Here is a 57,435-nt window from a genome sequence, read left to right on the forward strand (position 1 = left end):
CTCCTCGGCCATCTTCCTCGACGCCACCGTGGTGCGGATGCTGGTCGTCCCCGCGACGATGGCGCTGTTCGACCGCAAGGCGTGGTGGCTGCCCCGATGGCTCGACCGCCTGCTGCCCAACGTCGACGTCGAAGGCGCGCACCTGATGGAACACCTGGAACACGAGCCGACGGCGCCCGCCCCAGGCCAGCCCCGATCGTCAAGCAGCGCGAACCCGTCGGCTGACCAACGCCGGCAACCCGCAACGTTCCTGCCCCCGAAGGTCGCCCCATGCGTCGCCCTTCGGGGGCAGGTTCGCGTCGTCTGCTGGCCCACATTCAGGTCGCCGACCGTGCGACACGCGTGCGGTGACCCTGCCGGCCGCCTCTTTCGCCAGCGAGTTGAGCTTCACGGCCGCCACCCGGTTGGCGGACCGGCCAGGGACCGGCGCCGGGTTAGATGGGCGCGATCTGTGGAGTCTCGTTTCGCGCGTGCTCGGATCGCGACCCTCCGCGCCGCCAGCGGGGTGCCGGTTCGGGGCTGGGGATGCGCGGCGAACGTGCGGTGCCTCGGCGGCCCCGCTCATCGACGGCCGGGTGGGGCTGCCAGCAACGATCGCCGCCGAGTCGCGTCGCGCAGACGGTCGGCTGCGTCGCTGCGGCGAGTTCAGGCTCAGCTGAGTTCTTGGGCGAGCCCGATGAGAATGCCTTCAGGCCCGCGGACGTAGCAGAGCCGGTACGCGTTCTCGTACTGGACCACGTCATTGCTGACGAGCTGCGCGCCGTGCTTGACCAGCCGGTCGAGGGTGTCGTCGATGTCGTCCACTGCGAACATCACTCGGAGGTAGCCCAGGGCGTTCACCGGGGCGTTCCGGTGATCGGCGACCACCTGCGGCGCGAGGAAGCGCGAGAGTTCGAGCCGGCCGTGGCCGTCCGGGGTGCGCATCATGGCGATCTCGACGCGTTGGTCGCCCAGGCCGGTGACGCGCCCTGCCCACTCGCCCTCGACCATGGCTCGCCCTTCGAGCTCTAGGCCAAGTTCGCGGAAGAACTCGATCGCCCCGGCGAGGTCTTCGACGACGACGCCGACGTTGTCCAGTCTGAGAGCCATTTGGCGAGCCTAGGGAACCAGCAAAGGGGTGCCGAGTGCCGCGTCGTCGAGTCTCATCTCGTCTGGGGACGCCGATATCAGCGGACCGACTGACCCATTGCGGACACCAGGAATGGCGAGGTCAGGAGCCTTCACGACGGTCGACGTGTCGTAGCGACCGATCGCTGCCCGGCCTGAAGGATCACCGCCATGGGAGTTCGGTCACTGCCGGCCCGGTGCGTTGACCTGACGTCGTCGACCAGGGCAACACCGATACGTTGTCGTCATGACGGTCGAGCCGGACGATCTCGAAGAGCAGCGCCGGCACGGCCTCGAACTGCACGGGGCCGTACCCAAGCCCCGTTGGCCCCACCCGGCGTCGTCCCGATCCAAGCAGCCCGAACGCGAGGACTTGGCCGGCAAGGGCTGCGTCACCCTCGACTCCGCCGGATTTTGGGGTTTCCTGATCGCCACCGTGCTGGCGACCACGGCGGCGATCCGCCGGATCGTCCGACGAAGTATCGGCCGTGATCGCTAGAGCGCCGCGTGGTTCAGGGATTCACGATGTCTTGCGACATCACGGTGGCGGAGCCAGGACGAAGAGAACCAGCGTGGAGTTCTATGCCCTCGCCCAGGTCGACGCCGACCAGTGCCCTGACCTGACCGGAGGGCCAAGGAATCTCCCTCGCTAGGGGAGGGCAGGACACTCCGGGCCACCGCCAGGGCGAGCTACTGATCGGCTCTCAGGCAAGACGCCGGCCGTAGCGCCCTTGGCCCGAGCGCCTGTGGGCCCGGGGCCCTTCCTCAGGGGGCTGCCGGCGGGAACACCGAGGACGGCGGCGAGGGTTGCCCCGCTCCCACTGCCGGCCAGCCCACCAGCCCGAGCTCACCGACGGTCGTCCCCGAGTCTGGACACCCTGGCTGCCACCTCGGCGGACCGAGTCGAACCCCCACGCTGACGGTCGTCACCACCCTGCGGTGTGCCCCGTCGAGGGTTCGGAGGCGCATATAAGCGCGACCGTCAGCTGGCGCGACTTTCCGTACAGATCCGGCAGAGTGATGCGGCCGGAGAGACGGGCGCCATGCCTTGCAGGCACGCCTTCGAAGACGGATGTCTTGAGGTGGAGGGCGTACGCCAAACGTCCTTGGTCGGGCCTGCTGCCAGGCTCCCCGGTGAATAACCCCATGGTTGGCCGGGGAGCGCGGCGCGAGGCTGTCTGTCGTGGTGGACGAGCGCGGGTCACCTGACGCGGCGCAGGGGGCTGAGGGATCAGCCGTATCGGACCAACCCCGTTGGTGCGTCGTGGGGAACGTCGTTGTTGAACGGCTCCACGGGTCCGAAGGGCAGGTCCGCCGCGGCACCAAGCACTTCTCGCCGGGAACGAAGGTCTACCTCGTCGACGCCTATTGGGGGAAGGGAGGGGAGATGGTCACCGTTCTCGGACTGGCACGCCGGCCGAAGCGGTGGATCACCGTAGATGTCAGCGCCCGGGTCCTGGAGAACTGGCGAGCGAAGCTGATCTACGACCCCGCGGTCCTCCGTCGGCTGCTCCACACCCAGCCGCCGACCGAGGCGGAGGCATCCCGACTTGCCTCGGTGCTGGGAAGGATCTCCTCGACCGAACGGGTTCGCCTGGTCGAGAGAGAGCGGCACGAGGCCGAGGCCGCTGCTGAAGAGCTGGAGAGTCGCGGGCTCACGATCTTGCGCGCTTCGGTACCCGTGCTGAGCGCAACTCAGGAGTCGTCGGCCTTGGTGCTCTACGACGGTGCCGATCCAGTAGCCAGCGCAGGGCTTTGCGAGCACCGCAGCGGTGTCCGCACCTGGCGAGACCTCTGGATACTGAGCGATCGCCCCGAGACGCTGGCAGAGCTCATCATCCTCGTGGAGCGACGGGCCGACCATACGAACCCTACGAACCTCTGGAGTCTGACGTGGCTCGTTGCCCAGATCCGGCAGGCCCGGGAGGAGCGTACGAGTTAGCGGCGTCGACAGATGAGCCACCACCACAGGAGATCGACGCGTGGCCGACCGCACCACGATCCACCTGGATTCCGGCGTTGGCCAAGGTGAAGACGGGCACCATCAGGAAGCCCGACCAGGGATGGATGGCTAAACCGGCCTGAACCGGTATTGACCCGCTCGACGCGCCCAGAACAACCAGGCTTCCTGCCGCGCAATAGCCGCACCGAACCGGCCGATCCGTGCGCGTGCGAGTCGACCCCAGGTTCGCCACCCCAGAGACCCCACGGATGTGAAACCCGTCGCTCGGTGATGAGCGAGACGGCGCTGCGCTGTCGGTCCAGCGCTGGCCGAGACCCAAGGCCTTGGATCAGCGCTCGGAGCACCGGCGGTGGGCGAGGATGGAGGCGTGAACAGTGCGGCCGCGACCCCGAGTCTGGCGGAGCTGGTCTCGACGCTGTCGATCGCGTCGGACCTGGGCATGGGTCGTCCGGTCGAGCGGGTGCTGCGCCAGACGGTGATCGCGATGCGCCTGGCCGAGACGGCGGGCGTGGGCCCTGAGGTCCGGGCCGCCACGTACTACGCGTCGCTGCTGACCTGGGTCGGCTGCGCGGCCGATACGAGCGACCTCGCGGTCCTGTTCGGCGAGGAGGCCGACCTGTACGCCGACACCCACGACGGCGACCTCACGCCCATGGCCATGGGCATGTTCGTCGCCCGGCACCTCGGCCGGGGCGGCCCAGGCCTGCGCCGGGTCGGCATGGTCGGCCGGTTCCTGGCCACGGCCGGGCGTTCGGTGCGGAAGGTGATGGAGTCGCACTGCCAGGCGGCCGGCGACTTCGCCGAGCGGCTCGGACTGGGTGACGACGTGCGCACGCCGCTGCTCCAGGCCTTCGAGCGCTGGGACGGCAAGGGTGTGCCGGGCAAGGTCGGCAGCCAGCAGGTGGCACCAGCCATCCGGCTCGTCCACCTGGCCGACAACGTGGAGGCGTTCCACCACGTCGGCGGGGTCGAGGTCGCGGTCGCCGTGGCTCGCGAGCGGCGGGGCACGCAGTTCGATCCGGAGCTGGTCGACTGCTTCTGCGACCACGCCGCGGGGATCCTCGCCGACCTCGCCGACCTGTCGGCCTGGGACGAGGTCATCGCGCTCGACCCGTCGCTCGGCAGGCCCATGGGCGACGGCCTCTTCGACGAGGCGCTCGCGACCTTCGGCGACTTCGCCGATCTCAAGGACCCGCACCGCACGGGGCACAGCCGGGGGGTGGCGACGCTGGCCGGCGGCGCCGCCTCGTTCCTCGGTCTGCCGCCGTCCGAGGTGGCCGTCGTCCGCCGGGCGGGGTGGGTCCACGATGTGGGCGTCATCGGCGTGTCGAGCACGGTGTGGACGGAGACGGGCCAGTGGACGATGGGCCAGCGCGAACGGGCCCGCACGCACCCGTACCTGACCGAGCGGATGTTGGCGCGCACGCCCACGCTGCGGCGCATCGGCCAGTGTGCGGCTCTCCACCACGAGCGCCTCGACGGGTCGGGCTACCCGAAGGGCGTCACCGCCGACGCGATCCCGATCAGCGCTCGGGTCCTGGCTGCCGCCGATGTCTACGAGGCCCTGCGCGGGCCCCGACCGCACCGGCCGGCGGTGACGGCGCCGGAGGCCGAGCGGGTCCTGCGCGATGAGGTCGTCGCCGGTCGTCTCGACGGCGACGCCGTCAACGCCGTGTTGTCCGCCGGCGGGCACCGGGTGCGTCGACGGGCGGGCCTGCCCGGCGGGCTGACGCCCCGCGAGGTCGACGTCGTCGTGCAGCTGGCACGAGGCCGGTCGAATCCCGAGATCGCCGCCGCGCTGGGTGTGGCCCGCCGCACGGTCACCTCCCACCTGGAGCACGTGTACACGAAGCTCGGCGTCTCCGGTCGCACCGAGGCCGCGCTGTTCGCGATGCGCCACGGCCTGGTGGACGAGCCCACCGACGACTGACCGGGCTGCCCGGGCTGACCGGGCTGACCGCTGAAGTTTGAGCAGGAACATAAGTCACCTGACCGATGCGCCGATCGGGCAGCGTCCGTAGAACGGACGCATGACTCCAACGGCCACCCCGACCGATCCCACGACCGTCCCGGCCGACGACGCGCTCAGCTTCGAGGTCGCCGGCCGCTTCGTCGACGGGCTCGCCGCCCGCGACTTCGACCTGCTCGCCGGCACCCTCGCCGACGCGGTGCGCTTCCGCGCCCTCCTCCCGCGCCGTGTCCTCGACCTGGAGGGGGCCGACGCCGTGCGCTCGACGTTCGCCCGGTGGTTCGGCGGTGCCGAGCGGTGGGAGATGGTCGAGGCGGTCGTCGGTGAGGTCGGCGGTCGCGTCCACCTGCACTGGCGGGTCCGCCTGTCCGACCCCGACATCGGCGAGGGGCCGTTGCTGGTCGAACAGCAGGTGTACGCCGACGCGGGGGCCGACGGTCGGCTGCGCGACGTGGCGCTCCTCTGCACGGGCTACCGGCCGGAGCGTTCGTGAGCGCCGTCGAGTGGGGCGGGTGGGGCGACGCCGTCCGCGACGACCCCTTCCCGACCTTCGCCGAGGCCCGCTCGCGCTGCCCGGTGCAGCACGTCCGGCTGCCCTTCGGCCACGACGCCTGGGTCGTGCTCGGCCACGCGGCCGCCCGCCAGGCGCTCGGCGACGACCGGCTGTCCAAGGACATGGTGGCCGCCCTCGACCAGGACCCCGACGTCGTGGCCGAAGGGCTCCCGGGCCCCGACTTCGCCCACCACATGCTGGCCATGGACGCACCCGACCACGGCCGGCTCCGGGGCCTGGTCGCCTCGGCGTTTCGCCCGTCGCAGGTCGCGGCCCTGCGCCCCGCCGTCGAGCGCCTCGCCGACCAGTTGCTCGACGAGCTCGCCGAGCGGGGACCCGACACCGTCGTCGACCTCCGCGGCGGCTTCGCCCACCCCTTGCCGTTCGCCGTCGTCTGCGAGCTCCTCGGCGTGGACGGCGCCCACCGCCGGGTCCTCCACGACGCCTTCGCCACGCTGCTCCGGCCCTGGCCGTGGCCCCCGCCCCCCGAGGCGGTGGCCGCCTCGGACCTCGTCACGGGGACGCTCCGCGCCCTGGTGGACGGCGCCACGCCGGACCCGGACGGCGACGTCGTAGCCGTGCTCGTCGCGGCCGTGGCCCGGGGCGACGCCACCCGCGCCGAGGCGCTCTCGTCGCTGTTCCAGCTGGTGGTGGCCGGTCACGACACCACGAGCAGCCTCATCGGCAACGGCGTGGTGGCCCTGCTCGACCATCCCGACCAGCTAGCACTGGTGCGTGACGACGCCGGGCTCGTGCCCGGGGCCGTCGAGGAGCTGATGCGCTTCACGGCGCCCGTGCCCCACGCCACCTTCCGGGTCACGACCGCGCCGGTCGAGCTCGACGGCGTGACGGTCCCGAGCGGCCGTCAGGTGCTGGTGAGCCTCGGTGCCGCCAACCGCGACCCCGCCTTCGTCGACGAGCCCGACCGCCTCGACGTCACCCGTCCACCCCGCCGGCACCTCGCGTTCGGTCACGGCGCCCACCACTGCCTCGGCGCCCCACTCGCCCGCATGGAGGCTGACGTCGCCTTCCGCCGGCTGCTCGGCCGCTTCCCCGACCTCCGCCTCGCCGTCCCCAGGGACGAGTTGGCCTGGTCGCACGGCGACGGCCTTGTGCTGCGCGGCCTCGGCGCCCTTCCCGTGGTGCTCGGCCCCGAGCAGCCGGCCCCGACCCCGACCTCGATCGCCTGAGCGCACCGACAACCGTCCGACGGAGGACAACTGCGATGACCACCACCACCCAGCCCGTCGACAACGGCGTGGACGTGGACGCCCTGCTCGGCGCCCGCGCTGCGCTCAACGATGCGCCCGCCGAGGCGGCGGAGTTGACTTGGAAGGCCACCTGCACCTGGTAGCGCGGCACCCACAGCCGCTCCACCGTCGACGGCTTCACCGGCCTCGGCACCGAGCACCGCCACCGGTCGACCTACACCTTCGACGTCGACCACCCGGAGTGCTTCGCCTCGGAGGACCACGGCGCCAGGCCTGTCGAGTACGTGCTCGTCGGCCTCGCCGGCTGTCGCACCGCCGGTGTGGCATCGGTCGCCCGGCACCGCGGGATCCAGGTCCGGTGTCTGGCCATGAGCACCGGCTCACCGAGCGGTCGGTCGACCACCGAACCGGCGATCTCGCGCCTTGGGTCAGGGCGTTGTTGGGCCCAGCCGCCACCGCCGGGGGTGAGCATCCGGACGACATCGCCAGCCTTCAGGTGCATGGTGCACTTGTCAGGGAGGCGTTCGGCTCGGGACTCGTCGCCGCCGGGGAGCAGCCAGTTCTCTCCTATCGCACCCGGCCCGCCGCCCCAAAGGCCCCACGGTTGGGAGACACGGTGCTCGGTGATCAGCGACAGCGTGCAGTCCTCCAAGACCTGGAGGTCGCGCTCGATGCCCTCGCCCCCCGGGGAGAAGCCGGCGCCGCCGCTGCCAAGGCGCAGGCGGTAGCGCAGGACCCGCATCGGGAACGCACGCTCCAAAGCCTCGATCGGCGTGTTCTGGGTGTTGGTCACCGCACGCGACACGCCGACCCGACGTCAGTCCGGCTACCTGAGTAAGCCCAACAGAAGGCGCAGATTCCACAGTCTTCTTGCAGACACGACAGCAGGCGCCTCGCCCAACCCTCTCGAGGTGAGGTGCACCCCTCCATTTCTAGGCGCTGAACGAGGACTGGACGACCCCCTCTCCGTGGGACACTCGAGGTGAGGAGCCGGCACGCTGGCGTCCGGAGGCGCGATGGCGGTCACTGGTCGAGACGGTCGCGAGACCTTCTACGAGGCGCAGGCGCGCCACCGCCGGTCGTCGTGGCGCTTCACCGCCCTGTCGGCGGGTGCGGTGCTGGTGCTGGGCCTGCCGTTGAGCGTGCTGGTGTCGCCGTTCGCGTCGGCGCTGGTGCTCGTCACCGCCGACGTGGTGAACCTGGTGGTGCCCACGCCCGACATCGGCGACGGCTACGGCGGGCTCGACAACGTCCCGGTCGCCGGGGGCCTGCTCGTGCCGGGCATGGTGGTCATGGGCCTCGCCTGGCTGGCCGTGCGCCGCATCTTCATGCGCTCGGCCGCCGGCGCGGTGGTGCTGGCCTCGGGCGCCCGTCTCCCCGACCTCACCGACCCGGAGGAGCGCCGGCTCGTCAACCTCGTGGAGGAGATGGCCCTCGCCGCTGGCATCGTGCCGCCGCGGGTGATGGTGGTCGACAGCGACGCCGTGAACGCGGCCGTGGTGGGCCGGTCGGTCGACGACGTGACGATCATCGTCCACAAGGCCCTGCTCGAGGAGTTGGGCCGCGACCCCACCAGCGCGGTCATCGCCGACCTCCTGGCCACCGTGGTCAACGGCGACCTGCACGCGGCGCTGGTGGTCGCCTCGGTCTTCCAGACCTTCGACCTCGTGGGCGCCGCGCTGGCGGCCCCGTTCAGCCGCAAGACCCGGCGGGTGCTGCGGCGCCTGGTCCGCCTGGCGATGCGCCCCGACGGGCCGCTGAGGGACGGCCGTGAGGAGCACTACATCGCCGAGGAGATGGCCGACCTGGCCATGCTCGGCGGTGAGGAGGGGCCGGGCGACCGCCGCTCGGGTTGCCTGACCTTCCCGTTCCTGGCCTCGTCGGTGGCCTACAGCCTGACCCACGGCCTGGTCGGCCTCTTCCTCGTCACCCCGATCATGGGCGCGCTGTGGCGACGGCGGCGGCTGCTGGCCGACGCCACCGCCGTCGAGCTCACCCGCAACCCGGACGCCCTGGTGCGGGCCTTCAAGCACCTGGGCCGGCGGTCGACCCCGGTGCCCGCGGGCCCGTGGTCGCACCTGTTCGTGGTGGGCCCCGAGATCGAGCAGGGGCTGGCCAAGCGCCGCTTCGACGAGCGCATGCACGCCCTGCGGGCCGAGGCGCGTCGGCCCGGCGAGTCGACCAGGGACCACGTGCGGCGCCGCCTGAGCGAGAGCACCGCCGTCCAGGCCGAGTACCAGAAGGCCCTCAACGAGGCGGCCGGCGACGCCGGCGGGCAGAGCCTGATGCGCAGCGGGCTCGACCGCTTCATCCCGCCCATGGACGTGCGGCTGCGGCGGCTGGAGGCGATGGGCGCCCAGCTGTTGGCCGGCCCGGCCGGCGCTCCGGTGCTGCGCCGCCCCCGGCCCACCACGCCCTGGGGCTGGGTGAAGCGCGTGGTCGGCGACGCCGTCGGCTGGGTGCTGGGCGCACTGCTGGTCGTGACGATCGCCGTGTGCGTGCTGCTGCTGATCGCCCTGCTGGCCGGGCTCATCTACGGGGCCCTGCTGCTCCAGGTGCTGGTCGTGGCCCTGCCGGTGTACATCGTGCACGCCGTGCTGCGCTGACCCGGCTGGCCGCTCGCCAGTTACGAGTTGATAGGGCCGCATGTAGCACCTGTCAGCTGTCGTGAGTTCGCTGACAGGGGTGTGGCGGGTGATCGCTGACACCTGAGTTGGGGTCTGGGGTAGTCCTGGCTGCCATGGCCCGGAAGGTGGTTGCGATGGAAGCCAAGTTGTTGGCGGATGGCTGGTCGAAGCTGGACTCGATGGGCGCCGGTCACCCGAACAGACCGCCGGGTGGCTGCATAGCTCGTGGCACCCGCCCGCGCTCCCTTGACATCGAGGTCGCCTGGTTAGGAAGGCCGTCGGTGACGGCGGCCGCCCACACGCACCCAGCAACCACACCGAGCCTCGACCCTCCACACTCCCGGCGCGGCCACTGACGAGCTACGCCTCGGAGCATGGGCCCACCGAGGCCCCCTGCGACGACATTCGGCGGCGAGGCCGCGAAGCGACGAGGAGTTCCCACCGCGGCTGGCGCAAGGCCGCAGCAGCAGTTGCCACCGCCGGCGACGTCTCGCGACATTGAGCTTGACCTTGACGCGAGGTCAACCCTGCAGGCTGGTTTCATGAGTAGGACACCAGCCATCAGGATCGCCGGGCTCATGAAGTCGTACGGCGACCTCGAGGTGCTTCGCGGCGTCGACCTCGACGTGGCGCCGGGCAGCATCTTCGCCCTTCTCGGCTCCAATGGGGCCGGCAAGACCACGGTCGTGAAGATCCTCTCCACGCTCCTCAGGGCCGACGGCGGCACGGCCGTGGTGAACGGGTTCGACGTCGTCACACAGGCCGCGGACGTCCGCGAGTCGATCAGTCTCACCGGGCAGTTCGCCGCCGTTGACGAGATCCTCACCGGACGCGAGAACCTGGTGCTGATCGCCAAGCTGCGGCACCTCGACCAACCGGGCCGGATCGCCGACGACCTGCTCGCCCGCTTCTCGCTCACTGACGCTGGGGGACGTCGGGTGGCGACCTACTCGGGCGGTATGCGCCGCCGTCTCGACATCGCGATGAGCCTGATCGGGAGCCCGCCGGTGGTGTTCCTCGACGAGCCGACCACCGGACTCGACCCGCACGCTCGCCTGGAGGTGTGGCAATCCGTCCGCGAACTCGCCCAGGGCGGCACCACGGTTCTGCTCACCACGCAGTACCTCGATGAAGCTGAGCAGCTCGCCGAACGGATCGCGATCCTCCACGAGGGCCGGATCCTCGTGAACGGCACGCTCGCCGAGCTCAAGGCGCTGATGCCTCCGGCCCAGGTGGAGTACGTCGAGAAGCAGCCGAGCCTCGAAGACATCTTCCTCGCTCTCGTCGGTCGTCGCACCGGTGGGGAAGCCCCCCTGAGCGACACAGCGGCCCCCCGGTCGCCACGGACAAGTGAGGTCGGACGATGAACAACCACTTCCTCAGCGACACGAGCGCGCTGCTGGGCCGCTCCCTGCGCCACATCCTGCGCAGCCCGGACACGATCATCACCACCGCGATCACACCGATCGTCATGTTGTTGATGTTCGTCTACGTCTTCGGCGGAGCGATCGACACGGGCGGCAGCAAGTACGTCAACTACCTCCTGCCGGGCATCCTGCTGATCACGGTCGCGTCAGGCGTCGCCTACACGTCCTTGCGCCTCTTCACCGATGTCTCCGGCGGGATCTTCGAGCGGTTCCAGTCGATGCCGATCGCCCGCTCGGCAGTCCTGTGGGGGCACGTGCTGACTTCGCTGATCGCCAACCTGATCTCGCTCGTGCTGGTCGTCCTCGTCGCCCTGGCGATCGGGTTCCGCTCGGGAGCCGGCGTCGTCGCGTGGCTCGGGGTGCTTGGCATCATCGTGCTGTTCACCCTGGCGCTGACCTGGCTGGCAGTCAGCGCCGGGCTCGCCGCGAAGTCACCCGACGGCGCAGGCGCGTTCGCCTATCCGCTGCTGTTCCTGCCGTTCGTCAGCTCGGCCTTCGTGCCCACCACCGGGATGCCCGGCCCCGTGGAGTGGTTCGCCGAGCACCAGCCCGTCACCTCGATCGTCAACACGCTCCGGAACCTGTACGCCGACCAGCCGCTCGGTAACGATCTGTGGACCGCACTCGCCTGGTGCGTCGGCCTCCTGGTCGTGGCCTACGCGCTCGCCGTGCGCACGTACCACCGCAAGCTCGCCTGAACCGCCCGGCACACTGACCTCGATGAACAGCGGTCCGACATGCTGACGATCAGCCAGCTCGCGGCGTACGCCGGGGTGACTGTGCGGGCGGTGCGCCACTACCACGCCAAGGGGTTGCTGCCCGAGCCTGAGCGCGACCACTCGGGGTACCGGCGCTACGACGCGGCAGCCGTCGTCGAGCTGATCCGGATCAAGACGCTGGCCGAGGCCGGCGTGCCGCTGTCGCGGGTGCAGGAGCTGTTGACCGCCGACGAGGAGGACTTCGCCGCGGCGATCGAGGAGATCGATCGCCGCCTGCGCTCCGAGATCTGCGAGCGCCAGCGCCACCGTGAACGCGTCACCGAGCTCGCGGCCGGCGACCGGCTAGCGCTGCCGCCCGAGGCGGTCGACTACCTCGACCGGCTGCGCGAGCTCGACGTCCCGGAGCGGGCGATCGAGATGGAGCGCGACGCCTGGATCCTCGTGGCCGCGCAGATCCCCGACCAGATGCCGGCACTGATGGCGCTCAAGCGCAGCCAGATCGAAGACCCGGCCGTCACCGCGATGTACGTCGACCTCGTCGAGGCGGCCGACTGGGACACCGATGATCCACGCCTGCCCGCGGTCGCCGACCGGCTCGTGGCGATGTTCGAGGAGGACGCCGAACACTGGAGCGAGGACCAGATCGCCGACTTCGCGCTCGACGACGAGTTGGTCGCCTTGCTCGACGAGGTGTTCGTCAACGCGGTGCCGTTCGCCCGGAGGTTGCTGCGCCTACTCGAGGAGCGCGGCTGGAGCGGGTGGACCCAGCTCCAACGCATCAGCCCCCCGTCGTAGCCGGCAACGGTCAGACGGCCAGCGCCACGACGACGAACTGCTGACACCGGGATCACGGGCACGAGGCGCACAGAACCGCGGCGCCGCTCGCCCTGACACGAAGCGCGTAGCCGGCGATCTCGTGCCTTGGTTCAGGCCGGTGTTGGGCCCCAGCCGCCGCCACCCGGCGTAAGCATTCGGACCACGTCACCGGACTTGAGTTGGATGGTGCACTTGTCAGGGAGGCGTTCGGCTCGGGACTCGTCACCGCCAGGGAGCAGCCAGTTCTCGCCGACCGCACCGGGCCCACCGCCCCACAGGCCCCACGGTTGGGAGACACGGCGCTCGGTGATCAGCGACAGCGTGCAGTCCTCCAGGACCTGGAGGTCGCGCTCGATGCCCTCACCGCCCGGGGAGAAGCCGGCGCCGCCGCTGCCAAGGCGCAGGCGGTAGCGCAGGACCCGCATCGGGAACGCCCGCTCCAAAGCCTCGATCGGGGTGTTCTGGGTGTTGGTCATCCCCACTTGAATGCCTGACTCGCCGGGGTGGGGTCGGGGGCCCGGGCGGCCGCCCTGGCCGCCGCCGACGGTCTCGTAGTACACCCAGCCCGACCCGCCGACCAGGACGTTGTTCATCGTGCCCTGGCCCGCCGCCGGCACCCGGGGTCGGCACGGCTCGGCCAGCGCCCCCAGGCACACGTCGGCCACCCGCTGGCTCACCTCGACGTTGCCGGCGCCGACAGCGGCCGGCGGGAGCGCCGCCACCAGCGTGCCGGCGGGTGCTACCACGGTGACCGGCCGCATCACGCCCCCGTTGGCAGGCAGCGTCGGGTCGACCGCGGCCCGCAGTGCGTACGACACCGCCGACACCGTCACCGCCTCCACGGCGTTGACGTTGCCCCGGGACTGCGGGTCGGTCCCCGTGAAGTCGAACGTCACCGTGTCGCCCACCACCGTGACCGCGACCGCGACCCGGGCCGGGTGCTGCTGGTCGTCGGCGGAGCCGGTCGAGTCGAGCACATCCTCGAAGCGCCAACTCCCGTCCGGGAGGCCGTCGAGCGCGGCCCGCATCCGCCGCTCGCCGTAGTCGACGATCTCGGCCAGCGGCGCCCCGGCCAGCTCGGCCAGGCGGGCGACGCCGACGGCGTTGGCGCCGACCTGGGCGTCGAGGTCGCCGACCCGCTCGGCAGGAGTGCGCGAGTTGGCCTCGAACAGCGCCCGGACGTACGGCCCGTAGACGAGCGGCGGGATGCGCAGGCCCTCCTGGTGCACGTCGGTGGCGTCGGCGGGGATCGACCCGGGGGCGGCGCCGCCGAGGTCGGCGTGGTGGGCCCGGTTGGCCACCCAGCCGACCAGCGTCCCGTCGGCGAAGCAGGGAGCGACGAGGGTGACGTCGTTCAGGTGCGTGCCGCCGGCGAACGGATCGTTGAGGATCACCTGGTCGCCGGGGCCGAGCGTGTCCCCGAACGCATCGATGGCGGCCCGGACGCTGGCGGGCATCGAGCCGAGGTGCACCGGGATGTGCTCCGCCTGGACCATCAACTCGCCGTCGGGGGTGAACAGCGCCGCCGAGCAGTCGGCCCGCTCCTTGATGTTCGGGCTGTGCGCGGCCCGGCGCAGCACGGCGCCCATCGTCTCGGCGATGCCCGTGAGCCGGGACAAGAGCACCTGGAGACTGGCGGGATCAAGGCTCATCGTGGGGTCCGCCTCCGGGTGTCGACGCCAGGCGCGGCTGCGCCGCCTTAACTGTCACACCCTCTGAATATCGTCGTGTCAGGTTCATCGGAAAGGACGTGACATGCACAAGCACTCCACCAACCACTGCGCTGCGAGATACCCCCGTGACGCGCTGTAGTGTGCGGATCGCACTCTGAACGGCATCCAGGACACGGAGCACCATGAGCATGCTTCCCGGGGGCAGGGCTGATCCCCCGACCAGAGATGACCTGCGGCGTCTCGAAGCCCGACTCGACGCCCGCCTACAAGAGGTCAACGCCCGCATAGTCCTGCACGATGGTCGCTTCGCAGCGATGGGCGATCGCATCAACCAGACCGAACGACGTACCGACGCCCTCGCGGCCCGCATCGACTCCCGAATGCGCAGCATCGACCGCCGTTTCGACGGCGTCGAGAACCGGCTCGACAGCACCGACGCACGGGTGCAGCAGACACAGGACCGGCTCCTCGACGAGATGCGCGGCAGTCGGCGGCAGAGCACCCGGACGACGTTGCTCGGCTTCGCCGGCAGCACCGCCGTCACCGCGTCGCTCTGCTTCGGCACGCTCGTGGTGCTCATCTGAGGGCTGTCCGTCAGTCCTGGCGGCGCAGGACCCACGCGCCGGCGGCGCCGGCTCGAGCGACCCAACCCTCAGGCACCCAGACGGTGCAATCGGCCTCGGCGAGGACCGCGGGCCCATAGGTCGACCGGCGGGGCGGGCCGTCCGGCAAAGGCAACCTGTCGAGGTCCACCGACGCGGCGCGACGCACGGTCGCACGTAGAGCGACCACCTCGACGGACTGCTCCAACCGGGCGTAGCCGTTGCGACGGGCGTGCTCGGCGTGGAAGGCGTCGACGTCAGGGACGGTCAGTTCGTGACTCTGGCCGGCATAGCGGCAGTCGAGCGAGGTCTCGACCTCCGTGTGAGCGCCGTCGTGGCGGTGGCCACTCGGGTCGAGCCCGCCGGAGGCGAGCTCTCCGGCCTCCTCGGCAAGGGCGTGGAGGGCGTCGGTCAGGCCGGTGTGGTCCGACGGCGTCGGCCACGACCGCACGAGGTCACGCCGCCGGGGTGCCGTCAGCAGCCCGACGGCCGACAGCACGCCGGCCCGCGACGGCACCACGACGGCGCTCATGCCCAACGCGTCCGCCAGCTCGGCGGCGTGGAGTGGGCCGGCGCCACCGAAGGCGACCAAGGCCAGGCCCCGGGGGTCGACGCCCCGTTCCACCGACACGGCCCGCAGCGCACGCTCCATGTTGGCGTTGACGACAGCCACGACACCTTCGGCGGACACACCCGCCGAGGACAGAGCTGCCTCGGCCGCAGCGCGGTCGAGGCGGAGCCCAACGAAGGCCGACTCGGCCGGGATGCGGCCGGCGACCAGGTTGGCGTCGGTCACGGTCGGCTGCGTGCCGCCCTGCCCGTAGCAGGCCGGGCCGGGCCGGGCTCCGGCGCTCTCCGGCCCCACCACCAAGGCACCACCGGCGTCGAGCCGGGCGATCGAACCGCCACCGGCGCCGATCGTGTGCACGTCGAGCGAAGGGAACCGCACCGTGAACCCACCCACATCGCGTTGGGCCGCCGGCGCCGGCTCGCCGTCGAGGATCAGGCAGACGTCGGTGGAGGTCCCACCCATGTCGAACGTGACCGCATCGGGGAAGGCGTTGGCCGCGGCCGCCGCGGCGCCCGCCCGCACACCCCCGGCCGGCCCCGACAGCAGCAGGGCCGCCGGCAGCTCCGCCGCGTCGGCCGTCGGGAGGAGCCCACCCGCGGAGGTCATCACCAGCACCTCGTCGGCCAGGTCGGTCAGGCGGCGGAGGTAGCCCCGGGTGCGCGGACGCAGCGAGGCGTTGATCACCGTGGTCACCGTCCGCTCGTACTCCCGCATCTCGGGCGACACCTCGTGCGAGCACACCACGTCGAGACCCCGCGCCCGCAGGTGGGCCGCCACCGCCCGCTCGTGGTCGGGGTTCAGGTCGGCGTGCAACAGGCAGACGGCCACGGTGTCGACGCCGTCGCCCAGCTCGAGTCGGGACAGCGAGCCCAGGTCCAGCGGCTCGATCTCGCGACCGTCGGCGGCCAGGCGCCCGCGCACCTCGTAGCGGAGGTTCCGGGGCACCAGCGGCTCCGGTCGGTCCGCGAGCTGGTCGTAGAGCGACGGCCGGTCCTGCCGCCCGATCTCCACCACGTCGGCCAGGCCGTCGTTCGTCACCAGCGCCACCGCTGCGCCCCGCCGCTCGAGCAGAGCGTTCGTCGCCACCGTCGTGCCGTGGGCCAGGAGGCTCGGCCGCACCTGCAAGGCGTCCAACCCTGCCCCCACGGCCCGAGCCGGGTCGTCGGGGGTGGACAGCACCTTCGTCGACCGACCGTCCGCCGCCACGACGTCGGTGAACGTCCCACCTGTATCGACCCCGACCTGCACCCGCCGGACGCTACCCGCGCCCCCAACCCCGGATACCCCGCCGAGCCGACAAGGGCTGCCGGCCCCGGATCCCGAGGTTAGGGGGTGCCCGTCTGGGTGCGGGCGGCGGCGACGGCCAGTTCGTCGACGAGGTCGTTCATCGGGTTGCCGGAGTGGCCCTTGACCCAGCGGAACGTCACGTCGCCGCGGGAGCGGTAGAGCTCCACCAACGGCTCCCACAGGTCGCGGTTGGCGACCGGCTTGCGGGCGGAGTTCAACCAGCCGCGCCGGATCCACCCCTCCCACCAGCGGTCGCGGAAGCAGTTGACGACGTACGTCGAGTCGCTCACCACCTCCAGCCGGCCCGGCAGCGTCCGCAGGGCCATGAGCACCGCGGTCACCTCCATCCGCTGGTTGGTGGTGCGGGCCTCGGCGCCGCTGGCCGACGGTCCATCCACGGCCGCCCACGCCCACCCGCCGGGGCCGGGGTTCCCCAGGCACGCCCCGTCCGTGAACACGACGGTGGTCCCAGGCACGCTTGCAGGCATCGCCGCAAGCTAATGCGTGCCCGCCACCGCACCGGGACCCCCGGCCTCCAGGGGAGCCCGAGGAGCGGGATCATGCCGGGCCACGTGACGGGGACCCCACTTACGGCGGGCACAATGGGGCGATGATCATCGACGGGTTCGTGCACCAGCTCCCCGACATCGACCCCGGTCAGACGCAGGAATGGCTCGACTCCCTCGACGCGGTCGTCGACGCCGGCGGCAAGAGCCGCGCCCGCTTCCTCATGTCGAAGCTCCTCGAACGGGCACGCGAGCTCCAGATCGGCAGCCCCGCATCGGTGTCGACGCCCTACGTCAACACGATCCCGCCCGAGGAGGAACCCTGGTTCCCCGGCGACTTCGAGCTCGAACGCCGCATCCGGGCCTTCATCCGCTGGAACGCGGCGGTGATGGTGATCAAGGCCAACAAGCACGCCGACGGCATCGGCGGCCACCTGTCCACGTTCGCCTCCTCGGCGTCGCTCTACGACGTCGGCTTCAACTGGTTCTTCCGCGGCAAGGAGGACGGCCTCGCCGGCGACGCCGTCTACATCCAGGGCCACGCCGCCCCCGGCGTCTACGCCCGCGCCTACCTCGACGGCCGCCTCACCGAGGAGCAGCTCGACGGCTTCCGCCAGGAGGTCCAGGGCCACGGCCTCTCCAGCTACCCCCACCCCCGCCTGATGCCGGGCTTCTGGGAGTACCCCACGGTGTCGATGGGCCTCGGCCCCCTCAACTCGATCTACCACGCAAGGTTCCTCCGCTACCTGCACAACCGCCAGATCGACGACACCAGCAGCAGCCGGGTCTGGTGCTTCATCGGCGACGGCGAGTGCGACGAGCCGGAGACCCTCGGCGCCCTCACGCTCCCCGCCCGCGAGCAGCTCGACAACCTCATCTGGGTCGTCAACTGCAACCTGCAGCGCCTCGACGGCCCCGTACGCGGCAACGGCAAGGTCATCCAGGAGCTCGAGGCCCTCTTCCGCGGCGCCGGCTGGAACGTCATCAAGGTCGTCTGGGGCTCGCGCTGGGACGAGCTGCTCCTGAAGGACCGCGACGGCGTCCTGCTCAACAAGATGAACTCCACGGTCGACGGCGAGTTCCAACGCTACGCGGTCGAGTCCGGGGCCTACATCCGCGAGCACTTCTTCGGCCCCGACCCCCGCCTGCGCAAGATGGTGGAACACCTCTCCGACGACGACCTGCGCACCCTCCCCCGCGGCGGCCACGACTACCGCAAGCTCTACGCCGCCTACAAGGCCGCCACCGAGCAGGTGGGCGCGCCCACCGTCATCCTGGCGAAGACCATCAAGGGCTGGACGCTCGGCCCCGACGTCGAGGGCCGCAACGCCACCCACCAGATCAAGAAGATGACCGTCGAGCAGCTGCGGGCCATGCGCGCCCGCCTGTTCCTCGACGACGTCATCCCCGAGGACGCCCTGGCCGACGGCAAGGAGCCGCCCTACCTGCGCTTCGAGCCCGGTTCGGTGGAGCACACCTATCTGATCGACCGCCGCCGCCAGCTCGACGGCCCGCTCCCCCAGCGCCTCACGGAGACGAAGCGGCCGGTGACGATGCCGGGCGAGTCGACCTTCACCGAGGTGATGGCCGGGTCCGGCAAGCAGGAGGTGTCGACCACGATGGCCTTCACCCGCCTGCTGCGGAACCTGTGCCGCGACCCCCAGTTCGGGTCCCGCGTCGTGCCGATCATCCCGGACGAGGCCCGCACCTTCGGCATGGACGCCCTGTTCAAGGAGTTCAAGATCTACGCCGCGCAGGGCCAGGTCTACGAGCCGGTCGACGCCCAGCTGCTGCTCTCCTACACCGAGGCCCGCAACGGCCAGATCCTGGAGGAGGGCATCACCGAGGCCGGCTCGCTGGCCAGCTTCATCGCCGCCGGCACCTCGTACGCGCACCGCGGCGTGCCGATGGTGCCGTTCTTCACCTTCTACTCGATGTTCGGCTTCCAGCGGATCGGCGACCTGATCTGGTCGGCCGCCGACTCCCGGGCCCGTGGCTTCCTCCTCGGCGCCACCGCCGGGCGCACCACGCTGCTCGGCGAGGGCCTCCAGCACCAGGACGGCCACAGCCACGTGCTGGCCAGCACCGTGCCGACGGTCGAGGCGTGGGACCCGGCGTTCGCCTACGAGATGGCGACGATCATCCACCACGGCCTGCACGAGATGCTGGCCGACGAGCGCGACGTCATCCACTACCTCACGCTCTACAACGAGAACTACCTGATGCCGCCGCTGCCGGTCCCGGCCGAGGACGACGAGGACCCCGAGCGCGTCACCCGGGGGATCATCGAGGGCATCTACCGCTGGTCGGACGCCCCCGAGGGGCCCGACTCGCGGGCGACGATCCTGTTCTCCGGCACCGCCCAGGGCGCCGTCCGCGCCGCCCAGAAGGAGCTGGCCGAGCGCTGGGACGTCGGCGCCGAGCTGTGGTCGGTCACCTCCTACAAGCGGCTGCGTGAGCAGGCGCTGGAGACCGAGCGCTGGAACCGCCTCCATCCCACGGACACGCCTCGCACGCCGCTCGTCACCCAGCGCCTCGGTGCCGAGGGCGGCCCGATCGTCGCCGTCACCGACTTCATGAAGATGGTCCCCGACCAGGTGGCCCGGTGGGTGCGGAGCCCGTTCGTGCCGCTGGGCACCGACGGCTTCGGTCGCTCCGACACCCGGGAGCAGCTGCGCTGGTTCTTCGAGGTCGACATGCCCCACGTGGTGGTCGCCACCCTGTGGGCGCTGGCCCGCCAGGGCGAGGTGAAGACGGAGGTCGTCGCCGAGGCGATCGCGCACTACGGCATCGACGCCGACCGGGTCGACCCCCGCGCCCACGACCTCTGACGCCACCTCCGACCCCCGCCACATAGCGCCTGGTCACGCATAGCGGGCATTACACCGCCGTGCGTGGTGGGTTGGGTACATTGCCCTTCTGGTGTCCTCATCCCGTCGCGCGTTCGGCTACCTTCCCGCGCTCGACGGCCTGCGCGCCCTCGCGGTGGCCGCCGTCGTGGCCTACCACCTGGGCTACAGCGCGGTCCCGGGCGGCTACATCGGGGTCGAGGTGTTCTTCGTCCTGTCCGGCTGGCTGGTGTGCGCGCTGCTCCACACCGAGCGCGAGCAGACCGGCCGGATCGACCTCCGGCAGTTCTGGCTGCGCCGGGCCCGACGCCTGCTCCCCGCGGTCACCGTCGTCATCACGGCGACCCTGGTCGGAGCGACGCTGGCGCACTACGACCGCTTCGTCAGCCTGCGCGGCGACGCCCTGGCGTCGCTGGGCTACGTCCTCAACTGGCGGCTGATCTTCACCGAGCAGTCGTACTTCGCCGCCGCGGCGGGCCCGTCGCCGCTGCAGCACCTCTGGTCGCTGTCGATCGAGGAGCAGTTCTACCTGGCCCTGCCGCTGCTGCTCGGCGCGATCCTGGCCTTCCGGCCGACCGCCCGGCACGGGGCCATGCTGCTGCTGGGCGCGGCGCTCGTGTCGACCGCGTGGCGGTTCGCGCTGGAGGCACCGGGCGTCGACCCCTCGCGCATCTACTACGGCACCGACACCCGGGCCGCCGGCCTCCTGATCGGCGCCACCCTGGCGATGGTGTGGGTGCCGAGCCGGCTGCGCCAGGTGCCGGGACGTTGGGCGGCCCCGGTGCTCGACCTGGTGGCCCTGGCGGCGCTGGTGGTGGTCGGCCGCTACACGCTCGACGTCAGCGAGCACGACCCGGACGCCTTCGGGATGGGGCTCAGCACCGTGCAGCTGGCGACGGTCGTGCTGATCGCGGTGGTGGTCCACCCGGTGCAGGGGCTGGTGGCGAAGGGCCTGTCGCTGGCGCCGCTGCGCTGGGTGGGCCAGCGTTCGTACGGCATCTACCTGTGGCACTGGCCGATCGTCGTGGCGCTGGCGGTCGCGCCGGGCGAGCAGCCGGAATCGCCGCTGCGGTCGGCCGGCATGGTCGTCCTCACGCTGCTGCTGGCGGGCGCGTCGTACCGCTGGGTGGAGCAGCCCATCCGCCAGCGAGGCTTCCTCCAGTCGCTCGACGACCTGCGGCGCTGGCTGCCCGGCGAGATGCTGCGGCGCCCGCTGTTCGGTGCGCTGGCATCCGGGGCGACGCTGCTGACGCTGGCCGCGGTCGCCGTCACCGGCCACCACCTGGTGACCACGCCCCCCGACGTGGGCCTCACCTCGGAGATGGCGGGCGCCCCGATCGGCGACACGCTCCCGCCGCCCACCACCGTCGCCCCGCAGGCGGCGCCCGTGAGCCCGGGCCAGTCGGCGTCGGCGGCCGGTCAACCGCAACCCGTGCCCGCCCAGGTCGCGCCGCCGCCGACGCTGCCCCCGCCCGTCCCGCTGCCGCCGATCACCGGCATCGGCGACTCGGTGATGCTGGGCGCCGCCCCGGCCCTCAGCGCCCGCCTCGGCCCGACGCTGCAGGTGGAGGCGAAGGTGGGCCGGCAGATGGTCGACACACCCGGCCTGGTCGCCGACCTCGCCGACCACGGCCGCCTCGGCGACGTGGTCGTCCTCCACCTGGGCGCCAACGGGCCGTTCCCGGACGAGGCCATCGACGACATCGTCGACATCGCCGGGAGGCGGCAGCTCCTGCTGGTCAACGTGAAGGTGCCGCGCCGCTGGGAGGGCGAGGTCAACGACCGGATCGACGCCGCCGTCGACCGCCACCATGAGATCACGCTGGTCGACTGGCGCCACGTCGCCGACGCCGAGCCCGGCCTGCTGACCCGCGACGGCTACCACCTGACCCCCGTCGGCGCCCAGCGCTACACCGACGTGGTCGCCGCGGCCGTCACCGAGGCGCTGAAGCCGAAGCCGAAGTCGGGCCGGCTCGGCCACCGGCCCTTCTGAGGTAGCGACTCCGAGGTAGCGACCGGCCGCTACGGTGATCGGCCTATGAGCACGCCGACCCTGCCGGTGACGGGTGAGCCGGCCGCCGATCAGCTCCTCATCGACGACCCGCTGGCCCTCCTCCTCGGCATGCTGCTCGACCAGCAGTTCCCGATGGAGCGGGCCTTCGTGGCGCCCTACCGGCTGCAGGAGCGCCGGGGCCGCAAGCTCGACGCCGCCGACCTGGCCACCGCCGACCCCGAGGAGATCGCCGCGGTCTTCCGGCAGCCGCCCGCCCTGCACCGCTACTGGGGTGCGATGGCGAAGCGGACGCAGGCGCTGTGCCAGATCCTGGTCGACGAGTACGGCGGCGACGCCGATGCCCTGTGGCGCGACGCTCCGACCGGCGCCGAGCTGCTCAAGCGGCTGCGGGCCCTGCCCGGGTTCGGTGCCGAGAAGTCGAAGATCTTCATGGCCCTGCTGGCGAAGCGCTTCGACGTCCGGCCCGAGGGCTGGGAGAAGGCGGCGAGCCCGTTCGACGACGACGAGCCCCGCTCCGTCGCCGACATCGACACGCCCGAGAACTTCAAGCGGGTCCGGGCCTGGAAGCAGGCCAAGCGGGCCGCGGGGAAGACCAAGCAAGAGTAGGTAGCGGTCAACGCGGCGAAGCCGCCCTTGACACCGCTGGGGGCGGCGGCGGGGAGGTCGGCATGGGTAACGACCTCCGGCCACACTGGGCGGCATGGGTCAACGCCTGCTCTTCCACGGTGGCCGGGTGTTCGACGCCGTGGGCGCCGAACCGAACGCAGCCGACGCCGACATCGTCGTCGAGGACGACCGCATCGTGGAGGTGGGCCCCGGCCTCGACGGCGACGTGGCGGTCGACTGCACCGGCACGACGCTGGTGCCGGGCCTGTTCGACTGCCACACCCACGTGATGATCAGCCAGTTCGACCTGTGGAAGATGGCCCAGACGCCGTTCTCGCTGCAGTTCTTCGAGGCGGCGAAGAACCTGGAAGCCACCCTGCGCATCGGGATCACCAGCATCCGCGACGCCGGGGGTGCCGACCTCGGCGTGAAGACCGCCGTGGAGCAGGGCCTGGTCGACGGCCCCCGCATGCAGATCTCGCTCACGATGCTCAGCCAGACCGGCGGCCACGCCGACAAGTGGATGGTGTGCGGCGGCCACTTCCCCAGCCCCTTCGGGATGACGCACCCGGGCAAGCCGGGCGCGATCGTCGACGGGCCGCTGGAGATGCGCAAGAAGGTGAGGGAGCTCGTCCGGGCGGGCGCCGACGTGATCAAGCTGGCGGCCAGCGGCGGCGTCCTGTCGCCCCGCGACGACCCCCGCCACGGCCACTTCCGCGACGACGAGCTGGAGGCCGCCGTCGAGGAGGCCACCGCGGCCGGGCTCTGGGTGATGGCCCACGCCCAGGCGACCGAGGGCATCAAGGCGTCGATCCGGGCGGGCATCCGGTCGATCGAGCACGGCATCTACCTCGACGACGAGGCGATCGGGATGATGCTGGAGAACGGCACCTACCTGGTGCCCACGCTCCTGGCGCCTCGGGGCGTCATCGACGCGGCCGCGGCCGGCGCCAACGTGGCCGACGAGAGCCTGCGGAAGGCCGAGATGGTCGTCGAGGAGCATGCCGACTCCGTGTCCCGGGCCATCGCCGCCGGGGTGAAGGTAGCGATGGGCACCGACTCGGGCGTCACGCCCCACGGGGAGAACCTGCGTGAGCTGCCCCTCATGGTCGAGCGGGGCCTGACGCCGGCCCAGTCGCTGGTGGCGACGTCCCGCACCGCGGCCGAGCTGCTGGGAGTGGACGCCGAGCTGGGCACCCTCGAGCCGGGCAAGCGGGCCGACATCGTGATGGTCGACGGCGACGCCCTCGACGTCGACAACCTCGGTGACCGCGTCCGAGCGGTGTGGAAGGACGGCGAGCAGGTCGCCGGCTGACGGCGAACCAACCGAAACTGCGTGGCTGGCGGCCGCAATAGGGCCGTGAGCCACGCAATTTCGAGGGGTCAGCGGCGGAGGAGGTGGCGTTGGCGGTCGAGCCAGCCCAGCAGCACGGCGACCGCCCGGGGGTCGTGGCGCAGGCGGTGGCCGGCGCCGGTGACGAACCGCAGCTCGCCGGAGCCGTGGGCGTCGACCAGCACCCGGGCGTCGAACGGCGGCACCACGTCGTCGTCGCTGCCGTGGGCCACGAGCAGCGGCCGGGGCGCGTACTCCTGCACGCAGGCGATGGCCCGGATCGCCCGGAACTCCTTCGACCAGGAGTCGAGCGACTGCGGGAACGCGGCGTCGGTGATCAGGCCCACCTCGCGGCTGTGCTGCAGCAACCGCCGGGGCTGCGAGGCCCAGTCGTCGAAGTCGGCGGGCGCCCCCAGCGCGGCGACGCCCCGGATGCGGTCGTCGCGGGCGCCGGCGCAGATCGCCAGCCCGCCGCTCGTCCCGAACCCCGCCAGCCACACGCCGAGCGGCCGCTCCTCCTTCTCCAGGTGGTCGACGGTGGCGGTGATGTCGTCGAGCCACCCGCCGATCGAGAACTGGCCCTCGGACCCGCTGCAACCCCGCAGCGCCACCGCGACGGCGATCCAGCCCATCTCGGCAGCGATGCGGTCGGCCAGCTCGGGCAGGCTGTTGGCCACCGTGGCGGCCGACTCGACCACCGTCGGGTAGCCGTGGATGAGCACCACGGCCGGCCAGACGCCGGACTGGCGCCCCTCGGGGCGGGCGATGTGCGCGACCAGGTTCAGCCCGTCGGACACCACCCGGTCGTCCATCACGGCCACGGCAGCCTCCCGCCGGCGCTCACCGGGGGTGGGCTCAGTCGGACGAGCGGACGCCTTCGCACTTGCCGCAACGTCGGTAGCCCCGGTTGCGCGCCTCGGGCAGCGTGTCGGGGCCGAAGCACAGGTAGGTCTCGGCCTTCACGAGCTCGTCGAGCACGTCGGGGGCGGTGCAGGCGTCGACGTCGTGGACGACCTGGCTGCGCTTGTCGCCGACCCACTGGTTGTGCTCGAAACGTCCGAGGCGCTCCATCACGCGGACGCTACACCGCTCCCCGAGAGAGTCCGAAACAAGTAGCGGGGCAATGACAGGAAAGCCTTACCTCAACCTGGCCATCCCCCGGCAGACCCATGCCAACCTCCCCGCCGCCGCCCCAAGAGGTGAAGGCTGCGCCTCCGCTGCCACACTGAACATCCGTCATGTCCACCCTCTCCACCAGCGCGCCCGGAGTCGCGCCCGACGAACCCGCAGCCTCGATGATGCGCCGTGGCGCGTCGCTGATCTGGGAGGCGATGCGCAGCCATCCCGGCCCCTTCGTGCTGGCCGTCGGCGGCTCGACGCTGTACGCGCTGATGGCGGTAGGTGGGTCGGTGGCGCTGGGCCGGGTGACCGACGAGGTGATCAGCCCGGGCTTCGAGGAGGGCGTCGACGGCACGACGATCGCGGCCGGTGGCGCGGCGATCATGGCGGTGGCCACTCTGCGGGCGGTCGGGGCGATGCTGCGCCGCTACTACGGCATGGACGCCAGCCTGCAGATGCAGAAGACCTGGTTCATGCGGGTGGTCGACAAGTACCTGTCGGTGCCGCTCGACTTCTTCGGCCGCCACCAGACCGGCACCCTGCTGGCCCACGCCGACGCCGACATCGAGCGCGCGGTCACCGCCCTCCAGCCGGTGCCGATGTCGATCGGTGTGGTGGTGCTGCTGGTGGCGGCGGTCGGCAGCCTGGGCGTGGTCGACCCGCTGCTGATGCTCGTCGGCCTGGCCCTGTTCCCGACGCTGGGCCTGCTCAACCGGGTCTACGCCCGCCGCATCGAGATCCCGGCGGCGGAGACCCAGAACCGGCTGGGCCGGGTGGCGGCGGTGGCCCACGAGTCGTTCGACGGCGCCCTGGTGGTGAAGACGCTCGGCCTCGAGCAGCGGGAGCAGGCCCGACTGGAGACCGAGGCCCAGGCGCTGCGCAACGCCCGCCTGGAGGTCGGCTGGCTGCGCGCCACCTTCGAGCCCGGCCTCGACACCCTGCCGCAGCTGGGCACCATCGTGCTGCTGGCGGTCGGGTCGTGGCGGGTGTCGACCGGTGCGCTCGACATCGGCGGCCTGGTGCAGGCGATGGCGCTGTTCGGCATCCTCGCGTTCCCGACCCGGGTGCTCGGCTACATGCTGGAGGAGCTGCCCCGGGCGGTCGTGTCGGTCGACCGGCTGCGCACGGTGCTCGCCTACCCCGCCCGCACCCGCCCGGCCGACGGCGAGGGCGAGCCGCTCCCGGACGGCCCGCTGGCGGCCGAGCTCGACGCCGTGCGCTTCGGCTACGACGACGCCGAGCCGGTGCTCGACGACTGCAGCCTGCGGGTCGAGCCCGGCGAGGTCGTGGCGCTGGTGGGGGCGACCGGGTCGGGCAAGTCCAGCCTGTGCCTGCTGCTGGCGCACCTCCACGACCCCGACGCCGGCGTGGTGCGGGTCGGCGACGTCGACCTGGCCCACGCCGATCCCGCCGGGGTGCGCCGGGGCGTGGCCCTCGCCTTCCAGGAGTCGTTCCTGTTCGTGGCCTCCGTGCGCGACAACCTGACCTTCGGCGAGGCGGGCATCGGCGACGCCGACCTGCGCTGGGCGCTGGAGGTGGCCCGCGCCGATCGCTTCGTCGCCCGCCTGCCCAACGGCCTCGACCACGTGGTCGGCGAGCGGGGCGTCACGCTGTCGGGTGGCCAGCGGCAGCGGCTGGCCCTCGCCCGGGCGCTGCTGCGTCGGCCCGGCCTGCTGCTGCTCGACGACGCCACCTCGGCGGTCGACCCGGTGATCGAGCAGCAGGTCCTGGCCAACCTGCGGGGCTCCCTGACCACCACCACGCTGATCGTCGCCCACCGCCTGTCGACCATCGCGGTGGCCGATCGGGTGCTGTTCCTGCAGGACGGCCGCATCGCCGCGTCGGGCCCCCACACCGAGCTGGTCGCCACCGTGCCCGCCTACGCCACCCTGGCCCGCGCCTACGAGCAGGACGACGTGGCGTGACGACGGTCGACAGGAACGGGCGGGAGCCGCGCGACGGGCGGGACGGGCGCGAGCCGGTCGACCCGCACGACGCCGCGGTCGAGGTGCTGCGCGACGCCGCGCCGGCCGGGGCGATCGACGAGGAGGCGCACCGGCCCGAGCCGACCCCCGAAGAGGAGCACATGGGCGACCTGGCCAGGGCCGGGGCCATCGCCGTCCTGCGCCGGGGCCTCGCCGTCACCCCCGAGCTGCGCGAGGGGCTGCGGCTCACGGTCCTGCTGGCCATCCTGACCGCGGCCGGGAAGCTGGTCCTGCCGATCCTCATCCAGCAGGTGCTCGACCGGGGCGTGCGGGGCGACCAGGGCTTCCGGCCCGCCTTCGTCTACGGCACCTCGGCCGCCACCGCGGTCGCGGTGATGCTCCTGTACCTGCTGGCCCGGGCCACCTACCTGCGGCTGGTGCGGGCCACCGAGGCGGCGCTGCTGGGCCTGCGCCTGCGGGCCTTCGAGCACATCCACAAGCTGTCGGTCGCCGAGCACAGCGACCAGCGCCGGGGCGCCCTCGTCGCCCGGGTGACCAGCGACGTCGAGACACTGGCCCAGTTCACCGAGTGGGGCGCCGTGGCCTGGATCGTCGACAACACCGTCATCGCCGGGGCGTTCGGCGTGATGGCGGTGTACGACTGGCGGCTGGCGCTGCAGACGATGCTGCTGTTCGTCCCGGTCGCGATCCTGCTCCCCTGGTTGCAGCGCCGGCAGCTCGCCGCCCAGGACGACGTCCGCACGGTGGTGGGCGAGACGTTCTCGGAGGTGTCGGAGGTGATCACCGGCGCCCCGCTCGTGCGGTCGTACGGCCTGGAGCCCCGCCGCCGACGCACCCTGGCCGACACCATCGAGCGCCAGTACGACGCCCGCATGCTGGCGTCGCGCTACTCGGCGATGACGCTGCCGCTGGCCGACATCTTCGGGGCGCTGGCGCTGGCCGGCGCCGTGGTGACCGGAGTTGCCTGGGGCCCGGGCTGGGGCCTCGACTTCGGCGAGCTGGTGGCCTTCCTGTTCCTCATCGGCCTGCTGCTGAACCCGCTGGGCGAGCTGGCGGAGATCGTCGACCGCACCCAGATCGGCATCGCCGGCTGGCGCAAGCTGCTCGGCGTGCTGGCCACCCCGATCGACGTGCCGGACCCCGACCCGGTCGACGGCGTCGAGATGCCGACGGGACCGCTGTCGATCGAGGCCGCGAACCTGCACTTCGCGTACCGCGACGGGGTGCCGGTGCTGCGCGACGTCGATCTGGTGGTGCCGGCCGGCCGGCGGGTGGCGGTGGTGGGCGAGACGGGGTCGGGCAAGACGACGTTCGCCAAGCTGCTGTGCCGCCTGGCCGACCCGACCGTGGGGACGCTGCGGATCGGCGGCGTCGACCTGCGCGACACCACGTCGGACAGCCGGCAGCGGGCCATCCGCCTGGTGCCCCAGGACGGGTTCCTGTTCGACGCCACCGTCGGCGACAACGTGCGGCTGGGCCGGATGGATGCCACCGACGACGAGGTGCGGGCGTCGTTCCGGTCGCTGGGGCTGGGCTGGTGGCTCGACGACCTGCCGTTCGGGCTCGCCACGCCGGTGGGTGAGCGGGGCGCCAACCTGTCGGTGGGCGAACGCCAGCTGGTGGCACTGGCCCGGGCGCAGCTCGGCAACCCCGGCCTGCTGGTGCTCGACGAGGCGACCTCGGCCGTCGACCCCGAGACCGAGCGGGCGCTCACCGTGGCACTTGCCCGCCTGGCGCAGGGGCGGACGATGGTGTCGATCGCGCACCGCCTGTCGACCGCCGAGGCCGCCGACGAGGTGATCGTCTTCGAGAGCGGTCGGGTGGTGGAGCACGGCCGCCACCACGACCTGGTGGCCGCGGGCGGCGTCTACGCCACGCTCTTCGAGAGCTGGCTGGGCAGCACCCGCACCGCCGACGACTAGGCCTTCGGGCCGATGGCGCCGATCTCGGCCAGGTAGTTGTGCAGCGACTCGACGACCAGCACGACGTCCTCGTCGACCACGTCGAGGCCCTCGGCCAGCAGCAAGGCGACGGCGTCGTCCTCGCTCACCACCACGTCGTCGCCGGGGCGGGGCTCCTCGCCCGGGTAGCCGAAGATGCCCTCGTCGCGCAGGTGGTCGAGCTCGGCCAGCACCAGCTCCCGCACCTCGTCGTAGGTGAGGCGGGCCTGGGCGTCGTCGGGGATGTCGTCGGCGACGTAGTCGACCGCCTCGTCGAGATCGAAGATCGTCGCCGGCGGCTCGTGCCCCAGCCGGAACGCCTCCCGCCCCACCGTGGCCGCCGCGACGGCGAACACGATCAGGGCGGCGAGGACGAAGAACAGCCAGATCACCCGGCCATTCTTAGCTTCTGTCTTCGCTCAGCCGGGCATGGCCGCCTGAGCGAAGACAGAACGAGGGCTTCAGATGCCCAGGCGCTGGGCGAGCAGCTCGCGGTGGTAGGTCGGGTCGCCGAAGAGCAGCTCCGACGACTTGGCCCGCTTGAAGTAGAGGTGCGCCGGGTGCTCCCAGGTGAAGCCGATGCCGCCGTGGATCTGGATGTTCTCGGCGGAGGCGTGGAAGTAGGCCTCGGAGCAGTAGGCCTTGGCCAGGCAGGCGACCTCGGGCAGCTCGTCGTTCAGCTCGGCGGCGCACCAGGCGGCGTAGTAGGCGGCCGACTTGGCCGACTCGACCTCGAGCAGCATGTCGGCGCACTTGTGCTTGATGGCCTGGAAGGAGCCGATCGGGCGACCGAACTGCACCCGGTCCTTGGCGTACTGCACGGCCATCTCCAGCACCTTCTGGGCGCCACCCACCTGCTCGGCGGCGAGGCCGACGGCGGCCAGGTCGAGCACCCGGTCCAGCGTCGTCCAGCCGGCGCCGTCGGTGCCGATCAGGGTGGCGGGCACCCCGGCGAGCTCGAGCTTGGCCTGCTTGCGGGTCTGGTCCATCGTCGACAGCGCCGTACGGGTGAGGCCCGGGGCGTCGCCGTCGACCTTGAACAGCGACGTCCCCGCGTCCGTCTTGGCGGCGACGATGATCACGTTGGCGACGTGGCCGTCGATCACGAACATCTTCGTGCCGTCGATCGTCCAGCCGTCGCCGCTCTTGGTGGCGGTGGCCTCGATGCCGCTCTCGTCCCAACGGCCGTTGGGCTCGGTGAACGCCAGGGTGGCGATGGTCTCGCCGGACGCGATGCCGGGGAGCAGGTCCTTCTGGGCGGCCTCGTCACCGGAGTGGAGCAGCGTGTTGGTGGCGAGCACGACGGTCGAGAAGAACGGGGCGCACACCAGGGCCCGGCCCATCTCCTCGAGCACCACGGTCAGCTCGACGTAGGTGAAGCCCTGGCCGCCGTGCTCCTCGGGCACGATCAGCGACTGGAGCCCCAGCTCGTTCGCCATCTGCGCCCACACCGCGGGGTCGTAGCCGTCGGTGGTGTCCATCTGCGTCCGCACCTCCGCCTCGGGCGACTTGGCCTCGAGGAACTGCCGGGTGATGCGCCGCAGCTCTTCCTGCTCTTCGGAGAAGGCGAAGTTCATGGTCGAGACGCTAGGCGTGGTCGTCGGACCGCGCCACCGGGCGCGTGTACACGCGTGCTACACCAGGGCCATGGAGCATGTCGGGATCCGGGAGCTGCGCAACAACGTCGCCGCGGTCGTCCGTCGGGCCGCGGCCGGCGAGCGGGTGGTCGTCACCGTCGACGGCGTCGCCACCGCCCAGCTGGGGCCGCTGGAGCCGGTGGGCGGGGTGACGCTCGACGACCTCGTCGCCGCGGGGCTGGCGCTACCACCGGGCCGGCGCGACCGACCGGACGTCGCCGACCTGGAGGACGTCCCCGTCGACGCCCGTCCCGACCGCGTCCTCGACGAGCTGCGCGGGTCGTGACGCTGTTCCTCGACACGTCGGCCCTGGTCCGTCGGTACGTCCACGGGCCCGACCAGGCACTGGTGGCCGACGCCATGGCCGCCGACGACGTGTGGTGCGCCTCGGCGCTGTGCCGCAGCGAGACCCTGCTGGCCCTGCACCGCCTGGCGGCGACTCCCAGCCAGCACGCCCGGCTGTGGAGCCGGCTGCGCGACGACTGGGACGCCTTCGTCGTCGTGCCGGTGGACGACCGCTGCCTGGCCCGGGCCGTCGAGCTGGGGGCGAGCTACGGCCTGCGGACCGTCGACGCCCTGCACCTCGCCGCCGCCGACCGCCTCCCTCGCCCGGCGAGCTACGCCACCTTCGACCGCCACCAGATCCCGGCGGCCGCCGCCCTCGGCTTCGACGTCCTGTCCCCCGTGGAGGCATGAGCGGCACGGAGGGAGTGGCTGGGTAGCCTCCGCGGCGGCGGGACCAGCCAGAAGGAAGCACTCCGTGTCCGAGAACCCGCCCGTCGAGCCCGATCCCGAGCAGCCGCGCCTCCCCGACGTCCCCCCGCCCCCGCCCCCGTCGCCGGACCCGGCGCCGGAGCCCGGCATCGACCCGGCACCGCCCACCCCCGAGCCGGAGCCCGTCGGAGCCGACGAGGTCCCGGACGTTCCCGCCGCCCCCGCCGCCCCCGACTCCCCCGAGGCCCCCGACTCCCCGGACCTCCCGCCGTCGCCCGATCGACCCGCCTCCCCGCTGTCGACCGGCTTCGGCAGCCCCGAGGAGCCGTTCGGGCGGCCGCCCAGCAGCGGAGGCGGAGGCCGCAAGGTCCTGCTGATCGTCGGCGGCCTCGTGGTGCTGGCGCTGATCGTCGGCGGCCTCCTCTTCGCCATGGGCGACAGTGACAGCGACGACTCCCCCGAGCAGGCCGTGCGCGACTTCTTCGATGCGTCGGAGGACAAGGACTGCGCCCGCCTCACCGAACTGGTCGTCGAGAAGTCGTGGTCGCAGGGCGGCACCGTCACCCGCGAGAACGCGATCGAGCAGTGCAGCGACGAGATGGAGGCCGGCCCGCCGCTCGACACCGAGCTGAAGTCGGTGGACACCAAGTCCGAGCAGGGCGACAAGGCCGTCGTCAGCGTGAACTACACCCTCGACGACGAGACCGTCGACACCGAGATCGACCTGGTCAAGGAAGACGGCGACTGGAAGATCGACAGCGTCTGACACGGAGGGTGACTGCGACACCGGGGTCCCGCCTGGCTACCCTCGGACGTTTCTGAGGAAACGAACCATACGAAGCTGAGGAAACCCCCGTGTCGCAGTTCCCCCCTGGCCCCCCACCGAACATCCCCCCGGGAGGCCAGCAGCCGCCCGGTCCACCGCAGCAGCCCCCGGGTCCGCCCGGCCAGCCGCCCGGCCAGCCCGGCTGGGGCGCCCCGCCGCCGGGCCCTGCCCCACAGCCCGGCTACCCGCCGCAGCAGCCGCCTGGTCCGCCCGGTCAGCCTCCGGGCCAGCCCGGCTGGGGGCAGCAGCCCTACCCGCCGGCCACGCCTCCCTCCGGCGGTGGCGGCGGTGGTGGCCTCAAGATCCTCATCGGCGTGGCCGTGGTGGCCGTCGTCGCGATCGGCGCCTTCCTCGTCCTGGGAGGCAGCGACAGCGGCAGCAGCCCGGAGGACGCCCTCAACGACTTCTTCGCCGCGGCCCAGGACGGTGACTGCGCCGGGATGATGGACCTGATCACCACCTCGTCGTTCGCCGGCGCCGACCTCGACCAGGTGCGCAGCGAGTGCGAGGCGTCGATCGAGGCCGGCGACAACATCTTCAGCCCGGGCGACTCGATCGACAGCATCGAGACGAAGTCGGAGGAGGGCAACACCGCCGTGCTCACGGTCGCCACCACCACCGACGGCGAGCAGACCACCGACGAGATCACCCTCCGCAAGGAGGACGGCGACTGGAAGATCGACTTCTCGGAGATCGGCAGCTCCGACGACTCCGGCGGTGGAGGCTCCGGCAGCTCTGACGGCTCCGGCGACTCCGGCGACCTCCCGACCGACGACAGCGTCGAGGTCCCCGACGTCTCGATCCCCGAGGACCTCGACCTGCCCGACGACATCCCGCCGGAGTGCGACTTCTCGTCGTCCGACTACGACCCGGACGCCTGCCTCGACGCGATGGGCGGCTGACCCGGGAGAATGAACCCATGACGACCGGTCCGACGCCCACCACCCTGCATGTCGACGACACTGCCTGGGAGATCCACAAGCTGGTCGTCGGACCGGTCGACAACAACGTGTTCGTGCTGCGCTGCAAGTCCACCGGCGACGCCGTCCTGCTCGACGCCGCCAACGAGCACGACAAGCTGCTGGAGCTGTGCCGGGCGCTCAACGTGCGGCAGGTGCTGGAGACCCACGGTCACTGGGACCACATCCAGGCCGTGCCCCAGCTGCGCGACGCCGGCTACTCCGTGCACGTCACCGCGGCCGACGCCGACATGCTGCCGTCGTACGACCAGGTGCTGGAGCACGACACGGTGATCGAGGTGGGCGACCTGCGGCTGCGCACGATCCTCACGCCGGGCCACACGCCCGGGTCGATCTGCTTCCGGCTGGAGGGCTCGCCGATCCTGTTCAGCGGCGACACCCTGTTCCCGGGCGGGCCGGGGAACACCAAGTTCCCGGGCGGCGACTTCCCCACGATCGTCACCTCGATCGAGGACCGCCTGTTCACGTTGCCGCCCGACATCCTGGTGCTGCCCGGCCACGGCGACGACACCACGATCGGCAACGAACGGCCCCACCTGCAGGAGTGGATCGACCGGGGCTGGTAGGGCTGGTAGGACCGCCGCCGTGACCGACCCCACCCGACCGCTCCGCTACGACGAGCGTCCTGTCGACGACACGCCCGTCCACACCGTCGACCTCCCACCCACGCCGGTGCGCGACCGCAACATCCCGGCGACGGCGTGGGTCGAGGCGCCCGACGAGCTGCTCCACCTGGGCGACGACCTGCCGGGCCGCCCCGTCGCCGAGTACAAGCGCCGCATCGGCCCGTGGCTGCTGTGGCGCTCCGGCGGTGCCACCAAGGCCGATGCCCGCTACTGGGCCGCCCTCGCCGACGACCTCGCCACCACCCACGTGTTCCGCCTCTACCCCGACGGCACCGGCACCGGCGAGGGCGCCGCCCACACCCGGCACACCCGCTTCCGCACCTGGAAGGAATCCCTCCGCGACGCCACGGTATGACGCCCGGACCTCGGACCGGACTGGACTAGACTTAGTCCATGGTGGTCAACATCCATCAAGCGAAGACCCACTTCTCGCGGTACGTCGACGCCGCTGCCGCCGGCGAGGACATCGTGATCGCCAAGGCGGGTCGGCCGGTGGCTCGACTGGTGCCGTACGTCGAGCGCGGTCCGGCGCGGCACCCGGGGCGGTGGGCCGGCCGGATGACCATCGCGGACGACTTCGACAGCACGCCCGCATGGCTGGTCGACGCGTTCGAGGGCGCGTGAACCTCCTACTCGACACGCACGCGTTCCTCTGGTGGCTCGAGGGCACGCACCTTCCGGAGGAGGTGGCCGCCCGGATCTCCGATCCCGAGCAACCGGTGGCGGTCAGCGCCGCATCGATCTGGGAAGCCTCGGTCAAGGAGGCCCTGGGGAAGCTCCACACACCTGAACCGCTCGTCGAGGTCGTCGCCGACGACGGGTTCCGGCCGCTCGCGATCAGCTTCGAGCACGCGGCGCGGGCCGCCGAGCTGCCGCCGCACCACCGCGATCCGTTCGATCGGATGCTGATCGCGCAGGCGCAGATCGAGGGGCTGACGATCGTCACGCACGACGCGCAGTTCGCCCGCTACGACGTCCCGATCCTGAGCTGCTGAGCCGGAAACCCATCTCCGCCGCTGGTTTGTCACGCCGGGGCCGCGCGTTCTGCCATCCTGGAGGTGCGCACCAGCGGCGGGCTCCGGCTGGCGCAACGAGGCGGTTCGGGCGCATCCGCGGACGGCGGTTGTGGCGGCACCGGCGATGGCGGCACCTGGGGCACCCGACAACGGTCGCGCGTCGACAGGTCCACGGGCTCGACCCAGGGAGGACGCCCATGCGACGAGGCTTCACGATCCACCACAACGGTCCCCCGGCCGACTGCCTCGGTCAGCCGCACTCCCGCTGCGTCGCCTTCTGGGCCGGGGTCAAGCGCTTCCACACCGCCGAGCCGCCCCGCGGCAACGGCTGGTCGGACATCGCCTACAGCTTCGGCATCTGCCCCCACGGCGAGCGGCTGGTGGGCCGCGGCTGGGACAAGCGGCAGTTCGCCAACGGCTCCGACGACGTGGGCGCCGACGACGGCGGCGACTCGGAGTGGTACACGGTCCTCACCTTCATCGGCGGCGACGTCTCCACCCGCGACGAGGAGAAGCCGCCACCCAAGATGGTCGCGGCCACCGCCGCCCTCATCGGCGAGGGCCGCAGGACCGGACGCTGCGGCGACCGCGTCACGCCCCACAACTTCTGGAAGAAGAAGCCCTGCCCGGGGCCGGTGTTCACCGCCCTGGCCCGGGAGTGGGACAACCGACCGCTCCCGACCAACTTCGAAGTCCAAGAACCGGAGGAACCCGAGATGCTCATCATCGACAGCCCCGGCCGACCCGCCCTGGTCGTCGGCCTCGGCGGCGTCAAGACGATCAACCCCGCCCAGCGCAACGCGCTGCGGGCCATCGGCGTCGAACCCAAGCAGGTCGACGGCGCGACCTCGGACGCGCTGCTGTCGCTCCAGGACGACTAGCAGGCCCCCGACGGAGCCGTAGGTCACACCCGCGAGCTATTTCTCCTATCCGCGTAGTGCGAATAGAATGCCCCGCATGCCTGAGCCCGTGACAGAGCCGTCGCCTGAGCTCTTCGCTGTCCAGAACCTGCACGTCCGGGTCGCCGGGACCGACAACGAGATCCTCCGCGGCGTCGACCTCGCCATCGGCGCGGGCGAGCTGCACGCCCTGATGGGGCCCAACGGGTCGGGCAAGTCGACCCTGGCCAACGCCCTGCTCGCCAGCCCCGAGTACGAGGTCACCGACGGGCGCATCCTGTTCCGGGGCGAGGACGTCACCGACTGGGACACCGAGGTCCTCGGCAAGGCCGGCATCTTCCTGGCCTTCCAGTACCCGCAGACCATCCAGGGCGTGTCGGTGATCAACTTCCTCCGCCAGGCGCTGTCGGCCCGCAAGGGCATCGACCTCTCGGTCCTCGAGCTGCGCCTGGCGATCATGGAGTGGATGGAGCGCCTCGACATGGATCCGGCGTTCGCCGACCGGTACCTCAACGAGGGCTTCTCGGGCGGCGAGAAGAAACGCAACGAGATCCTCCAGATGGCCATCCTCGAGCCCGAGGTGGCGATCCTCGACGAGACCGACTCCGGCCTCGACATCGACGCGCTCAAGGTGGTCGCCCGAGGCGTCGAGGAGGTCCGCAAGGACCGGCCCGAGCTGGGCATCCTGGCCATCACCCACTACCAGCGGCTGCTCGACTACCTGCAGCCCGACGTGGTCCACATCCTGATCGACGGACGGATCGTCGCCTCGGGCGGTCCGGAGCTGGCGAAGCAGCTCGAAGCGGAGGGTTACGAGGCATGGCGTTGAACCACACCCCCGGAGCGGCCGACGTGCCCGAGCTCGACGTCCCTACCATCCGCAAGAAGTTCCCCATCCTCGACCAGCAGATGAACGGCCACCGCCTCGTCTACGTCGACTCGGCGTCGTCGTCGCAGAAGCCGGCGTCGGTCATCGACGCCATGAGCCGCTACTACGAGACCACCCACGCCAACGTGCACCGCGGCGTCTACGCCATCGCCGAGGAGGCCACCCGCCTCTACGAGCAGGCCCGCACCAAGGTGGCCCGCTTCGTCGGCGCCCCCTCCCCCAACGGCGTGATCTTCACCAAGAACGTCACCGAGGCCATCAACCTGGTGGCGTACTCGTGGGGCCGGGCCAACCTGCAGGCCGGCGACGCCATCCTGCTCACCGAGATGGAGCACCACGCCAACCTGGTGCCGTGGCTGATCCTGGCCCAGGAGCGGGGCGTCGAGCTCCGGTACCTGCCGGTCACCGACGACTACCAGCTCGACCTGACCGAACTCGACCGCCTCGTCGACGGCGTGAAGCTGGTCTCGGTCACCGCCATGTCGAACGTGCTCGGCACGCTCACGCCGCTCGACCGCCTGGTCGACGCCGCCCACGCCGCCGGCGCGCTGATCCTGGTCGACGGCGCCCAATACGTCCCCCACCTGCCCACCGACGTGCAGGCCCTCGACGTCGACTTCTTCGGCTTCACCGGCCACAAGATGCTCGGGCCGACCGGCATCGGCGTGCTGTGGGCCCGCGAGGAGCTGCTGGAGGCCATGCCGGCGTTCCTCGGCGGCGGCGAGATGATCCGCGACGTGCGGCTCGACGGCTGGACGCCCAACGACCTTCCCTGGAAGTTCGAGGCCGGCACGCCACCGATCGCCGAGGCCGTGGGCCTGGCCGTGGCGGTCGACGAGCTGACCGCCATCGGTATGGACGCCGTGCGGGCCCACGAGGTGTCGCTGACGGGGTACGCCCTGCGCACGCTCACCGAGCGCTTCGGCGACGACCTCGCCATCCACGGTCCCTCCGAGCCGTCGCAGCGAGGCGGCGTCGTGTCGATGCAGCTGGGTGACATCCACGCGCACGACGTCTCGCAGGTGCTCGACCAGCACGGTGTGTGCGTGCGGGCCGGGCACCACTGCGCCAAGCCGCTGATGCGGCGTCTCGGCGTCAACGCCACGGCCCGGGCGTCGTTCTACGTGTACAACGACACGGACGACGTCGACGCACTGGCCGACGCGCTCGCAGCGACGCGAGACTTCTTCGCCATCTAGTCCGGAAGGAACCCCAGCGCATGCCCGGTCTCGAAGATCTCTACCGCGAGATCATCCTCGACCACTATCGCAACCCACGGAACCGGGGTGAGCTCCCCGTGCCGCCCAGCACCCGGGTGGAGGGGTTCAACCCGCTGTGCGGCGACGAGATCGTGGTCTACCTCGAGGTCGATCCCGACACCGACACCGTGAGCGACCTGCGCATCGATGGGCAGGGCTGCTCGATCAGCCAGTCGTCGGCGTCGATGATGTCGGCGGCGGTGAAGGGCAGGACGCTCGACGAGGTGCGGGCGCTCTCCCGGGCGTTCAAGGCGATGATGTCGATCCACGAGCAGGCGCTCGACGACGGGTCCGACGGCGCCGACGCCACCACGGCCGACGACCTGGAGATCCACGAGGACGTGAAGCTCGGCGACCTGGAGGCTCTCCGCGGGGTCGTGAAGTTCCCGGTCCGCATCAAGTGCGCGACCCTCTCGTGGAACACCCTGCTCCAGGGCCTCGAGGAGACCGCCAAGCCGTAACGCCGCCGATCCCCCAACCTCCGCCCGGGACACCGCGCTTCGGGGCGGAACGGGGGAAGCATGCGGAGGATCTCTGGACCGCGGAGCTGGGCGCGGCGATCAGCGTCGCCCCTGCCGTCGCCGGCGACACGATCCTGGTGGCGGCCGACGACGGGCGGCTGGTGGCGCTCCCCGCGGCCGGCTGCGGCGCCCCGACCTGCACGCCGGGGTGGGAGGCGTCGGTGGGTGGCACGCCCGCGACGGCGCCGGTGGTCGGTGGCGAGGTGGTGTACGTCGCCACCACGGCGGGCGACGTGGCCGCCTTCCCGCTCGGCGGCTGCGCGTCGCCACCGCCGTGCGCGCCGCTGACCACGGTCTCGGCCGGCAGCCGGGTCACGGGTGGCACGCCCGCGACGGCCGGGTGGTGGTCGGCACGGAGGACGGCCGCCTGGTCGCCTTCGGACTCCCGGGGTAACCGCCCGCTACTCGCCGAGGGCGCTGTTGACGGCGGCGGCGAGGGCGAAGCACTGCTCGGTGATGCCGCCCTCGGCGTGGCTGGAGATGTCGATCACCACCCGGTTCCAGCTGTTCGACCAGTCGGGGTGGTGGTTCAGCTTCTCGGCATGGATGGCGACCATGGTCATGAAGCCGAAGGCCTCCACGAAGTTGCGGAGCTCGATCTCCCGGTGGAGCCGACCGTCGGCGAGCCCCCAGCCCGGCACTTCGACCAGGCGGGCCTCGGCTTCGTCGTGACTGAGGCGTGTCATGCCAGATCCTTGCCCCGCCGGCACGGGATAGATTCCTGCCCGAGGCGAACCAGGGGGAAAGCGATGCGCAGGTTCTGGGGGATTCTGGGCGTGGCCGCGCTCGCCACGTCGTTGGGCGGCTGCTGGCTCCAGCAGGGGTTCGACGCGGGGCACACCCGCTACAACCCCGACGAGACGGCGATCACCAGCGCCAACGTCGACCAGGTCGTGCAGCTGTGGTCGGCCGACACGGGTGACGTACCCGTCACGTGGCCGCTGTCGGTGAACGGGTGGGTCTTCGCGGTCTCCCCGACCGACGGGACGTCGGGGAACCGCATCATCGGGGTCGACGCCGCCACCGGCGCGATCGCCTGGGACACCACGCACTCCGTGTCGGGGTGGCAAATGGGCGCTCCCGTGTACCTCGACGGCAACGTCGTCGTGCCCTACGGCTACCTCCGGGTCGGCGGCTACGCCTTCGTCGAGGCGACGACGGGCGCCATCGTCGACGACCGGGGGCAGTCGAGCGGCACGTGGGGCAGCGCCGTGGTCGACGGCGAGCTCGTCACCACGGGCTCCTTCTACGGCTCGGTCATCCCGATCCCCTACAGCGCCTCGATCTACGGGCCGTGCACCGCGTCCATCGCCGGCGTCATGCCCAACTCCCCACCGCCGCCGCGGACCGACTTCGCCTACGTCGGCACCGACGTCATGTGGAACTCGGGTACGCGTGCACAGGGTTTCGTCGGCTGCGACCCCGAGACCGGGCAGTACACCACGACGTGGCTCACCGAGCTGGGCGGCCAGCCCACCGGCGTGGTCGCCGTCGGCGACGACGACGTCGCCTACACCGACGCGACCGGCACCCTCACGGTGCTCGACTCGAGCACGGGAGCTGTCCTCTGGACCGCCGAGCTGGGTGGCTCCCCCGCCGCACCGGCCGTCGCCGAGGGACAACTGTTCGCCACGACCGGCGACAACCGGCTGGTCGTGCTCAACGCCGCCACCGGGGCCGTGCAGTGGGAGGCCGCGCTCGGCGAGGGCGGCAGGGCCACCGTGGCCGGCGACGTCGTGTACGTGACGCAGGTCGCCGGCGACACGATCCTCGCCTTCGCCCGTGCCGGCTGCGGTGCCGCGACCTGCACCCCGTTGACGACGATCACCGTCGGCGGCGACATGACGAGCGACCCCATCGTCGACGACGGGCGCCTGGTGGTCGGCACCACCGACGGCCGCATCGTCGCCTACGGGCTTCCCGACGATTACTCCGGGTAGGGTCTCGCTCCACCGATCCAGCGACCGGGGGATGCGATGGGACTCGACCAAGCCGAGCTGACGCCGTTGTTCGAGAAGGTCGTCGGAGCCGGCAACGTGCTCGCCGGCGACGCCGCCAGCGACGACTACAGCCACGACGAGGCCCTCACCACCCCGCCCGTCGCTCCGGCCGCCGTGGTGCTCCCGGCGACGACCGAGGAGGTCGCCGCGGTCCTCCGGCTGGCCGACGAGCACCGCATCCCCGTGACCGCCCGCGGTGCCGGCACCGGCATGTCGGGCGCCTGCGTCCCCCAGGCCGACGGCATCGTCGTGTCCTTCGAGCGCATGAACCACGTGCTGGAGGTCGACGAGGAGAACTACGTCGCCGTGGTCGAGCCGGGCGTGCAGCTCGACCAGCTCGACGCCGTGCTCGCCCCGCTCGGCCTCGTCTACCCGGTGTTCCCCGGCGAGTACTCGGCCAGCCTGGGCGGCAACGTGAGCACCAACGCCGGCGGCATGCGGGCCGTGAAGTACGGCGTCACCCGCCAGCACGTGCTGGGCCTCGACGCCGTGCTGCCGTCGGGCGAGGTGATCCAGTGCGGCGGCAAGATCGTGAAGGTCTCCACCGGCTACGACCTCACCCAGCTCGTCGTCGGCTCCGAGGGCACGCTCGCCCTGGTCACCAAGGCCTACCTCAAGCTCTATCCCCGCCCGGCCCACGGCGCCACCGTGCTCGCGCCCTTCACCACGCTCGACGAGGTGACCAACGCGGTGCCGAAGATCGTGGCCAGCGGCGTCGGCCCGCTCATCCTCGAGTACATCGACATGCTGACGATGGCCGCCATGTCGTCGCACCTCGGGCTGGAGCTGGGCATCCCCGACGACGTGAAGGAGCGGGCCTTCGCCTACCTGGTGGTCGGGCTGGAGAGCACCCACGCCGACCGCCTGGACGAGGATGCCCAGACGGTCAGCGAGCTGATCGCCGAGCTGGGCGCCATCGACGTGTACGTGCTGCCGCCCGCCGCCGCCACCCAGCTCATCGACGCCCGCGAGAAGGCGTTCTGGGTGGCCAAGGCCAGCGGCGCCGACGACATCATCGACGTGGTCGTGCCCCGGGCCAGCGTCCCGGAGTTCATGCAGAAGGTGGGCGAGATCGCGTCCGCCAACGGCGCCTGGATCGCCGGCTGCGGCCATGCCGGCGACGGGAACGTCCACATGGCGGTGTTCCAGAAGGACGAGGAGGCGCGCCACCGGGTGATGACCGAGCTGTTCCGGACGGGCATGGACCTGGGCGGTGCGATCTCCGGGGAGCACGGGCTCGGGCGGGCCAAGAAGGGGTACTTCCTCGAACTGGAGGATCCCGCCAAGATCGCCCTGATGCGCCGCATCAAGACCGCCTTCGACCCCAACGGGATCCTCAACCCCGGCACGATCTTCGACGACGAGGAGTATCACGCATGAACGGTGCCCAGGCCCTGATCCGCACCCTGGTGGCGAGCGGGGTCGACACCTGCTTCGCCAACCCGGGCACGTCGGAGATGCACTTCGTCGCCGCGCTCGACACCGTCCCCGAGATGCAGGGCGTGCTGGCGCTGTTCGAGGGCGTCGCCACCGGTGCCGCCGACGGCTACGCCCGCATGTCCGGCCGGCCGGCCGCCACCCTGCTGCACCTCGGCCCGGGCCTGGGCAACGGCCTCGCCAACCTCCACAACGCCCGCAAGGGGCATGTGCCGATCGTCAACGTCGTCGGCGACCACGCCACCTACCACAAGCACTACGACGCCCAGCTGGAGTCCGACATCGAGACCGTGGCCCGCAACGTGTCGCCGTGGATCCGCACGTCGGCGTCGTCGGCCGACGTGGGGCGCGACGCCGCCGAGGCCGTCGCCGCCGCCGTCGGTCCGCCGGGCGAGGTGGCCACGCTGATCCTGCCGGCCGACGTGAGCTGGCTCGACGGGGGCGAGGTGGCCGACCCGGTGGCGCCCCGGGCCCGGGCGGAGGTCGACGGCGACGTGGTCGACGCCGTGGCCAAGGCGCTGCGCTCGGGTGAGCCGACGGCGTTCCTGCTGGGCGGGGCGGCCCTGGTCGAGCCGGCGCTGCTGGCCGCCAGCCGGGCCGCCAACGCGGCCGGGGCGAAGCTGCTGGCCGAGACGTTCCCCACCCGCGTCGAGCGGGGCGCCGGCCTGCCGGGGGTCGAGCGGATCGCCTACCTGGCCGAGTTCGCGGCCATGCAGCTGGGTGGCCTGCGCCACCTGGTGGTGGTCGACAGCAAGGCGCCGGTGAGCTTCTTCGCCTACCCGGGCAAGGACAGCTACCTGGTGCCCGACGGCTGCGAGGTGCACGTGCTGGCCGAGGGCCACCACGACGTCACCGGTGCCCTGGAGGCCCTCGCGGAAGCGGTGGGCGCTCCGGCCGACGGTGCCGTGCTGCAGCCGTCGATGCTCCCCGGCACGCCGTCCGGGCCCCTGACCCCCGACGCCATCGCCCAGGCCATCGGGGCGCTGCTGCCGGAGGGGGCGATCGTGTCGGACGAGGCCAACACGTCGGGCCTGTCGATCCCCGGCCACACCGCAGGCTCGCCCCGGCACGACTGGCTGTGCCTCACCGGTGGGGCGATCGGCCAGGGCATGCCGGTGGCGACCGGTGCCGCCGTCGCCTGCCCGGACCGCAAGGTGCTGAGCCTGCAGGCCGACGGCAGCGCCCTCTACACCCTCCAGTCGCTGTGGACCCAGGCCCGCCACGGGCTCGACGTGGTCACGATCCTCTACAACAACCGGTCGTACGCGGTGCTCAACATGGAGCTCAACCGGGTCGGCGCCGAGGCGCCCGGTCCCAAGGCGAAGGCCCTGCTCGACCTCTCGGGCCCCGACATCGACTTCGTGTCGCTGTCCCAGGGACTCGGCGTCCCCGCCACCCGCGCCACCACGGCCGACGAGCTCTCCGACCAGCTCGCCCGAGCCCTCGCCACCGAAGGCCCCACCCTCATCGAGGCGATGGTCCCCTCGATCATGTAGGCGGTCGCTCCGGTCAGGTGGCGACCAGGGCCTCCCAGTCGGGGATCGCGTCGAGGACAGGTTGCACGTAGGCGTCGACGACCTCCGCGGGCGCCTCGTTGGCGCCGCCGCACACCGAGAAGGAGGTGTCGGCCAGGGTCTCGCCGCGGTCCGTGATCTCGAGGGACCGGCTGGTGCCACCGTCACAGCCGCCGTCGTCCTCGACGTCGAGGTCGGCGACGGTTCCGCCGTCGGACACCAGGTCGTCCCAGACGTCGGCGGGCAGGGGCGCGGTGACGTCCTCGATCACGTCGCCGTAGCTGTCGACCACCGCGCGGACCTCGGTCGCGTCGATCGTCAGGGTGTAGCTGCGGTGGAACTCCGGCGGCACCGACGCGTCGCCGAACTCGTAGGTGATCGAGGCCTCGTCGCTGAGCGTGACGTCGTCGCCGTCGTCGGCACCGTCGTCGTCGCCGCACGCCGCGGCGACGCCCACGAGGCCGATGATGGCGAGGACGAGTGCCAGCCTCGCCGTCGTCGCCGTCACCCCGGAGCGCTCCCGGGGAGGGTGAACCAGGGGCCCGTGCGGCCGTGGGTGATGTCGATCTGTCGCCAGATGTCGTGGACCTTGTAGGGCTCGTCGTCGAGCCAGGCTTCGACGTCGGCACGGGTGGGGAGGTCGACCACCATCACCGAGCCGATCATCCGCTCGGCGTCGTTCAGCAGGGCGACCGCGAACAGGAGCGTGCCCAGCTCCACCATCTTCTCGCAGCGGGCCATGTGCTCCGGCCGCACCGCGATCCGACGCTCGCGCGCACCGTCGTCGTCATGGTCATGGGCGATCACCACGAACTGCATCGCCCGACCATGCCCCAGCCGGCACCGGGGGTGCACGTTTCACGGGCAAATGCTTGACCTGAGGGTCGAGGTGTGGCGAGGGTAAGGGCCGTCCCCGCGATCGAACGGGCGCCGGCTGGTGGAGGCGCGTACAGTCAGAAGCCGCTGGCGGAGAGAACGACCTTGTCCGATGTCCTGACGTTCCTTCTCATCGAACTCCCCCCGGACGACTCCCACGTCACGGGTGTCGCGCCTGCTGCCGTGGTGCAGGAGGCCGTCCGGGCGGCGGGCGGGACCGTCACCGACGAGGGCGCCGGAGCCGGCGGCGACGCGACGGGCGCGCACACCGCCGTCTTCCACATCGCCAGCGGCGCCGCGCTGGCCGCGGTGCAGGTCGCCCGCACCCTCGCCGCCGCCCCGCCCCGCATGGCGCTGTGCACCGGCGACGCCGACGCCCGCTCCACCCTCGGCGGCGCCGCCCGCCAGCGCGCCGGAGCCCTGCTGCGCCTGACGCAACGCCGGCAGATCCTGGTCACGGCGTCGACAGCGGTGATGGCGAGCCCGGCGCTGCCCCGCCAGGCCGAGCTGGTCGACTGCGGCGTCCGCGCCCTCGACCCCACCCGTCCGCCCGAGCGCATCTACGAGCTGCGCCCCGGCTCGCTGGACCCCGGCGACCTCGCCACCACCCACGACGACGACCTCACCAGCTCCAACCTCGAATGGGCCCGCCGCGCCGCCCACGGCCCGGTGCTCGGCCGCGAGGACCCGCTCGCCGCGCTCGAAGCCGCCTGGCAGGCAACCCTGCACGGCAAGCGTCGCACGGTCGTGCTCTCCGGCGAGGGCGGCATCGGCAAGACCACCGTCGCCGCCGAGCTGGCCCTGCGCCTCCACGCCGAGGGCGCCCTCGTGCTCTACGGCCGCTGGGATCCCGAGCCCCTCGCCCCCTACCAGGCCATGCGGGAAGCACTGGGCTCCTACGCCAGCGCCTGCCCCACGCCCCGCCTGCGCATCGACCTCGACGGCTGGGGCGACGAGCTGTCCCGCCTGCTGCCCGACGTCGGGGCCCGGGTCGGCGGCGTCCGCTCCCCGCTGCGGGGCGACCCCGAGAGCGAGCGCCTGCGCCTGTTCGAGGCCATCGAGACCTGGCTGGACCGCCTGGCCAGCCGCCGCGGCCTGCTGGTGGTGCTCGACGACCTGCACTGGGCCGAGCGCTCGTCGTGGCTGCTGCTCGACCACCTGCGCCACTCCCCCGGCACCGCCCCCCGGATGATCCTCACGACCCTGCGCGAGGGCGAGGCCGGCGCCGACAGCTTCGAGCGCGACAGCGAGGGCCTCGAGCACGTGCGCCTCGGCGGGCTCGACGAGGCCGTGGTGGCCCAGCTCGTGGAGCAGACCCTCGGCCACACCGGCGGCCCGCTCGACGACGACCTGGTCACGTGGCTCACCGACGGGACCGCCGGCAACCCGCTGTTCGTCCAGGAGGTGCTGCGGGGCGTCGGCCGCAGCGACGACACGAGCCGGGCGCTGCGGGCGGCCCGTGATGCCGTCCCCGGAAGGTTGGCCGACGTGGTGGCCTGGCGGCTCAAGCAGCTCCCGGCCGCCACGAGCAGCCTCCTGGCCGACGCCGCCCTGATCGGCCCGACCTTCGACCTCGACCTGCTGGCCAGCGCCCGGGCGGCGACGCCGATCTCCCTGCAGGCCGCCCTGGACGACGGCGTCCGGACGGGTCTGCTGCAGGCCCGTGAGCCCGGGGGCTCGCGCTACGCCTTCACCCACGACCTGGTGCGCCGCGCCCTCCAGGAGACCCGTGAGGGCAGCGAGAGCGCGTCGCTGCACCGTCGCATCGCCACCGCCCTCGCCAACCGGGCGCTGGCCGGCGGCGAGGTGATCGCCGCCGAGGTGGCCCACCACCACCTGCTCGGCGCCGACTACCAGACCATCGGCCCCGCGGTCCGCTGGGCCCGCAACGCCGCCGAGGCCGCCCGCCGGGAGACCGCCTTCGAGACCGCGGTCAACCTGCTCGGCCGGGCCATCGACGCCCACGACCGGTTCTACGGCATCGCCCACCTGCTCGCCGAGCCCGAGGCGCAGGACCTGGTCGGCAGCACGATCGAGGACGACGTCGCCCTGGCCTGCGAGCTGCGCCTGGAGCTGGCCGAGGCCCACGACCGCGCCGGCGAGTTCACCGCCCGCGACGAGCGCCACATGGAGGCCGCCGAGCTGGCCCGGCGCCTCGACCGCACCGACCTGTTCGTGCGCGCCGCCCTCGGCTTCGGCGGCATCCTGCCTGCCGCCGCACCCCCGAACCCCGACGCCAGCGGCCTGCTCGCCGAGGCTCTCGAGCGCATGCCCACCAGCGACAGCCGCTCCCGGGCCATCGCCCTGGCCCGCTACGCCCAGGTGCAGAACCTGGTCGCCCCCTATCCCGAGCGCCGGGCCCAGTCCGACGAGGCCGTCGCCATGGCCCGCCGGATCGACGCACCCGTCGTGCTGGCCCAGGTGCTGATGGCCCGCTGCCTCACCCTCGACGGCCCCGAGGACGCCGAGGAGCAGGTCGCCGTCGGCGAGGAGATCACCCGCCTGGGCGAGCGCACCGCGGATCCCGAGCTGGTCCTCCAGGGTGCCCGCGCCCGCATGCCGGCGCTCATCAACCTGGCGTGCCAGGACGAGGCCAGCGCCCTGGCCGAGACCTTCGCCCGCCTCGCCGACCAGGTCCGCCACCCCGACCACCTGCGGCTGGCCCGCATGTGGCGGATCATGCGGACCGGGCTCGACGGCCGCTACATCGAGGCCGAGGCCCAGGCCGACCAACTGCTCGACGAGCTCCTCGCCGCCGGCCACGTGCAGGGCGTCGGCATCCACTTCGTCCAGACGTTCGGCGGCCGCTGGCTTCACGGCGACCTCGAGCGCAGCCGCCCCGCCCTGGAAGCCATGAAGATGGTCTTCCCCAGCTCCATCCGCTTCTGGGCCATCTCGCTGTGGCTCGACATGTTCTCCGGCGAGGACGAGCGGGCCCGGGCCGAGCTGGCTGCCGCCGACCCCCGCCAGGTCCGTGAGCTGCCCTGGGACTACTTCTGGTGGCCGACGGTGCTGGCGTGGACCGTCGTGGCCACCCAGGGCGCCACCGTCGGGCAGGCCGACCGCGAGTGGGCCGCCGAGCTCTACGACGCCATGGAGCCCTACCGCGGCCGCAACTGCGCCCTCGGCTACGCGGCCTACGGCGGCGCCGTCGACCACTACCTCGGCACCCTCGCGACCGTCCTCGACCGCCACGACGAGGCCGTCACCCTGCTCGAGTCCGGGCTCGCCCGGCACCGCGAGCTCGAGGCCGTCGAGCTCACCGCCCTCTCCACCCGCTGGCTGGCCCACGCCCTGGCGGCCCGTGCCGGCCCCGACGACGTCGAGCGCGCCGGCCGCCTGCTCGACGAGAGCCTGGCCGCCGAGCGCGAGCTGGGCCTCCACGGGCTGCCGCCCGCGGCGGAGCTGCCGCTCAGCCGTTGAAGCGGTCGAGGTGGGCCGACAACAGCGGGAACACGTCGCGCGCCGCGTTGCGGCCGATCAGCGCGTCGAGGTGGGCGTAGTCGGGCAGCACCAGCCGCTCGTAGAGCTTGGGGTCGTTGGCCTGCTGCAGCCAGCGCAGCGTCCGCAGGCTGCCCTCCGGGTGGAAGATCTGGTTGTGGGCGCCCTGCACCAGCAGCAGCGGCAGGCCCAGCCGCTCGGGATGGGCCCGGTAGACGTCGGCGCCCGCGGCGTCGAGCACGCCGCGGCGCTGGGTGACGTCGGCGAAGTGCTGGAACGTCGCCAGGTTGCCGACGCCGAACAGCTCGTCGAGCAGGTCGTGGGTGGCGTCGTCGAGCTGCTCGTGCCGATGGGTGCAGCCGTACATGGCGTTCACCCAGCGGCACACGGCCTTGCCGCAGCGCTCGTCGGACGCGATCGGCACCACCCGCAACAGCGTGTCGAGCACGGAGTTCGGCACCGTCGGCCCGCGCAGCGGCTGCACCCGCTGCAGGCCGAGCGCTGCGGCGATCTTCGGGATGCGCAGCGCCGCCTTGGTCTGGTTCAGCAGCGAGCTGGCGGTGTGCAGCGTGAACTGCATGCACACGCCCGACCGCACGCCGTCGAGACCGGAGGCCAGCGCCATCAGCAGCGTCGCCGACCCGACGCAGTGGCCCAGCGCCTGCACGCTGCCGGCCCCGGTCACCCGCAGGACCTCGGCCACGGCGGTCGGCCAGTCCTCGGTGGCGATGTCGTCGAGGTTGAACTGGCTCTTCGACGACTCGAGGTCGATGCTGGCGCGGTAGTCGAACAGCCAGACGTCGTAGCCCCGGGCCACCAGGTGCTCGGTGAGGTTGGTCTCGACGGTGCTGAGCAGGAACGACGTGGCCGACATGCCGAAGCCCCCCGCCAGCAGCACCGGGCCCCGCCGGCCGCCCTCGAACCGGGTGAGGCGCAGCCAGGCGTCGTCGCCGAGGTCGTTGCCCTCGTGCCAGCGCCCCGATCCGTCGCACCAGCGGGGCTCGGCCTGCGGGAGCCGCAGCTTCCGGCTCCCGTCGCCGGTGAGCGTGAGCGGCGTGCGCTTGGCGCCAGGCAGGTGGGGCAGGACGTCGTCGAGCGGGCCGCCGTACACCTTGAGCAGCGACTTCAGGAACGTGACGCTGAAGCGGCCCTGCCAGCGGGCCCGCTCCCAGCGGCTCGCCACGCCGCCCACCCGCATGGTGGTCATCTGGCGGGCGAAGTCGCCGGGGCCCAGGTGCATCACGCCGGTGGCGACCAGGCGGCCGGGTGCGCGCTCGTCGGTGACGGCGACGTACATGGTGGTGGTGTCGCCCCAGGCGTCGAGGCCGGCCCGGTCGTGGAGCACCTTCGTGCCCTCGAACCGGTAGCGCCGGCCGTCCACGGCGACGAGGCGCATCGAGTAGCGCATCAGCCAGCTGTCGACGTGGGTCTTGTCCTCGGCGACCAGCTGGAAGTGGCCGTCGACCACCACCAGCCGGTGGGGCGACAGCAGCGGGGCGACCACCGTGCCCGCAAGGGTGCCGGGCCGCGAGGGGTCGTCGAGCAGGGCGGGCAGGTCGTCGACGCCCACGCTCAGCACGAACTCGACCGTCGAGCCGTCGGCCCGGCCCCGGTCGGCCCCGGCCCGTCCGGCGGCCAGCAGGTCCTCGCGGTCGACCGGCAGCGGCGTCTCGACCGGGCCGAGGTGGCCCCGCATCCGCTCCGTGAACCGCAGGCTCGGGGTGGGCGTGGGCGCCCCCGGCGACCCGGGCTGCGACGCCGTGGATGACGGGCGCCTCGCGCGCGACGTGATGAACGGTGTCACCGCCTCCAGCCACGAGTCGTCGGGGGCGCGCTCGCCGTAGTCGACCTCCACCAGCGGTTCGAGCTCGAGCTCGACGAGGCCGGCGGTCGCCACCAGGTCGTCGACCAGCAGGTCAGCGGCCCGCTCGGCCAGCGCCGAGATCGTGAGCAGCGGGTTCACCGCCAGCGGCCGAGGCACGATCGACCCGTCGACCACCGACAGGCCCTCGTGCAACGCGGTGCCGTCGCCGTCGAACACCCGGCCCCGGTGGTCGACCACGCCGGTGCCGGCATCGTCGCCCATGGGGCAACCGCCGAGGGGGTGCACCGTGATCAGCGAGTCGTGGAACATCGGGGTGGAGAACGGGTTGCGCACCAGCTTGGCGTTCAGCGCCTTGCTGGCGGTCGTGAGGGCAGCCTCGCCCCGGTCGAACACCGGCTCGTCGCCGGCGCCGGTCCACTCGACGTCGACGCCGTCGCCCCCGTCGTAGGTGAGGCGGCCCTCGCCACCGTCGTCGCCCATGACCAGGTAGGTGAGGGTCCGCTGCAGGGCACCCGACGACGTCCGCAGCCGGGTGACCACCCGGCGCAGGAAGCTGAACGGGCCACCCGCCCTGCCCGTCTCGGCGGCGAAAGCGAACGCGGCGGGCAGCACCGTACGGAGTGCACCCGGCAGGGCGCCTTCCTCGACGAGCAGCTCGCCACGCGGCCCGTCGGGGATGCGCACCATGCCGGTGATGCACGGTCCGACCTCGGTGTCGGGCGTCGGGGGACGGCGCCCGAGACCGAGGCCTCGCACGGGGGCGTCAGCGTCGTAGGCGAACGCGAGGGCGTCGCCGTTGCCGCTGAACCCGTGGCCCAGCCGAGGGGAGACGGCCAGGCCTTCCGTGCGGGAACGAAACAGGATCTCCGTCGAGCCGAGGGCGCCCGCCGCCAGCACGACGTTGTCGGCGTGGACGAACAGCGACGGGGCGTCGCCGAAGCGGCCCCGCCGGTCGGCCACCGAGTCGAATGACACCCGCCAACGACCGCCGCTCGACGGGCGGGCCGGCAGCACCGTGCGGACCTCCGCCTCGGTGAAGACGTGCGCCCCGTGCTGCACGGCGTGGGGCAGGTAGTTGGTGTTCACGGTTCGCTTCGCGCCGTAGTTGCAACCGGTGACGCAGTCGCCGCAGAGCTGGCAGCTGCCCGGGTCGTCCCGGCGGCCGAACTGCACCGTCACCGGCGCGCGCTCCACCGTGACGCCCAGCGACTCGGCGGCCGTGCCGAGCGCACGGAGCTTGGTCGGCGTCGGCCACTCGCCGCCGGGCTCGGGGTAGCGGGAGACGCCCAGCATGTGCTCGGCCCGGGTCAGGTAGGGGTCGAGCACCTCGCCCTGCTTGTGCAGCTCGGCGGGCCAGCGCTCGTCGTCGAACACCCAGGCCGGCGGGCGCAGGGCGACCCCGGCGTTGATCAGCGACGTGCCGCCCAGCCCGCAGCCGACCAGCACGCTCACGTCGTGGCCGGCGTGGAGGTCGAAGAGGCCGGTGCGCGAGCCGTGACGACGGCCCCGCCGGCGCCACTGGATCTGGCGGATCGCGTCGCGCAGCGTGTCGGGGAAGTCGCCGGGGTGCAGCTCGCGGCCCCGCTCGAGGATGCACACCGAGTGCCCGGCCGCCGCCAGCCGGGCGGCCATGATCGCACCGCCGTAGCCGGAGCCCACCACGACCACGTCGTAGCGGGCCTCGAGGCGGTCGAGGGTGGAAGACAGGCGCGGTGGCATGTGGGTCGCAGGGTGGCGTTTGCGTGCGCGACCGTCAAACGGTGTCCCGCGACCAGCACCGGCCGTGTCGCTGCGCAGTGTCGTGTCGGTCACCAGGTCGCTCCTTCCCCAGACTGGGCTAGTGGGCCGGCCCCGCCGCAGGCCGGCCCACCGCCGCGGTGTCCAGGAACCGGTCTCCGCTCCGCCACGAACGTGACCACCGCTGGCTCCCAGGACGTTTCCGCTGATGAGCACTTTGCAACAGGGCCCGCAAAGAACGCGCAACGTCGCCGACAGCAGAGCGCGCGAGGTGTTCGCACGACCGCGACCAGCGGTGGCGGCCTTTGCCCTGTCTCGCGCACGCAGTGTCACACTGGGTGTCGGCTCTTCCGGGACGACGGTACGGGGAGGCAGATGGGGCTCGAGATCACGCTCGTGGGGGACGTGACCATCCGTCGGACGAACGCGGCCGACGGGACCGGCGTCGACCAGCCCCGTCGGCTGCGCAGCGCCCAGGCGCGCGTGGCCTTCGCCCTGCTCACCCTGGAGCGCCAGCGGGGCGTCACCCGAGATGCCCTGGCCGAGGCCGTGTGGCCCGAGGGACTGCCCGCCACCTGGGAATCGGCGCTGCGGACGGTGGTGAGCCGGGTGCGGGCGTTCGTCGCCCCCGACGCCGCCTCGGGCGACGACGGCGGGCCGCTGGTGGCCCACGGCGGCCGCTACCTGCTGCACCTGCCCGACGACGTGGTGGTCGACGTCGAGCACGCCGACACCTGCCTGACGGAGGCCCAGTCGGCGACCGCGGCGGGCGACGTCGAGCGGGCCCGGCGGCTCGCGCAGACCGCGGTCGATCGTTTGCGCCCGCCGTTCCTGCCCGACCATGACGGCGAGTGGGTGACCAACCAGCGCGAGCAGGTCGCGGCCCAGCTGGTGACCGGGCTGGAGCTGCTCAGCCAGACGGCCTCCCAGCTGGGTGACCACGCCAGCGCCCTGGCCGCCGCCAACGACGCCGTCGCCCGGACGCCGTTGCGCGAGAGCGCCCACCGCTGCCGCATGGCGGCCCACGCTGCCGCCGGCAACCGCGCCGAGGCGCTGCGGGCCTACCAGCAGCTGCGCACGATGCTGGTCGACGAGATGGGCGTCGACCCGTCGCCCGAGACCGAGACCGCCTACCTGTCGCTGCTGGGCCCGCTCCCGGCGACCCACCGGCCGGTGCTGGCCGCGGCCGACGCCCCTCGCGCCGCCGCACCCGCCATGCCGCCGGGCTCACCGCCCCCGTTCGTGGGCCGGGAGGCCGAGCTGGCGGAGCTGCGTGCGGCGTGGCGGGCCGCGCGGGCGGGGCAACCCCGGCTGGTGCTGATCAGCGGCGAGGCGGGCAGCGGCAAGACCCGGCTGGCGAGCGAGGCGGCCCGTGAGATCGGCGCCGACGGTGCCCTGGTGCTGCTGGGCCGCTGCGACCCCACCCACGGCACCCCCTACCAGCCACTGGTCGAGCTGCTCGACGGCTTCCTCTACGCCCTCCCCCGCGACTGGACGCAGGAGTGGCGGCCCATGGTGCGCGCCGCGCTGGCCACGGTGTTCCCGTCGGTCGCCGGCCCCGACGACCCTCCGCCCGGAGCGATCCACGACCGGGCCCAGCTGTTCGACGCGGTCACCGAGATCCTGGTCGACGCCGCCGGCGACCGACCCATCCTGATCGTGCTCGACGACGCCCCCGCCGCCGACGAGGACTCCCTGGCCCTGCTCCGGCACCTGGTGCGCCACGTCGGCGAGGCGCCGCTGCTGGTGGTGGCGCTGGCCCAGCCCCGCGTCCCCTACGGCCACCCGCTCGCCGACACGCTCCGGGCCCTCGACCGCGACGGCCTGCTGCAGCGCCTCCCGCTGGGCGGGCTCACCGAGAACGACGTGCGCGACCTGCTGGAGCTGATCCGCCCCGGCGACTCCGTCGAGGCGCGGGCGCGGCTCACCCGGTCGCTGCTGGCCGACACATCGGGCAACCCGCTGATGCTGGTGGAGCTGCTGCGCGACATCGACGAGGGTCCCGACCACGTCGTGCCGGCCGGCGTGCAGGACCTGGTCGAGCGCAAGCTCGACGGGCTGGGCGACGCGGCGCACGACCTGCTGCGGGCCGCCGCGGTGGCGGCCGTGGGCGGGCAGGAGTTCGACCTCGACCTGGTGGAGCACGCCCTCGGCCTCGACCGCCTGGCCGTGCTCGACGCCCTCGACGAGGCCCTCGACAGCGGGCTGGTGGCCGAGGTGGGCACCGGCTACCGCTTCACCCAGGAGGTGACGCGCCGCACGCTGTACGACCGCCTCAGCGAGCCCCGGCGCCGCCACCTGCACGAACGCCTGGCCGACGCCATCGAGGCGCTCCGGGCCGGGTCGCCGGACGACCACGCGGCCACGCTCGCCGAGCACCGCTTCGCCGCGGCGACAAGCGGCGGTGACCGCCGGGCGGTGGCGTCGGCCCGTGCCGCGGCAGCTCGGGCCCGGGCCGACCGGGCGCCGGCCGAGGTCGTGCGGCTCTGCGAGGTGGCCCTGGCCCACGTGCCGGGCGACGACCTCGTCCTGCAGACCGAGGTGCTCACCGACCTGGGCCTGGCGCTGGCCGACGCCGGCGAGAGCCGCGCCGAGCAGGTGCTCCTCGGCGCCGCTCTCCAGGCCCGCCGCTGCGCCCGCCCCGACCTGGCCGCCCGGGCCGCGCTCGGCCTGGCCGACATGGCCCGCGCCCTGCCCGCCCTCCGCCCGGACGTGGCGGCGCTGGTGGACGACCTCGTCGACTCGGTGGAGCCGACCGACCTCGTGACCGCTCGGCTGGTCGCCAGGCACGTGGAGCTCGGCGCCGGCGACGGGGTGTCACAGCAGGTCGTCACCACCGCGTCGAGCACGCTGCTCGCCCGGCTCGACGAGCTGGCCGGCCCGGAGGACCTCGCCGAACGCCTCAGCCTGGCGACCGAGCTGGTCGCCCTCAGCACGCGACTCGACCACGACCGCGCCGCCGCTCTGGCCGCAGCCGCCGCCCACCACCGGGCCATGGCCGCGGCGCTGACGGGCGACTGGAAGACCGCCGACCACACCCTCGGCCGGGCCGGTGACCAGGCCATGCGGGCGCAACGGGCGGTCGTGGTGGCGGTGACGCAGGGCGACTTCGCCGGAGCCGCGGCGCTGGCCGAGAAAGGCGCGCCAACGGCGTCGGCCCGCCGCCAGCTGCTGGTGGCCCGCTGGCTCCAGGGCCGCCTCGGCGCCGACGACGCCGACGACGACACCGGCTACGACCCTGCCGAGCAGGTGCTGATCGCCCTCGACCGCGGCAACCGGGGCCAGGCCCGTCTGGCGATGCACGACCTGGCCAACGGCGTCGATCCCCTGCCGGGCGGCGACACCTGCCTGCATTCGCTGGGCCTGCTGGCGCTGGCCGCGGTCGAGCTGGGCGACGCCGCCACCGCCGAGGCCGTGCGCCGGCAGCTGGCGCCCCACGCCGAGCTGTGGTGCGCCGACGGCTACCGCAGCTTCGTCGGCACGGCCGGCTTCCACATGGGCCGGCTGGCCGCGGTGGGCGGCGACCTGGCCTATGCCGAGCGCTACCTCATGCCCGCGCTCAGCCAGCACGCCGAGATGCAGGCCCGCCCGTGGGTCGCCCTCACCCAGCACGCCCTCGCCGACGTGCTGGCCGCCCGGGGCCGGGCGTCGGACCGCGACTGGGTCGACGCCCTGCGCTCCGAGGTCCGCTGGATGGCCGCCGACCTCGGCCTCCGCCCCCTCAAATAACCCCGAAACTTCGACACAGATGGCGCCATGGCCACCACTTCTGTCGAGATTTCGGCTATTCGCCGCCGAAGAGGTCGGCGAAGGTCTCGGTGCGGCGGATCGTGACCGGCTCCTCCTCGGCCAGCTCGGAGCCGAGCATCCCGGCGTAGCCGTCGCGCTCCAGCTCCTCGGCCAGCTCGGGGCCGCCCGAGCGCACCACCATCCCCCGGGCGAGCACGTGCACCCGGTCGGCCCGCAGCTCGGAGAGCAACCGGCTGTAGTGGGTGATCGCCAGCACGCCGAGGCCGTTGTTGGTGGCGGCCTCGATGCGCCGGGAGCAGGCCCGCAGCGCGTCGACGTCGAGCCCGGAGTCGAGCTCGTCGAGCACGGCGATCGCCGGCTGCAGCACCGCCAGCTGCAGGGTCTCGTTCTTCTTCTTCTCGCCGCCCGACAGGTCGACGTTGAGCGCCCGGCCCAGCAGGCGGGCGTCGAGGTCGAGCCGCGACGCCTCGGCCTCGATGCGCAGGTCGACGCCCTCGGGGTCGCGCCCTGCCGCCGCCAGCGCATAGCTCAGCAGCTCCTGCAGCGACACGCCCGGCACCTCGGTCGGGTACTGCAGCGCCAGGAACAGCCCGGCCTGCGCCCGCTCGTAGGGGGTCATCGCGAGGATGTCCCGGCCGTCGAGCGTCACCGAGCCGCCCAGCACCTCGTAGCCGGGGCGCCCCATGATCACGTGGGCCAGCGTCGACTTGCCTGACCCGTTGGGCCCCATCACCGCGTGCACCTCGCCCGACCGCACGGTCAGGTCGACGCCCCGCAGGATCTCCTTACCGGCGACACCGGCCCGCAGGCCCGAGATCTCGAGGACAGCCATCAGTCGACCACCACCAACACGTCGTCGCCGTCGACGACGACCTCGTAGACGGGCACACCCTTGGTGGCCGGCAGGGTCAGCGACTCGCCGGTCTCCAGCGAGAACTCGCTGCCGTGCTTCCAGCACTCGATGGTCTTCTCACCGGTGTGGATCTCGCCCTCGGACAGCGAGATGTTCTGGTGCGAGCAGACGTCGCCGATGGCGTACACGTCGTCGTCCAGGCGCACCACGGCGATGTGCCGCCCGTCGACGTCGAACCGCCGAGCCGTGTTCGGCTCCAGCTCGTCGAACGCGCAGATCCGCTGCTTCACGATTCTCTCCGGTCGAACTTGGCGGCCACGGTCTTCGCCAGCACCGAAGCGAGGCCCGCGACGGGCAGCTTGGCCAGCACCTCGCCGAAGAAGCCGCCCACGATGAGGCGCTCGGCCACGTCGGTCGGCAGGCCCCGGCTCTCCAGGTAGAAGCGCTGCTCCTCGTCGATCGGGCCAACGGCCGAGGCGTGGCTGCAGCGCACGTCGTTGTTCTCGATCATCAGGTTGGGGATCGACTCGGCCCACGCCTGCTCGGACAGCTTCACGTTGCGGTTCGTCTGGAAGGCGTTGGTGCCCCGGGCATCCTTCCCGACCCGGATGAGCCCCGTGTACACCGAGCGGGAACGACCGCCACCGGCCCCCTTGAACAGCAGGTTGCTGGTGCAGTCAGGGGCGACGTGCTCCTGGAAGGTGCGGAAGTCGAGCGTCTGGTCGCCCTCGCCGAAGTAGATGGCGTCGAGCTCGCCGGTGGCGCCCCGGCCGACCATGCGGCAGTCGGTGCGCAGGCGGGCGTACTCGCCGCCGAAGCCCACCGACGTGGAGCGGAACGTGGCCTCGGCCTCGACCCGGGAGGCCTGCAGGCCGATCTGCCAGGTGGACAGGTCGAGCTGCTGCACGTTGACGAAGCCGACCCGGGCGGCCCGCTCGGCCACGATCTCGGTGACCGGCACCACCAGGCCACCCTGGCCCGCCGACACCTGCACCTCGATCACCGACGCCGAGCTGTCGGCGCCGGCGTGGACCACCAGGCGGGGGAAGGCCGCCACCCGGTCGCCCTCGGTGACGTGCACGACCACCACGGGGGCGGGCAGCACCAGGCCGTCGGGGATGCGCACGACGACGGGCTCCAGCTGGGCGGCGTCGTTCAGGAGGGTGAAGGCGTCGGTGGCGGAGGGAGTGGGGCCCTCGCTGGAGAGCGCCTCGCCCAGCACGCCGACGTCGCCCTCGGCCGCCGGTCCGACCAGCAGGCCCTTGGCGGCGAGGCCCTCGTCGACCTCGACGTCGACCACCCGGCCGTTGCGGGCGACGACCGTGGCCGCCCGGTCGACCAGGGCGCCGAGTACGTCGGGCACGTGCGACGACACGCCGCCGCGGCCGGGACCGTCGGACAGGGTGTACCCGTCGAGGTCGAGGTCGTCGATGCGGCTGTAGCGCCACAGCTCCTCGTCGGTGCTGGGCATGTCGACCTTGGCGAAGGCGGCGAGCGCCTCGGCCCGCCGCTCACGCAGCCAGTCGGGGCCGTCCAGCTCGAGGACGGCATCGGTCAGCGACGTGCTCACGTGTGAACCTCTACCTCGACCCGGAGCTCAGACTCAGGAACGCTTGCGCCACCAGCGCTTCCAGCGGGGAGACTCCTCCTCGCGGCGCTGGGCCTGCACCTCGGCCAGGACGGAAGGCCCGACCGAGTTGATGATCTCCTCGGCCTCGTCGAGCAGCTTGGCCACCGAACCGTCGCCACGGTCGAGCGCGTCGAGCGGCTCGGCCGGTGTGGCCGGGGTGACCAGGG

At 72.4% G+C, this 57,435-nt stretch carries 51 protein-coding genes (1 of these 51 only partly in view); 34 read left to right on the forward strand and 17 right to left on the reverse strand.

The features are described 5' to 3' along the window. Positions 1-651: 651 nt before the first annotated feature. A complete protein-coding gene (locus tag VK611_02160; GenBank protein ID HMG40094.1) occupies positions 652-1,089 on the reverse strand; it encodes a VOC family protein in 438 nt (145 codons plus the stop codon). A 265-nt stretch (positions 1,090-1,354) separates the two neighbouring features. On the opposite strand from VK611_02160, the gene VK611_02165 reads away from it, so the two are divergent. The 6 genes from VK611_02165 to VK611_02190 all read left to right on the forward strand — a co-directional run bounded on the left by VK611_02165 (position 1,355) and on the right by VK611_02190 (position 6,946). Beyond that, a complete protein-coding gene (locus VK611_02165; protein ID HMG40095.1) occupies positions 1,355-1,606 on the forward strand; it encodes a hypothetical protein in 252 nt (83 codons plus the stop codon). A 684-nt stretch (positions 1,607-2,290) separates the two neighbouring features. Then, positions 2,291-3,049, forward strand: coding sequence for a hypothetical protein (locus VK611_02170; GenBank protein HMG40096.1), 759 nt, complete (start codon positions 2,291-2,293; stop codon positions 3,047-3,049). Positions 3,050-3,437: 388 nt separating this feature from the next. Continuing rightward, positions 3,438-5,000 carry an HD domain-containing phosphohydrolase gene (locus VK611_02175; GenBank protein HMG40097.1) on the forward strand — a complete coding sequence of 521 codons (1,563 nt, stop codon included), beginning with the start codon at positions 3,438-3,440 and terminating at the stop codon, positions 4,998-5,000. A 100-nt stretch (positions 5,001-5,100) separates the two neighbouring features. Beyond that, a complete protein-coding gene (locus VK611_02180; GenBank protein ID HMG40098.1) occupies positions 5,101-5,532 on the forward strand; it encodes a nuclear transport factor 2 family protein in 432 nt (143 codons plus the stop codon). Beyond that, positions 5,529-6,782 carry a cytochrome P450 gene (locus tag VK611_02185; GenBank protein HMG40099.1) on the forward strand — a complete coding sequence of 418 codons (1,254 nt, stop codon included), beginning with the start codon at positions 5,529-5,531 and terminating at the stop codon, positions 6,780-6,782. The genes VK611_02180 and VK611_02185 overlap by 4 nt, the downstream gene beginning before the upstream one ends. A gap of 35 nt (positions 6,783-6,817) precedes the next feature. After that, the gene (locus VK611_02190; protein HMG40100.1) at positions 6,818-6,946 is read left to right on the forward strand and encodes a hypothetical protein; all 129 of its coding nucleotides are present in this window, start codon (positions 6,818-6,820) and stop codon (positions 6,944-6,946) included. A 71-nt stretch (positions 6,947-7,017) separates the two neighbouring features. Here the strand turns inward: VK611_02190 and VK611_02195 are convergent, their stop codons facing one another. Then, a complete protein-coding gene (locus VK611_02195) occupies positions 7,018-7,608 on the reverse strand; it encodes a hydantoinase B/oxoprolinase family protein (protein ID HMG40101.1) in 591 nt (196 codons plus the stop codon). 211 nt (positions 7,609-7,819) lie between these two features. Here VK611_02195 and VK611_02200 point away from each other — a divergent pair, with 211 nt between their 5' ends. The 4 genes from VK611_02200 (at position 7,820) to VK611_02215 (ending at position 12,371) form a co-directional block, all read left to right on the forward strand. Continuing rightward, positions 7,820-9,409 carry a M48 family metalloprotease gene (locus VK611_02200; GenBank protein HMG40102.1) on the forward strand — a complete coding sequence of 530 codons (1,590 nt, stop codon included), beginning with the start codon at positions 7,820-7,822 and terminating at the stop codon, positions 9,407-9,409. 395 nt (positions 9,410-9,804) lie between these two features. Beyond that, positions 9,805-10,797 carry an ATP-binding cassette domain-containing protein gene (locus tag VK611_02205; protein HMG40103.1) on the forward strand — a complete coding sequence of 331 codons (993 nt, stop codon included), beginning with the start codon at positions 9,805-9,807 and terminating at the stop codon, positions 10,795-10,797. Beyond that, positions 10,794-11,555 carry an ABC transporter permease gene (locus VK611_02210; protein HMG40104.1) on the forward strand — a complete coding sequence of 254 codons (762 nt, stop codon included), beginning with the start codon at positions 10,794-10,796 and terminating at the stop codon, positions 11,553-11,555. Before VK611_02205 ends, VK611_02210 begins: the two co-directional genes overlap by 4 nt. 39 nt (positions 11,556-11,594) lie before the next feature. After that, complete coding sequence (locus tag VK611_02215) at positions 11,595-12,371, forward strand: MerR family transcriptional regulator (protein HMG40105.1); 777 nt, start codon at positions 11,595-11,597, stop codon at positions 12,369-12,371. Positions 12,372-12,502: 131 nt separating this feature from the next. Here VK611_02215 and VK611_02220 read toward each other — a convergent pair whose 3' ends face one another. After that, positions 12,503-14,044, reverse strand: a complete 1,542-nt coding sequence (locus VK611_02220) for a hydantoinase B/oxoprolinase family protein (GenBank protein HMG40106.1) — start codon at positions 14,042-14,044, stop codon at positions 12,503-12,505. A gap of 335 nt (positions 14,045-14,379) precedes the next feature. Between VK611_02220 and VK611_02225 the strand changes: the two genes are divergently transcribed. Continuing rightward, on the forward strand, positions 14,380-14,649 hold the full coding sequence (locus tag VK611_02225; protein HMG40107.1) for a hypothetical protein: 270 nt from the start codon (positions 14,380-14,382) through the stop codon (positions 14,647-14,649). Between the two features lie 10 nt (positions 14,650-14,659). On the opposite strand, the gene VK611_02230 is transcribed toward VK611_02225, so the two are convergent. Both VK611_02230 and VK611_02235 read right to left on the reverse strand, forming a co-directional pair. Beyond that, positions 14,660-16,486: a hydantoinase/oxoprolinase family protein gene (locus VK611_02230; protein ID HMG40108.1), complete on the reverse strand. Its 1,827-nt coding sequence runs from the start codon at positions 16,484-16,486 to the stop codon at positions 14,660-14,662. Positions 16,487-16,563: 77 nt separating this feature from the next. Then, positions 16,564-17,013 (reverse strand): ribonuclease H, encoded by a 450-nt coding sequence (locus VK611_02235; protein ID HMG40109.1) that lies wholly within the window; start codon positions 17,011-17,013, stop codon positions 16,564-16,566. A 122-nt stretch (positions 17,014-17,135) separates the two neighbouring features. On the opposite strand from VK611_02235, the gene aceE reads away from it, so the two are divergent. From aceE to VK611_02255, 4 genes are all read left to right on the forward strand, one after another. Beyond that, positions 17,136-19,862, forward strand: a complete 2,727-nt coding sequence (gene aceE / locus VK611_02240; GenBank protein HMG40110.1) for a pyruvate dehydrogenase (acetyl-transferring), homodimeric type — start codon at positions 17,136-17,138, stop codon at positions 19,860-19,862. Positions 19,863-19,953: 91 nt separating this feature from the next. After that, on the forward strand, positions 19,954-21,873 hold the full coding sequence (locus VK611_02245) for an acyltransferase family protein (GenBank protein ID HMG40111.1): 1,920 nt from the start codon (positions 19,954-19,956) through the stop codon (positions 21,871-21,873). Positions 21,874-21,918: 45 nt separating this feature from the next. Further along, on the forward strand, positions 21,919-22,500 hold the full coding sequence (locus VK611_02250) for an HhH-GPD-type base excision DNA repair protein (protein ID HMG40112.1): 582 nt from the start codon (positions 21,919-21,921) through the stop codon (positions 22,498-22,500). Between the two features lie 94 nt (positions 22,501-22,594). After that, complete coding sequence (locus tag VK611_02255; protein HMG40113.1) at positions 22,595-23,815, forward strand: amidohydrolase family protein; 1,221 nt, start codon at positions 22,595-22,597, stop codon at positions 23,813-23,815. A gap of 68 nt (positions 23,816-23,883) precedes the next feature. On the opposite strand, the gene VK611_02260 is transcribed toward VK611_02255, so the two are convergent. Together VK611_02260 and VK611_02265 are read right to left on the reverse strand one after the other, a co-directional pair. Beyond that, positions 23,884-24,645 carry a CocE/NonD family hydrolase gene (locus VK611_02260; protein HMG40114.1) on the reverse strand — a complete coding sequence of 254 codons (762 nt, stop codon included), beginning with the start codon at positions 24,643-24,645 and terminating at the stop codon, positions 23,884-23,886. Positions 24,646-24,688: 43 nt separating this feature from the next. Next, positions 24,689-24,904 (reverse strand): hypothetical protein, encoded by a 216-nt coding sequence (locus tag VK611_02265; GenBank protein ID HMG40115.1) that lies wholly within the window; start codon positions 24,902-24,904, stop codon positions 24,689-24,691. 167 nt (positions 24,905-25,071) lie between these two features. Here VK611_02265 and VK611_02270 point away from each other — a divergent pair, with 167 nt between their 5' ends. Then, positions 25,072-26,877 (forward strand): ABC transporter ATP-binding protein, encoded by a 1,806-nt coding sequence (locus VK611_02270; GenBank protein HMG40116.1) that lies wholly within the window; start codon positions 25,072-25,074, stop codon positions 26,875-26,877. Continuing rightward, a complete protein-coding gene (locus VK611_02275; protein HMG40117.1) occupies positions 26,874-28,820 on the forward strand; it encodes an ABC transporter ATP-binding protein in 1,947 nt (648 codons plus the stop codon). Before VK611_02270 ends, VK611_02275 begins: the two co-directional genes overlap by 4 nt. Here VK611_02275 and VK611_02280 read toward each other — a convergent pair. Further along, on the reverse strand, positions 28,817-29,230 hold the full coding sequence (locus VK611_02280; protein HMG40118.1) for a hypothetical protein: 414 nt from the start codon (positions 29,228-29,230) through the stop codon (positions 28,817-28,819). The genes VK611_02275 and VK611_02280 overlap by 4 nt on opposite strands. Positions 29,231-29,299: 69 nt before the next feature. Then, a complete protein-coding gene (locus VK611_02285; GenBank protein HMG40119.1) occupies positions 29,300-30,415 on the reverse strand; it encodes an acyl-CoA dehydrogenase family protein in 1,116 nt (371 codons plus the stop codon). A gap of 70 nt (positions 30,416-30,485) precedes the next feature. On the opposite strand from VK611_02285, the gene VK611_02290 reads away from it, so the two are divergent. The 12 genes from VK611_02290 (at position 30,486) to VK611_02345 (ending at position 38,145) form a co-directional block, all read left to right on the forward strand. After that, the gene (locus VK611_02290) at positions 30,486-30,761 is read left to right on the forward strand and encodes a type II toxin-antitoxin system prevent-host-death family antitoxin (GenBank protein ID HMG40120.1); all 276 of its coding nucleotides are present in this window, start codon (positions 30,486-30,488) and stop codon (positions 30,759-30,761) included. Further along, complete coding sequence (locus VK611_02295; protein ID HMG40121.1) at positions 30,758-31,171, forward strand: type II toxin-antitoxin system VapC family toxin; 414 nt, start codon at positions 30,758-30,760, stop codon at positions 31,169-31,171. Before VK611_02290 ends, VK611_02295 begins: the two co-directional genes overlap by 4 nt. A 64-nt stretch (positions 31,172-31,235) precedes the next feature. Further along, on the forward strand, positions 31,236-31,955 hold the full coding sequence (locus tag VK611_02300) for a hypothetical protein (GenBank protein ID HMG40122.1): 720 nt from the start codon (positions 31,236-31,238) through the stop codon (positions 31,953-31,955). A gap of 89 nt (positions 31,956-32,044) precedes the next feature. Continuing rightward, a complete protein-coding gene (locus tag VK611_02305) occupies positions 32,045-32,917 on the forward strand; it encodes a DUF4878 domain-containing protein (protein HMG40123.1) in 873 nt (290 codons plus the stop codon). Positions 32,918-32,934: 17 nt separating this feature from the next. Beyond that, on the forward strand, positions 32,935-33,561 hold the full coding sequence (locus VK611_02310; GenBank protein HMG40124.1) for an MBL fold metallo-hydrolase: 627 nt from the start codon (positions 32,935-32,937) through the stop codon (positions 33,559-33,561). 19 nt (positions 33,562-33,580) lie between these two features. Beyond that, entirely contained in the window at positions 33,581-33,976 is a 396-nt protein-coding gene (locus VK611_02315; GenBank protein ID HMG40125.1) for a hypothetical protein, read from the forward strand. Between the two features lie 38 nt (positions 33,977-34,014). After that, on the forward strand, positions 34,015-34,245 hold the full coding sequence (locus tag VK611_02320) for a type II toxin-antitoxin system Phd/YefM family antitoxin (GenBank protein ID HMG40126.1): 231 nt from the start codon (positions 34,015-34,017) through the stop codon (positions 34,243-34,245). Beyond that, positions 34,215-34,616, forward strand: a complete 402-nt coding sequence (locus VK611_02325) for a type II toxin-antitoxin system VapC family toxin (protein ID HMG40127.1) — start codon at positions 34,215-34,217, stop codon at positions 34,614-34,616. Before VK611_02320 ends, VK611_02325 begins: the two co-directional genes overlap by 31 nt. Positions 34,617-34,834: 218 nt before the next feature. Further along, positions 34,835-35,518, forward strand: a complete 684-nt coding sequence (locus VK611_02330; protein HMG40128.1) for a peptidoglycan recognition family protein — start codon at positions 34,835-34,837, stop codon at positions 35,516-35,518. A gap of 76 nt (positions 35,519-35,594) precedes the next feature. Beyond that, positions 35,595-36,365: a Fe-S cluster assembly ATPase SufC gene (sufC, locus tag VK611_02335; GenBank protein HMG40129.1), complete on the forward strand. Its 771-nt coding sequence runs from the start codon at positions 35,595-35,597 to the stop codon at positions 36,363-36,365. Then, a complete protein-coding gene (locus VK611_02340) occupies positions 36,356-37,624 on the forward strand; it encodes a SufS family cysteine desulfurase (protein HMG40130.1) in 1,269 nt (422 codons plus the stop codon). Before sufC (VK611_02335) ends, VK611_02340 begins: the two co-directional genes overlap by 10 nt. Positions 37,625-37,644: 20 nt before the next feature. Continuing rightward, positions 37,645-38,145, forward strand: a complete 501-nt coding sequence (locus tag VK611_02345; protein ID HMG40131.1) for an SUF system NifU family Fe-S cluster assembly protein — start codon at positions 37,645-37,647, stop codon at positions 38,143-38,145. A gap of 461 nt (positions 38,146-38,606) precedes the next feature. On the opposite strand, the gene VK611_02350 is transcribed toward VK611_02345, so the two are convergent. Further along, complete coding sequence (locus VK611_02350; protein HMG40132.1) at positions 38,607-38,891, reverse strand: 4a-hydroxytetrahydrobiopterin dehydratase; 285 nt, start codon at positions 38,889-38,891, stop codon at positions 38,607-38,609. A gap of 63 nt (positions 38,892-38,954) precedes the next feature. Between VK611_02350 and VK611_02355 the strand changes: the two genes are divergently transcribed. From VK611_02355 to VK611_02365, 3 genes are read left to right on the forward strand one after another with little or no spacing between them, the layout of a single operon-like run. Next, on the forward strand, positions 38,955-40,145 hold the full coding sequence (locus VK611_02355; GenBank protein ID HMG40133.1) for a PQQ-binding-like beta-propeller repeat protein: 1,191 nt from the start codon (positions 38,955-38,957) through the stop codon (positions 40,143-40,145). 36 nt (positions 40,146-40,181) lie between these two features. Next, complete coding sequence (locus VK611_02360) at positions 40,182-41,585, forward strand: FAD-binding oxidoreductase (GenBank protein HMG40134.1); 1,404 nt, start codon at positions 40,182-40,184, stop codon at positions 41,583-41,585. Next, complete coding sequence (locus tag VK611_02365) at positions 41,582-43,138, forward strand: acetolactate synthase large subunit (GenBank protein HMG40135.1); 1,557 nt, start codon at positions 41,582-41,584, stop codon at positions 43,136-43,138. Before VK611_02360 ends, VK611_02365 begins: the two co-directional genes overlap by 4 nt. Positions 43,139-43,151: 13 nt before the next feature. On the opposite strand, the gene VK611_02370 is transcribed toward VK611_02365, so the two are convergent. Together VK611_02370 and VK611_02375 are read right to left on the reverse strand one after the other, a co-directional pair. Next, the gene (locus tag VK611_02370) at positions 43,152-43,664 is read right to left on the reverse strand and encodes a hypothetical protein (protein HMG40136.1); all 513 of its coding nucleotides are present in this window, start codon (positions 43,662-43,664) and stop codon (positions 43,152-43,154) included. Then, positions 43,661-43,975 (reverse strand): YciI family protein, encoded by a 315-nt coding sequence (locus VK611_02375; protein ID HMG40137.1) that lies wholly within the window; start codon positions 43,973-43,975, stop codon positions 43,661-43,663. The genes VK611_02370 and VK611_02375 overlap by 4 nt, the downstream gene beginning before the upstream one ends. A 162-nt stretch (positions 43,976-44,137) precedes the next feature. Here VK611_02375 and VK611_02380 point away from each other — a divergent pair, with 162 nt between their 5' ends. Continuing rightward, positions 44,138-47,455: an AAA family ATPase gene (locus tag VK611_02380; protein ID HMG40138.1), complete on the forward strand. Its 3,318-nt coding sequence runs from the start codon at positions 44,138-44,140 to the stop codon at positions 47,453-47,455. On the opposite strand, the gene VK611_02385 is transcribed toward VK611_02380, so the two are convergent. Next, complete coding sequence (locus VK611_02385; protein ID HMG40139.1) at positions 47,445-51,017, reverse strand: alpha/beta fold hydrolase; 3,573 nt, start codon at positions 51,015-51,017, stop codon at positions 47,445-47,447. The two genes, VK611_02380 and VK611_02385, sit on opposite strands and share 11 nt — an antisense overlap. 393 nt (positions 51,018-51,410) lie before the next feature. Between VK611_02385 and VK611_02390 the strand changes: the two genes are divergently transcribed. Then, positions 51,411-54,764, forward strand: coding sequence for an AAA family ATPase (locus VK611_02390; protein HMG40140.1), 3,354 nt, complete (start codon positions 51,411-51,413; stop codon positions 54,762-54,764). A 55-nt stretch (positions 54,765-54,819) separates the two neighbouring features. Here VK611_02390 and sufC (VK611_02395) read toward each other — a convergent pair whose 3' ends face one another. The 4 genes in view from sufC (VK611_02395) to VK611_02410 are tightly spaced (at most 33 nt apart) and all read right to left on the reverse strand, a layout consistent with a single transcriptional unit that may run on beyond the window. Next, positions 54,820-55,617, reverse strand: coding sequence for a Fe-S cluster assembly ATPase SufC (gene sufC, locus VK611_02395; GenBank protein ID HMG40141.1), 798 nt, complete (start codon positions 55,615-55,617; stop codon positions 54,820-54,822). Next, positions 55,617-55,928, reverse strand: a complete 312-nt coding sequence (locus VK611_02400) for a non-heme iron oxygenase ferredoxin subunit (protein HMG40142.1) — start codon at positions 55,926-55,928, stop codon at positions 55,617-55,619. The genes sufC (VK611_02395) and VK611_02400 overlap by 1 nt, the downstream gene beginning before the upstream one ends. Continuing rightward, complete coding sequence (locus VK611_02405; GenBank protein ID HMG40143.1) at positions 55,925-57,208, reverse strand: SufD family Fe-S cluster assembly protein; 1,284 nt, start codon at positions 57,206-57,208, stop codon at positions 55,925-55,927. Before VK611_02405 ends, VK611_02400 begins: the two co-directional genes overlap by 4 nt. Positions 57,209-57,241: 33 nt before the next feature. Next, positions 57,242-57,435 carry the 3' portion of a hypothetical protein gene (locus tag VK611_02410; protein ID HMG40144.1) on the reverse strand. Its footprint extends 166 nt past the window's final position, so 194 of the gene's 360 nt are visible here — the last part of the coding sequence; its start codon lies beyond the right edge, outside the window; its stop codon occupies positions 57,242-57,244.

It is taken from the genome of Acidimicrobiales bacterium, from assembly GCA_035316325.1.
In the GTDB taxonomy this organism is placed as follows: Bacteria; Actinomycetota; Acidimicrobiia; order Acidimicrobiales; family VFJN01; genus DASXTK01.

What these genes read in the sequence shown, in the direction of transcription:
- VK611_02355 (HMG40133.1), top strand. Translation starts at nt 38,955, where the DNA reads ATGCGCAGGTTCTGGGGGATTCTGGGCGTGGCCGCGCTCGCCACGTCG.
- VK611_02235 (HMG40109.1), bottom strand. Translation starts at nt 17,013, where the DNA reads ATGCCTGCAAGCGTGCCTGGGACCACCGTCGTGTTCACGGACGGGGCG.
- VK611_02340 (HMG40130.1), top strand. Translation starts at nt 36,356, where the DNA reads ATGGCGTTGAACCACACCCCCGGAGCGGCCGACGTGCCCGAGCTCGAC.
- VK611_02350 (HMG40132.1), bottom strand. Translation starts at nt 38,891, where the DNA reads ATGACACGCCTCAGTCACGACGAAGCCGAGGCCCGCCTGGTCGAAGTG.
- VK611_02310 (HMG40124.1), top strand. Translation starts at nt 32,935, where the DNA reads ATGACGACCGGTCCGACGCCCACCACCCTGCATGTCGACGACACTGCC.
- VK611_02365 (HMG40135.1), top strand. Translation starts at nt 41,582, where the DNA reads ATGAACGGTGCCCAGGCCCTGATCCGCACCCTGGTGGCGAGCGGGGTC.
- VK611_02385 (HMG40139.1), bottom strand. Translation starts at nt 51,017, where the DNA reads ATGCCACCGCGCCTGTCTTCCACCCTCGACCGCCTCGAGGCCCGCTAC.
- VK611_02205 (HMG40103.1), top strand. Translation starts at nt 9,805, where the DNA reads ATGGGCCCACCGAGGCCCCCTGCGACGACATTCGGCGGCGAGGCCGCG.
- sufC (HMG40129.1), top strand. Translation starts at nt 35,595, where the DNA reads ATGCCTGAGCCCGTGACAGAGCCGTCGCCTGAGCTCTTCGCTGTCCAG.
- aceE (HMG40110.1), top strand. Translation starts at nt 17,136, where the DNA reads ATGATCATCGACGGGTTCGTGCACCAGCTCCCCGACATCGACCCCGGT.
- VK611_02375 (HMG40137.1), bottom strand. Translation starts at nt 43,975, where the DNA reads ATGCAGTTCGTGGTGATCGCCCATGACCATGACGACGACGGTGCGCGC.
- VK611_02165 (HMG40095.1), top strand. Translation starts at nt 1,355, where the DNA reads ATGACGGTCGAGCCGGACGATCTCGAAGAGCAGCGCCGGCACGGCCTC.
- VK611_02270 (HMG40116.1), top strand. Translation starts at nt 25,072, where the DNA reads ATGTCCACCCTCTCCACCAGCGCGCCCGGAGTCGCGCCCGACGAACCC.
- VK611_02260 (HMG40114.1), bottom strand. Translation starts at nt 24,645, where the DNA reads ATGGACGACCGGGTGGTGTCCGACGGGCTGAACCTGGTCGCGCACATC.
- VK611_02190 (HMG40100.1), top strand. Translation starts at nt 6,818, where the DNA reads ATGACCACCACCACCCAGCCCGTCGACAACGGCGTGGACGTGGACGCC.
- VK611_02330 (HMG40128.1), top strand. Translation starts at nt 34,835, where the DNA reads ATGCGACGAGGCTTCACGATCCACCACAACGGTCCCCCGGCCGACTGC.
- VK611_02360 (HMG40134.1), top strand. Translation starts at nt 40,182, where the DNA reads ATGGGACTCGACCAAGCCGAGCTGACGCCGTTGTTCGAGAAGGTCGTC.
- VK611_02390 (HMG40140.1), top strand. Translation starts at nt 51,411, where the DNA reads ATGGGGCTCGAGATCACGCTCGTGGGGGACGTGACCATCCGTCGGACG.
- VK611_02200 (HMG40102.1), top strand. Translation starts at nt 7,820, where the DNA reads ATGGCGGTCACTGGTCGAGACGGTCGCGAGACCTTCTACGAGGCGCAG.
- VK611_02255 (HMG40113.1), top strand. Translation starts at nt 22,595, where the DNA reads ATGGGTCAACGCCTGCTCTTCCACGGTGGCCGGGTGTTCGACGCCGTG.
- sufC (HMG40141.1), bottom strand. Translation starts at nt 55,617, where the DNA reads ATGGCTGTCCTCGAGATCTCGGGCCTGCGGGCCGGTGTCGCCGGTAAG.
- VK611_02265 (HMG40115.1), bottom strand. Translation starts at nt 24,904, where the DNA reads ATGGAGCGCCTCGGACGTTTCGAGCACAACCAGTGGGTCGGCGACAAG.
- VK611_02290 (HMG40120.1), top strand. Translation starts at nt 30,486, where the DNA reads ATGGAGCATGTCGGGATCCGGGAGCTGCGCAACAACGTCGCCGCGGTC.
- VK611_02320 (HMG40126.1), top strand. Translation starts at nt 34,015, where the DNA reads ATGGTGGTCAACATCCATCAAGCGAAGACCCACTTCTCGCGGTACGTC.
- VK611_02220 (HMG40106.1), bottom strand. Translation starts at nt 14,044, where the DNA reads ATGAGCCTTGATCCCGCCAGTCTCCAGGTGCTCTTGTCCCGGCTCACG.
- VK611_02215 (HMG40105.1), top strand. Translation starts at nt 11,595, where the DNA reads ATGCTGACGATCAGCCAGCTCGCGGCGTACGCCGGGGTGACTGTGCGG.
- VK611_02325 (HMG40127.1), top strand. Translation starts at nt 34,215, where the DNA reads ATGGCTGGTCGACGCGTTCGAGGGCGCGTGAACCTCCTACTCGACACG.
- VK611_02345 (HMG40131.1), top strand. Translation starts at nt 37,645, where the DNA reads ATGCCCGGTCTCGAAGATCTCTACCGCGAGATCATCCTCGACCACTAT.
- VK611_02180 (HMG40098.1), top strand. Translation starts at nt 5,101, where the DNA reads ATGACTCCAACGGCCACCCCGACCGATCCCACGACCGTCCCGGCCGAC.
- VK611_02285 (HMG40119.1), bottom strand. Translation starts at nt 30,415, where the DNA reads ATGAACTTCGCCTTCTCCGAAGAGCAGGAAGAGCTGCGGCGCATCACC.
- VK611_02250 (HMG40112.1), top strand. Translation starts at nt 21,919, where the DNA reads ATGAGCACGCCGACCCTGCCGGTGACGGGTGAGCCGGCCGCCGATCAG.
- VK611_02225 (HMG40107.1), top strand. Translation starts at nt 14,380, where the DNA reads ATGGGCGATCGCATCAACCAGACCGAACGACGTACCGACGCCCTCGCG.
- VK611_02210 (HMG40104.1), top strand. Translation starts at nt 10,794, where the DNA reads ATGAACAACCACTTCCTCAGCGACACGAGCGCGCTGCTGGGCCGCTCC.
- VK611_02160 (HMG40094.1), bottom strand. Translation starts at nt 1,089, where the DNA reads ATGGCTCTCAGACTGGACAACGTCGGCGTCGTCGTCGAAGACCTCGCC.